This window comes from Pseudomonas sp. UM16 (genome assembly GCF_050312595.1).
Classification (GTDB): Bacteria; Pseudomonadota; Gammaproteobacteria; order Pseudomonadales; family Pseudomonadaceae; genus Aquipseudomonas.
This window is the reverse complement of record NZ_JBNPJT010000006.1, coordinates 226,530-283,673: the sequence shown is the minus strand read 5'-3', so window position 1 is coordinate 283,673 and position 57,144 is coordinate 226,530. Positions and strand designations below refer to the sequence as shown.

The window sequence follows — 57,144 nt, the reverse complement described above, 5'->3', positions numbered from 1 at the left end:
CTCGACCCTGCTGTTAGGTGGCGACAAACGCTTCATCCTCGCCAATAGCGGCCATGTGCAAAGCATCCTCAATCCACCCGGCAATCCCAAAGCGCATTATGTCGACAACCCACGCCTGAGCAGCGACCCACGGGCCTGGTTCTACGATGCCAAACAGGTGGACGGCAGTTGGTGGCCACAGTGGCTTGAATGGATTCAGGCGCGCTCAGGTACCCAGCGTGAAACCCTGATGACTCTGGGTAACCAGCATTACCCTCCCATGGACCCCGCGCCCGGCACTTACGTACAGGCGCGCTGAACAAGAAGAACGGATGAAAACCCGCGACCGTATTCTCGAGTGTGCCCTGCAACTGTTCAATCAGCAGGGCGAACCGAATGTCTCAACCCTGGAGATCGCCAATGAGATGGGGATCAGCCCGGGCAACCTGTACTACCACTTCCACGGCAAGGAACCGCTGGTACTGGGTTTGTTCGAGCGCTTCGAGGATGAGCTTACCCCTCTGCTCGATCCACCCCTGGAGGTGCGCCTGGAGGCCGAAGACTACTGGCTGTTCCTGCACCTGATCGTCGAGCGCATGGCCCAGTACCGCTTCCTCTTCCAGGACCTGTCGAACCTGACTGGGCGCCTGCCAAAACTGGCACGCGGCATGCGCAACCTGCTCAATGCCCTCAAGCGCACGCTGGCCGCCCTGCTCGCCAGCCTCAAGGCCCAAGGTCAGGTGACCAGTGATACGCGGGCATTAGGGCAGTTGGTTGAGCAGATCACTCTGACCTTGTTGTTCTCGCTGGACTACCAGCGGGTTCTGGCCCGAGAGGGAGAAGTGGGCGTGGTGGTGTATCAGGTAATGATGCTGGTGGCGCCGCATTTGGAAAGTGGCTCGCGCCATGCCGCCGAGCAGTTGGCCCTGCGCTACCTGGATGGCTGAAAAGCACGGGCCAAACCTGCGATGCTCTTGAATGAAAACGCCCGGCACTAAGGCCGGGCGTTTGCTGACAACCGCCTGAAATCAGGACGGATTCAGCGGGCTCACCGATGCCGATGACGCGGATGGAGCCGCTGCAGTCGGTGCCGAAGTGACAGCAGGTGCTGCACTTGACGCCGGTGCTGCGCTGGCTGCCGGCGCTGCCGGTTTGGCGGCCGCAGGCTTGGCCGGGGCTTTTTTCACTGCCGGCTTTTTCACCGCAGCAGGCTTGGCCGCTGCAGCTTTCGCTGTCGCAGGCTTAGCGGCTGGTTTGGCTGCTGGTTTAGCCGCCGCCGTTTTCGCCGCTGGCTTGGCTGCAGGTTTAGCTGCCGCTTTCGGCGCTGCCTTGGCCAGCGGTTTGGCCGCAGCCTTGGTCGCTGCCGGCTTGCTCGAAGCCGACTTGACCGATGCACCGGTCAGTTTCTCGATCTGCTTGGTCAAGGTATCAACCTGCTGATGCAGTGCCTTGACTTCATTGCGGCTCGGCACGCCCAAACGCGAGATGGCACTGTTCAGGCGCTTGTCGAAAGCCTCTTCGAGTTCGCTCCATTTGCCCAGTGCACGGTCTTTCACATCACCCACCCGTGAGGTGGCCGATTTGGCCGAAGCCTTGGCCGCGTCAACGGAACCCTTGGCCTGCTTTTCAGCTTTCTCACCGTCCTTGACCAGGGACTCGAACAGCTTGTTGCCGTCCTGATCGATCTTGGAGTAGATACCCAGCCCCGCCAGCCAGATCTTGCGGGAATACTTCTCGATCCCCCCGACCCAGGAGCTGCTTTCTTTATCGCTATTCTTCTTGCCAGCCATCCCGCTCTCCTTATTGTTTACGTGCGACACGTTCAAGCAATGCCGTCAGCTCATCGAGCTTGGCAGAGAGTGCCTCCACGTCATGTTTAGACGGAATGCCGATGCGATTCAAGGCGCTGGCGACCCGCGTGTCGAAAGCCTTTTCGATTTTATCGAGTTGAACTTCGACCTTGCCCTTGACGCTGGTGATCTCACCCTTGACCGAATCGATCTGGCTATTGGCGGCATCCAGCTCGTGGTCGATGCGCTTTTTGCCGCGCTTCTCCACGGTTTCGCCGGCTTTTACCAGCTCTTTCAGGTAGTCGGCACCTTCCTGACCGACCCGGGCATAAGCGCCCAGGCCTGCCAGCCAAATTTTGCGCGCGTAGCCGCGCACTTCACCCACTGTGTTCTGGGCGTCGTCTTTTTTCTTCAAAATCACTTTGGCCATGCTCTGCACCTCACGCTCGAAAAGATATGGAGGAACTGCCCATGGAAGTTGGGCTTGAGCACAAGGTAGGGAGAAAAATTAGAATTGGCACCCTAATGGCGGTAGCTACAAGCGGCAAGAAGAGCGGTGGCGATCCTGAAAATTATTTCCTTATGCCAGATCACCGCAACCACTTGTAGCTTGTAGCTTACAGCTACCCACTTGAGCCGCTAGGCGAGCGCCTTGTCCAACGCCCGCTCGATCTCGCTCTTTATGGTCGTGCTCATCATCGACAACATCATGCCCAGCTTGAGCTCGACCTTGATGGTGTCTTCGCCGATCTGCACGCTGCCATTGGCACCGCTGCGCTTGACCTCGACCCGGTCGCCAACCCAACGGGCGCTAAGGTCGTACTCGCGAGCCAGCTTGTCGACCAGGGCTTGGGCCTTTTCCCGAGCCGCTTCGCGGCCCAGGTTGTGTTTGCGCTCAACGCTGATCTGGGTCATTCATTCAATCCTGGGTTCAGAGGCATACTCCTATTATGCCCTCGCCCCGACCTGCGACACACCCCGCCAAGACAAATCCGACCGTACACCCTAGAATGGCCAGTAATTTTTTCCGGTGAAGCGATATGAACGATCAGCGCAAAGGCGACCACGCCGAACCCACCACCCATTTCGGCTACCAGAACGTGCCGGAAAGCCAGAAAGCAGAGAAAGTCGCTGAGGTTTTCCATTCGGTAGCGGCCAAATACGACTTGATGAACGACGTGCTTTCCGGCGGTATGCACCGCCTGTGGAAGCGCTTCACCATCGAACTGTCCGGCGTGCGCAGTGGCAACCGGGTCCTGGATATCGCCGGCGGCACCGGTGACCTGGCAGCCAAATTCTCGCAACTGGTCGGCCCAACCGGCCAGGTGGTACTGGCGGACATCAATGAGTCGATGCTCAAAGTCGGTCGTGACCGCCTGCTCGACCGCGGCGTGGCCGGCAATATCGAGTTCGTCCAGGCCGACGCCGAAAAGCTGCCGTTCCCGGACAACCATTTCGATTGCGTGACCATCGCCTTCGGTCTGCGTAACGTTACCCACAAGGACGACGCCATCCGCTCGATGCTGCGGGTCCTCAAGCCTGGTGGACGGCTGCTGGTACTGGAGTTCTCCAAGCCAACCAACACGTTCATGTCCAAGGTCTACGACGCTTACTCGTTCGCCTTCATGCCGCTGGCTGGCAAGCTGATCACCAACGACTCGGAAAGCTACCGCTACCTGGCCGAATCGATCCGCATGCACCCTGACCAGGAAACCCTCAAGGCGATGATGGTCGAGGCCGGCTTCGACCGCGTCACCTACCACAACATGACCAGCGGCATCGTAGCCCTGCACCGGGGTATCAAGCCCTGATGCTCCTGGCCGGCCTCCTCGCCAGCGTCGAGCACGGTCTGAACCGTGTCCTGCGCCTGGACAGCACAGCACTGCCGCGCTTGCGCCCGCTCGATGGCAAGGTAATTGCCATCGACTGTCGCCAGCCAGCCCTGCAACTGTTCATTCTGCCCAGTGAAGAAGGGCTGATGCTCGCCTCGCATTGGGCAGTGGAGGCCGACTGTACGTTGCGTGCCCCGGCCAGTAGCCTGGTACGCCTGGCCCTGAGCCAGGACAAGAGCGCGGTACTGCACAGCCCCCAGGTCGAGCTTGAAGGCGACAGCGCGGTGCTGTTGGATCTGGTCGCGGTGCTTCAAGACCTGGAGCTGGATTGGGAGTACGAAGTCTCCCGCTGGCTCGGACCGGTAGCCACGCAACTGCTCAGCGGCCATCTGCGCAGCCGCGCCAACTGGACCCGCCAAGGCCTGGCCAATCTCAACCAGAACCTCTCCGAGTACCTGGCCGAAGAAGCCCGCACCCTGGTTGGCCAGCGCGAAGCCGAAGCCCGCTTCAGCGAACTCGACACGCTCAAAGTCGACATCGAACGCCTCGAGGCGCGTATTGAGCGCCTTACCCGATCCCTTGATACCAGCGATAACGCATGAAGCTGCTTGCCGTCCGCCGTCTGTTGCGCATCCAGAGCGTGGTCATCCGCTACCGCCTGGATGACCTGCTGTTCGAACTGCCGCTGCCCTGGTGGCTGATGGCCCTACGACATTTGATGCCTTGGCGCTGGTTCCCACGCAAGCCCCTGGAGCTCAGCCGCGGCGCCCGCCTGCGCATGGCCCTGCAGGACCTGGGGCCGATCTTCATCAAGTTCGGCCAGCTGTTGTCGACCCGTCGGGACCTGCTGCCTGAAGATATCGCCGACGAACTGATGCGGCTCCAGGACCGAGTGCCACCCTTCGATCCACAGCAGGCCATCGCCCTGATCGAAGAGCAACTCGGAGCGAAGATCAGCGACGTCTTCAGCCGCTTTGACGTCGAGCCACTGGCCTCGGCTTCGGTGGCTCAGGTCCATGCCGCCAAGCTCAAAAGCGGTGAAGAAGTGGTGGTCAAGGTCGTGCGCCCTGGCCTCAAGCCGGTCATCGCTCAAGACCTGGCTTGGTTGTTCCTGATTGCCCGTGGCGCCGAGCGCGTCTCGGCCGACGCCCGCTTGCTGCACCCGGTAGAAGTGGTCAACGACTACGAAAAAACCATCTACGACGAGCTCGACCTGTTGCGTGAGGCGGCCAACGCCAGCCAGCTCAAGCGAAACTTCGAAGGCTCGGAGATGATGTACGTGCCCCAGGTGTACTGGGACTGGTGCCGCCCCAAGGTGCTGGTAATGGAGCGCATCTACGGCATCCAGGTTACCGACCTGGTTACCCTGGCCGACCAGCGTACCGACATGAAAATGCTCGCCGAGCGTGGTGTAGAGATTTTCTTCACCCAAGTGTTCCGTGACAGCTTCTTTCATGCCGACATGCACCCGGGCAACATTTTCGTCAGCACCGTCAAACCGTGGAGCCCGCAATACATTGCGATCGACTGCGGCATCGTCGGCAGTCTCACGCCTGAGGACCAGGACTACCTGGCGCGCAACCTGTTTGCCTTCTTCAAACGCGATTACCGCCGTGTAGCCCAGTTGCACATCGATTCGGGCTGGGTCCCGGCGCACACCAAGCTCAACGAGTTCGAGGCGGCGATCCGTACCGTTTGCGAGCCGATCTTCGAAAAACCGTTAAAAGATATTTCTTTCGGTCAGGTGTTGATGCGCCTGTTCCAGACTGCACGGCGCTTCAACATGGAAGTCCAGCCGCAGCTGGTGCTGCTGCAAAAGACCTTGCTCAACATCGAAGGCCTGGGGCGTCAGCTGTATCCCGAGCTAGACCTGTGGAGCACCGCCCAACCGTTCCTGGAACGCTGGATGCGCGAGCGGGTCAGCCCCAAGACCCTGCTGCAGAACCTGCACGGCCAGGTCGAACAGATCCCGCACCTGGCCGGTATGACCCGCGACCTGCTCGAGCGCATGTCACAGCCGCACCTGGCCGACCCGCCCAGCCCCTGGCAACAGAAGGGTGACGGTTGGGCCTTGCGCCTGCTCGGCGCCGGCTTGCTCGGCGCTGGTGCGACCCTGGCGGCTGGCGCTGTCAGCCTCAGCGCCCCTGCCGCCTGGCCCGCCTGGTTGATGCTCGCTGCTGGCCTTTACCTGATCGTGCGTCGATAGCCAGCCGCGTCGCTGACTGGCACACTAGCGCAAGGGGCCGGCAGAGGATCGAGCCTCTCGTTTTGGAGTCGTACATGAAAGACTGGCTGGACGAGATCAACTGGAACAGCGATGGCCTGGTACCGGCTATCGCCCAGGACCACAAGACCGGGCGCGTGCTGATGATGGCCTGGATGAACCGCGAGTCGCTGGCGCTGACCGCCGCCGAGCAGCGAGCCATCTACTGGTCGCGTTCGCGTGGCAAACTGTGGCGTAAGGGCGAAGAATCAGGGCACGTGCAAAAACTGCACGAAATGCGCCTGGACTGCGACGCCGACGTGATCATCCTGATGGTCGAGCAACTGGGGCATATTGCCTGCCATACCGGTCGTGAAAGCTGCTTCTACCGTGTTTACCAGAACGCTGAGTGGCAGACCGTCGACCCGGTCCTCAAAGACCCCAACGCCATCTACAACGCAGGACACTGACATGAGCGACACCCTGACCCGCCTGGCCGAAGTGCTGGAAGCGCGCAAAGGCGCCGAGCCTGACAGCTCCTACGTGGCTAGTCTGTACCATAAGGGCCTGAACAAGATTCTGGAAAAACTCGGCGAAGAGTCGATCGAGACCATCATTGCTGCCAAGGATGCCGCGCACAGCGGAGATTACAGCGATGTCATCTACGAGACCGCTGATCTGTGGTTCCATAGCCTGGTCATGCTCGCGCAACTGGGCCAGCACCCGCAGGCGGTACTGGATGAGCTGGACCGCCGTTTCGGCCTGTCCGGGCACGCCGAGAAAGCAGCGCGTCAGCCGTCGGCCTAACTGAATTATTTCGAGGGATTGCACCATGGGAATTTTTGACTGGAAACACTGGATCGTCCTGCTGGTCGTGGTGGTACTGGTGTTCGGCACCAAGAAACTGAAGAATTTCGGTAGCGACCTGGGCGAATCGATCAAAGGCTTCAAGAAAGCCATGAACGAAGAAGAGTCCAAGCCCGACGAGCAGGTCCCACCTGCGGTGCAACCTGCCCAGCCGCAGGCGACTTCGCCACTGAACCAACCGCAGACCATCGACGGCCAGGCACACAAGGTCGAAGAGCCGATCAGGAAAGATTGATCAATGTTCGGGATCAGCTTCAGCGAACTGCTGCTCGTCAGCCTGGTAGCCCTCCTGGTGCTCGGCCCTGAGCGACTGCCAGGCGCCGCGCGTACTGCCGGGTTATGGATCGGTCGGCTCAAGCGCAGCTTCAATTCGATCAAGCAGGAAGTGGAGCGCGAAATCGGCGCCGATGACATCCGGCGTCAGTTGCACAATGAGCACATCCTTTCCATGGAGCAGGAGGCGCGCAAGATCCTCAATCCGCAAAGCCTGATGCCTGAGACCCCGACGCCCCCGGTGGCCAACAGCGAGGCCAGCGTGCCAGCGCCAGCAACCAGCGCCGAGGCTACCCCGGCCGCCAACACCACCCCAGAACCGACACAGCCGCCGCGAGCCCCATGAGCGAAATTCCGGAAAACGACCAGCCAATGCCGCTGGTTTCGCACCTCACCGAGTTGCGTACTCGCCTGCTGCGTTGCGTCGCAGCCATCTTCCTGATCTTCGCCGGGCTGTTTTCCTTCGCGCAGCAGATCTACACCCTGGTCTCGGCGCCGTTGCGCGAGCACTTGCCGGCCAACGCGACGATGATCGCCACTGACGTGGCTTCGCCATTCTTGACACCGTTCAAGCTGACCATGATGGTCTCGCTGTTTCTGGCCATTCCGCTGATCCTCCAGCAAATCTGGGGTTTCATCGCGCCGGGGCTGTACCGCCACGAAAAACGCATCGCGATTCCGCTACTGATCTCCAGCATCATCCTGTTCTATGCCGGCATGGCTTTCGCCTACTTCCTGGTGTTCCCGCTGATCTTCGGTTTCTTTGCCAGCGCCACCCCTGAAGGGGTGTCGATGATGACGGACATTGCCAGCTACCTGGACTTCGTCATGACCCTGTTCTTCGCCTTCGGCGTGGCCTTCGAAATACCGGTGGCCGTGGTCCTGCTGGTGTGGATCGGCGTGGTCGATGTGAAGTACCTGAAGAAGATTCGTCCGTATGTGATCATCGGCTGCTTTGTTGTCGGGATGGTCCTGACTCCGCCGGACATCTTCTCGCAAACCCTGCTGGCCGTGCCCATGTGGCTGTTGTTCGAGATCGGTATTCTGTTTGGTTCACTGATCCGCAAACGCAGCGAACACCGCGACGACACTGCCGACGATCACAACGACCAGCCGCCAGCGACGCAACCGTGAACCTGCTGCTGCTCGAAGAAGCCGACTTCATCGCGGCCGATCGCGTCATTCTGGCTGATCGACGCTTTACCCACATGCAGGACATCCACCGCGTGGCGGTCGGCGACACCCTGCGTGTCGGACGCATTGGCGGGCTGATGGGCGAAGCTCAGGTAGTGCGCCTTGAAGGCCATGAGGCGGAACTTTCGGTCAGCTTCGAGCGCAATCCGCCGGCCAAGCTGCCGCTGACCTTGGTGCTAGCCTTGCCACGTCCGAAGATGCTGCGCCGGGTGTTTCAGACCGTTGCCACCATGGGTGTGCCCAAGCTGATTCTGGTCAACAGCTACCGCGTCGAAAAAAGCTTCTGGCAAACCCCGTTCCTCGAGCCCGAGGCGATCCGTGAGCAACTGATTCTCGGCCTGGAACAAACCCGCGACACGGTCTTGCCCGACATCATCATCGAGAAGCGCTTCAAACCCTTCGTTGAAGACCGACTACCAGCCATTGCCCAAGACACCCTCGGCCTGGTGGGTCATCCCGGTCCTTTCCCACCCTGCCCGCGTGGCCTCGACCAGCCGGTAACCCTGGCGATCGGCCCGGAAGGCGGCTGGATCCCCTACGAAATCGACTTGCTAGGCAAAGCCGGATTGAGCCCGGTGCAACTCGGCGAGCGTATCTTGCGCGTGGAGACGGCGGTTACCGCCCTGCTCGCTCGTCTGTTCTGACTTCAGTTTTGCGATCTGGCGCCGATGCATAGGCACCAGAACAATAAATCGCCCCTGCCGATCGCAATGGAGTCCCACCATGTACCGTTGGTTAGCCCAGCACCTGGGTAACGTGAGCGTTAATCGAAAACTCGGCATCGGCTTCGGCCTGGTCCTGCTGCTGACCCTGAGCATTACCCTGACGGGCTGGCAGGGCATCAGTGGCGTCACCCATCGCGGCGATACCCTTGGCAACATTTCTCAGTTGCTTGAAGCCACCCTCGAACTGCGCGTCGCTCGTCAGGCGTACCAACTCAATGGCGATGAGGCTGCGGCGCAGAACCTCAATAACGCCCTGGCCACCCTTGATCGACAACTGCAACAGGTTGATCAGCTTATCGTCCTGCCAGAGAACCAGCGCCGCATCGAACAGCAGAAAGAAGCCGCCCGACAATACCGCCAGGGCCTGGCTGAAGTCGAGAAGGCCGCGCAGCAACGCCAAGCCAGTCGCGCGGTGCTCGGCAGCAGTGCCGACCAAGCCACAGCGCTGATCGCCGAAATCGAAAAGCAACTGCTCGCTGGCAGTGACCTGAACGTGTTCAACAGTGTCGTCGAGGCTGGAAAACTGCTGCAGCAGGCGCGATTCCAGGTTCGTGGTTATACCTACAGCGGCAAAGCCGAACTCCAGCAGACCGCACTCGATGCCATCGACCAGGCCAACACACAACTGAAGACCCTGGCGGAAGTCTTGCCAGCACATTTCACCAGCAGCTTCCAGCAAGCATCGCGCGCGCTGGACAGCTACCGTGCGGCGGTCACCCAGTTCGGTGTGTCACAAGCGGCGGCGGAGCAGGCAACGCAGCAAGTAGCTGCGCAGGGCGATATCCTCCTCGAACACAGCAGGCAATTGATCATCAACCTGACCCAGGTGCGCGATAACGAATCGCAGCACGCCAAGTCGATGCTCACCTTGGCCACCACCCTGGCCCTGGTGCTAGGCCTTTTTGCCGCCTGGGCCATCACCCGCCAGATCGTCATCCCCCTGCGCCAGACCCTTAGCGCCGCCGACCGTATCGCCAGTGGCGACCTGCGCCAGGACCTGCACATCGAACGCCGCGACGAACTGGGCCAATTGCAACGCAGCATGCAACGCATGACCATCAGCCTGCGAGCGCTGATTGGTGGTATTGGTGATGGTGTCACGCAGATTGCCAGCGCCGCAGAAGAGCTGTCGGCGGTAACCGAGCAGACCAGCGCCGGGGTCAACAACCAAAAGGTCGAGACCGACCAGGTAGCGACTGCCATGAACGAAATGGCTGCCACCGTGCAGGAAGTCGCGCGCAACGCCGAAGAAGCCTCAGAGGCAGCGTTGGTAGCCGACCAGCAAGCCCGTGAGGGTGATCGGGTGGTCGGCGAAGCCATCGCCCAGATCGAACGCCTGGCGCTTGAGATGAACCATTCCAGCGATGCCATGGGCCAGCTCAAGGGAGAAAGCGACAAAATCGGCAGTGTTCTCGATGTGATCAAGTCGGTAGCCCAGCAAACCAACCTGCTGGCTCTCAACGCGGCGATCGAAGCCGCCCGCGCCGGGGAAGCCGGACGTGGCTTCGCCGTGGTCGCCGATGAGGTGCGTAGCCTGGCGCAGCGGACTCAGCAATCGACCGAAGAGATCGAAACGCTGATTGCCAGCCTGCAAAATGGTACCCAACAAGTGGTGAGTACCATGGATGCCAGCCGCAACCTGACCGACAGCAGCGTCGAACTGACCCGCCGCGCCGGTACCTCGCTGGACACCATCACCCGCACGGTTTCCTCGATTCAGGCAATGAACCAACAGATCGCCGCCGCAGCCGAGCAGCAAAGTGCCGTGGCTGAAGAGATAAACCGAAGTGTGATGAATGTGCGTGACGTATCGGACCAGACTTCCGCCGCCAGCGAAGAAACCGCCGCTTCCAGCGTCGAACTGGCGCGCTTGGGCACCCACTTGCAAGGTCTGGTAGGCAAGTTCCAGCTCTGAGATTGAACAACCTGTGCTGCCTCTGCGGCAGCGCAGGCCAGTGATGTAGACACTGCGATCCCATCGCCGGCAAGGCCGGCGCCTACAGAATGGGTCAGAGCACCTGGCGCAGGAAGGCCTGGGCGCGCAGGTCTTTGGGCGCGGTGAAGAATTGCTCTGGTGGCGAGTCTTCCAGCAATTTACCGTGGTCGAAGAACAGCACCCGGTCCGCCACTTCCCGGGCAAAGCCCATTTCGTGAGTCACACAGACCATGGTCATGCCTTCCAGGGCCAGGGTTTTCATGACATCGAGCACTTCACCGACCATTTCCGGGTCGAGCGCCGAAGTCGGCTCATCGAACAACATAACCTTCGGGTCCATGGCCAACGCGCGAGCAATGGCTACCCGCTGCTGCTGGCCACCGGAAAGACGTGAAGGGAACTCATTGGCTTTCTGGGCGATCCCGACTTTTTCCAGCAACGCCCGGGCCTTGGCCTCGCGCTCGGCCTTGCCACGCTTGCGCACGACTTTCTGCGCCAGACACAGGTTCTCCAGCACGGTCATGTGCGGGAACAAGTTGAAATGCTGGAAGACCATGCCAACTTCGCGGCGGTAGGCGTTGACGTCAGTCTTTGGGTCAGCCAACTGCAGGCCATCGATGGCCACAGTGCCCTCGTCGAACGACTCCAGGCCGTTGAGGCAACGCAGGAAGGTCGATTTACCCGAACCCGACGGCCCAAGCACTACCAACACCTCACCCTTTGCCACGTCGGTGCTGACGTGATCAACCGCGCGCACCACCTGGCCACGGGTATCGAAGACTTTTACCAGATCACGAACTTCAATCACTTTGCGCAAGCCTCCGCTCAAGCCGGCTGGCCATGTGCGACAGCGGCAGGTTGATCAACAAGTACAAGCCGGCGACGCAGAACCAGATTTCGAAGGTCGAGAACGAGGTGGTGATCGCTTCGCGCCCGCTCTTGGTCAGTTCGGTAATGGCAATCACCGACACCAGTGAGGTGTCCTTGACCAGGCTGATGAATTGTCCGGCCAACGGCGGCAACACGCGCTTGAACGCTTGCGGCAGAACCACATGACGCATCGACTGGCCGGCGCTCAAACCCAGCGAGCGAGCGGCTTCGCCCTGCCCCTTGGCAATCGACTGCACACCCGCGCGGACGATTTCGGCAACATAGGCCCCGGTAAACAGCGCCAGAGCGGCAACCCCGGCGAATTCACGCGACAGGTTGAGCACCGTGCCGATAAAGAAGTAGAAAATGAAGATCTGCACCAGCAACGGCGTACCGCGCACCAGTTCGACATAGACAGTGGACAGGTCGCGCAGGGTCGGGTTGCTCGACAACCGGCACAACCCGGCAAACAGTCCGATCAAAAGCCCCAGCACGCCAGACGCTACCGAGATCCAGAGCGTGGTCCACAAGCCCCAGGCCAGCGGCCCGGCAGCCCAGTGGTGGGTAACGCCAATCAGGTCACCTTCGGCCACATCATCGCCGCGCGACAACTGCACACTGCCCTGCTCGACCTCAAATACCTGCTCTGCGCCACTCTCGTCACGCACCGTGACACTGGCCATATCGCCTTTGCTGACGATGTTTTCGATGACGCCGTTATCGACGGCTCGCTGGGCGACTTCAGCCTGGTAGGCGAAATATTGCGGCACCCGGTTCCAGCGCCATTCGTAGGAAATCATTGAGGTCGCGTAATACAGACTCACCGCCAGACAGATCAGCACCAGCGCGGTCAGCCCGTGCCAGGGCCACTGGGATTTCTTGTGTTTGATCACTTAAGGGTACTTCCGTAAAAGCGAACGCGCAGGGTTTGCCTGCGCGTCGGGTTTCAAACCGGGCGTAGTGCGCCGGCCTTATTCCATGTCCTTGAGCCAGGCGGTGTCCTTGAACCACTTGTCGTGGATTCGATCGTAGGTACCGTCGTGCTTGATCTGGTGCAGGAAGTTGTTGATGAAGTTGAGGCTGTCGTAGTCGCCTTTCTTCAGGCCAAAGGCCAGTGGCTCGAAGGTGAACGGCTTGTCCAGGAACAGCAGTTTGCCGGCGCCGGCCTTGTTCACCGCCACGACGTTGTAGGGCGCATCGTAGACGAAGGCATCGGCCTTGCCGTTGACCACGTCCATCACCGCTTCCTGTTCGTTGTCATAGCCGTGGTACTGGGCTTTGCTGATCAGCTTCTTGGCAACCAGCTCACCGGTGGTGCCAAGCTTGGAGGTCAGGCGGTACTTCTCATTGTTCAAATCTTTATAGGACTTGATCTCACCTGCCAGCTCCTTGCGGATCAGCAAGGTCTGGCCGACCACGATGAAGGGTTCGCTGAAATTCAGCTTCAGGTTACGTTCCTGGGTCAGGGTCATGCCGCTGCTGATGATGTCGAACTTGTCGGTCATCAGCGCCGGGATAATGCCATCGTAAGCGGTGGAGACCATCTCCAGCTTGACGCCCATGGACTTGGCCATGGCCTTGAGGATATCGACTTCGAAGCCGACGATCTCGCCGCGCTTGTTGGTCATCTGGAACGGCATGTAGGTCGGGTCCATGCCTGCGCGCAGGGTACCGCGCTTGACCGCATCATCAATGGCACCGGCTGCCTGGGCAGCGTTGACCGCGACCAGCGCGGTGACGCCGACCAGCAGCATCGACAGATATTTTTTAAACATCACCAGATCCCCCAGCAAGAAAGCTCGAATTTTATTTTTAGCGCGAACCGTCCTACAGACGGGTGCGAGATATTCGAGAGGGATGCTAACGCATGAGCGCCACGCGACCTATAGGCGCTGATGACTTTGTTGCCCGTTGAGCGCAGAAAAAGCATCGCCGGCATGGCCGGCTCCTACAAGGTTGTATGCACAACTAACCTTGTGGGAGCCGGCCATGCCGGCGATTGTTTCAACTGATCAGACGATCAGGCGTTGGCCAGAGAAGGCTGCGCCACAGGCTCAGGATGTAACGGCAACAACGGTGAGTGCGGGTCATTGGCAATCGACTTGCGCCAGACGCCCAGCCAAGCCTCGTAGTTCTCGTCCCAGACACGTGTATGCAGACGCGCCAGGGCCACCGGGTCGCTGAGCAGAGCCAGACGGGTGTTGCCATCCAGGCCGTCTGGGCCAGCCTCCAGCGCCTTGGCGATGCGCTCGGCACGCAACGCCTCAATCGGCTCTGCAACGCCATGACGGGCAGTGGCCAAGGCACAAGCCAAGGCATTCTGCTGCGGATCGACTACAGCGCGGACGAAGCCATCGTGCAGAGCGTGCCAGCGATTCTCGTGGGTGTACCGATCAGTCGCCAGCAGCTCCTGCGGCGTGGCGTACTCCTCAGGGATCAGGAACAGACTCTCGTCCTTGGCACGCAGGCCCAGGTGCACGCGGCTGGAGATTACCGAAACCGGGATCGACAGCATCAGCGAACCAACGATTGGCACCAGCCACCACAGGAAGCTCGGGTTCAGCCACGCCACCAACAAGGCCCAGGCCACGCCCAGCAAAGTCTGTGGACCATGGCGGCGTACCGCCTCGCTCCAAGGTGTGGAGTCATCGTCACGTTGTGGCGAGTTCCAGGTCGCAGCCCAGCCGAGGAACGCGGCAAGCACGAAACGAGTGTGGAAAATCATCCGCACTGGCGCCAGCAACATGGAGAACAGCATCTCCAGCAACATCGACAGCGTGACCTTGAAGCGCCCCCCGAACTCTTTCGCGCCCTTGGCCCAGATCAGAATGACGCTGAGCAGCTTGGGCAGGAACAGCAGCACAATGGTGGTGGAGAACAGCGCGATGGCCTTCTCCGGATGCCACTGTGGCCACAGCGGATAAAGCTGGCGCGGTTCAAGGAAGTACTGCGGCTCCATCAGGGTGTTGGTCGCCAGCAACGCCGTCGACAGCACCAGGAAGAAGAACCATAGCGGCGCCGACAGGTAGGACATCACTCCGGTGAGAAACACCGCACGGTGCACCGGGTGCATACCTTTTACCAGGAACAGACGGAAGTTCATCAGGTTGCCGTGGCACCAGCGCCGGTCGCGCTTGAGCTCGTCGAGCAGGTTCGGCGGCAACTCTTCGTAACTGCCTGGCAGGTCATAGGCAATCCACACACCCCAGCCAGCACGACGCATCAGCGCTGCTTCCACGAAGTCGTGGGAGAGGATGGCACCGGCGAACGCACCTTTACCTGGCAACGGCGCCAGGGCGCAGTGCTCAATGAACGGCTTCATCCGGATGATCGCGTTATGACCCCAGTAGTGCGACTCACCCAACTGCCAGAAGTGCAGGCCCGCGGTGAACAGTGGGCCGTAGACGCGGGTAGCAAACTGCTGCATGCGCGCATACAGGGTGTCCATGCCCGAGGCTTTCGGTGCAGTCTGGATGATACCGGCGTCAGGGTTGGCTTCCATCAGACGGACCAGGCTGGTCAGGCATTCGCCACTCATCACGCTGTCGGCGTCAAGCACCACCATGTAACGGTAGTCGCCGCCCCAGCGCCGGCAGAAGTCATCGAGGTTGCCGCTTTTGCGTTTAACCCGACGGCGACGACGACGGTAGAAGATCCGCCCGAAGCCCTTGGCCTCGCGGCACACTTGCAGCCAGGCCTGTTGTTCGGCCACAGCAATATCCGTGTCGTTGGTGTCGCTGAGCACGAAGAAATCAAAGCGGTCCAGGTCACCGGTGGCGGCGACCGACTCGAAGGTCGCCCGCAGGCCAGCAAACACCCGTGGCACATCTTCGTTGCAGATCGGCATGACAATGGCCGTGCGCGCACCGGCCTCGATCGGCTCGTTACCGGCGCTGCTGCCGGAGATGCGGTACTTGTCGCGACCGGTCAGCAGCTCGAGAAAGCCCATCAACGCGGTCCAGAAACCAGCCGACACCCAACAAAAGAGGATACCGAACAGAATCAGGATGCTGGTCTGCAAGGCATACGGCCAGACCTGGCTGGCGGTCTGCAACAGCGGCTGATGGGTGATCTCGTCAAGATCGACGAACGACCAGCCCTGGTACGGCAGAATGCCTTTCATGTACCAGCCGGCAACGATCGTCTGCCCCAGCATCAACGCCAGCAGAATATAGCGGCGCATAGAACCGACCCAGCGCCAGCGCGCCTTGGGCAGCTCACGCTTGGCCGGTGCTGGCGCGTTAGTGCGCCCGGTCAGGCGGCGCCAGGCGCGGATCAGAATGTTGGTGCGCCACGGCTCAGGAATCACCCGAGTGCGCCGAATCGGCGGCGTGGCCTTCAGACACACCCGGCCACTGCCGTCTACCGCCAGCATCTCGGCATCCTGCAGGGCCTCGGCGCTGGTCAGGCTCAGGCGCTCGCCAACCGAAGCCTGCACGGCTTCGGCATCGCGCGTGCCCGGCTGCGCCGATAAACGTTGATGCAGCTCGCTGAACGAGGTGCAGCTGGCAAGTTCTGCCCGCTGCTCATCGCTCAGTGGTAAGTGGGCCAGGTATTCGCCAAGCGACTCTGGCCGTGCTTGAGAGTTACTCATCGGCAGGCAACTGATAGCTCCAGGTCTCGGTCAACACCTGTTCGGTGGTGGCCGGTGCCCCAGTGGTGGACGCCGCATCGGCGGCTGGTTGCTCGGCAGGTTTTTCGGCTTTGGCAGATTTCGCTGCAGCCTTGTCCTGTTTGCTCGGCTTGGCTGGCTTGGCTGGTTCAACCGGAACGTCACGCAGCAGCGCTGCACGCATTTCCACGGACTTGCTCGGGTCTTTGACCTTCATCCGCAAGGTCAGGCGCCAGCCTTTGATTTCCGGGTTGTAGCGCAGGTTGTTCTCGACCAGCTCAGCGTTGTCGCCGATGCTGACCTGGCTACGTACCGCGGTATCTTCTGGCAGTTTAGCCAGTACCGGGCCTTCGAAGTCGACCAGGAAGGCGACGCTGCCGTCAGACTGACGAATCAGGTTGGACTGCTTGACGTCACCGGTCGAACGCAGAGTCTGTTTGACCCAGCCCAGGTTTGGCGAATGGAACTCGGACTCATCGATGGTCCAGTGCAGGCGATAGGCGTATTCAAACGGGGTGCCTGGCTCTGGCAGTTTTTCCGGGCTCCAGAACGCAACGATGTTGTCGTTGGTTTCATCGGCAGTCGGAATCTCGACCAGGTCGACAGTGCCCTTGCCCCAGTCACCGACTGGCTCGATCCAGGCGCTCGGACGCTTCTGGTAGTTGTCGTCGAGGTCTTCGAACTGGCTGAACTCACGCTGACGCTGGAGCAGGCCGAAACCACGCGGGTTCTCAACGCTGAAATTGCTCACTGCCAGGTGTTTCGGGTTGTTCAGCGGACGCCACAGCCATTCACCATTACCGGCATGGATCGACAGACCTTCGGAGTCGTGCAGGGCCGGACGGTAGTTGAGCACCTTCGATGGCTGGTTGCCGCCAAACAGGAACATGCTGGTCAGCGGGGCAATGCCCAGGCGGCTGACGTGGTCACGCAGGAATACCTTGGACTTGACGTCAACAATGGTGTCACTGCCTGGACGCAGGGTCAGCTTGTAAGCACCGGTGGAGCGCGGCGAATCAAGCAGCGCGTAGATCACCAAGTGTTTGTCGGCAGGTTTCGGACGCTCAACCCAGAATTCGGTGAAACGCGGGAATTCTTCGCCGGATGGCAGCGCGGTGTCGATTGCCAGGCCACGGGCGGACAGACCATAGACATGACCTTTACCAACCACGCGGAAGTAGCTCGCGCCCAGCAGGGTCATGATCTCATCCTGCTTGTCGGCCTTATTGATCGGGTAGAGCACGCGGAAACCGGCGTAACCCAGGTTTTCCGTGGCCTTGGGATCAAACTTGACGGTGCCGAAATCAAAGCGACTTGGGTCGTACTTGATCTCTTCGACCTTGGTCGCGGTGACTTCGTTGATTTGCACCGGCGTGTCGAAATGCATGCCCTGGTGATAGAAGGACAGCTTGAATGGGGTCTTTTCCTTGGCCCACTCGGCTTTTTCCGACAGGAAACGGATCTGCTGATAATCGCCGTACTTCATGTCACGGAACTCGGCCGGCAGATTGCTTTTCGGCGCTTGGTACTTTTGTCCGGCAAGATCCTTTGCCTTGGCCGCCACATCGTCAAGGTTGAACGCCCAGAGCTGGCCAGCGCTGAACAGGCCGACCAGTGTTGCGCCTGCCAACAAGGCCATGCGCAGCCGATTGCCGGGAGTTCTTGGTGCATTACAGGGACTTACAATCACGAGCAACCCTCGCCGAAAAACAGATGAATAAACCAACGGCCAGCGACATATGCCAGGTTGGCGAGCACTGTTCGGACTCCGAAAGGGCGCAATGATTCCCCAAACGGTTCCAGACAGCCTCAAGTCAAATTGAAAGAGCCTACGAACGTAGGTCCATTTAGCGCGCGATTATCCAGCAGGCGGCGTTACAACGCATCAGGTCAAACCAACTATTTATGCTACAAAACCCCTTGTTTTCCTGCAAACAGGGGTTTTTTGCCATCAGATTTGTAACATAAATGTTACGGGGCCATCATTGACCAGGTGCACTTGCATATCGGCACCGAACTGACCACTGGCCACCGTGTCATGTAACACCTGTGCCTGAGTCAACAAATAGTCGAAAAGCTCCGCGCCGAGGGCCGGAGGGGCTGCGCTGGAAAAACTCGGACGCAGGCCACTCTGGGTGTCGGCAGCCAGGGTGAACTGCGACACCAGCAACAGGCCACCGCCAATGTCCTTTAGCGACAGGTTCATTTTGCCTTGTGGATCGCTGAACACCCGGTAGTTGAGCAGCTTATGCAGCAGCTTGTCGGCATGCACCCGGGTATCACCGGGCTCAACCGCGACCAACACCAGCAAACCTTGGTCGATTGCGCCTACAGTCTTGCCCTCGACATCCACTCGCGCGCCTCGCACGCGTTGTAGCAACCCCTTCATGCTTCTTCCAGGGGCAAATCGAGCAGACGTCGAGCCATCTGGTCGGCAGCGCGCACCAAAGCGTCGGTGATACCTGGCTCGGAAGCCGCATGGCCGGCGTCGCGAATCACCTTCAGTTCACTGTTTGGCCAGGCCTGATGCAGTGCCCAGGCGTTGTCCAGAGGGCAGATCACGTCGTAGCGGCCGTGCACGATAACCGCCGGCAGGTGGGCTATCTTTGGCATGTCGCGGATCAGTTGGTCCGGCTCGAGGAAGGCATTGTTGGTGAAGTAGTGGCATTCGATGCGAGCAATCGACAGCGCCCTTTGCGGCTCGGAGAAGCGATCGACCACCAGCGGATTGGGTCTCAGGGTTGCAGTACGCCCTTCCCAGGTCGACCAGGCCTTGGCTGCATGCATCTGGGCAATCTGATCGTTGCCGGTCAGGCGTTTGTGGAAAGCCTTGACCAGGTCGCCGCGCTCTTCGGCCGGAATCGGCGCAATGTAGTCCTGCCAGTAGTCCGGGAACAGGCGGCTGGCGCCGGCCTGGTAGAACCACTCAATCTCTTGCGGGCGACACAGGAAGATGCCGCGTAAAATCAAGCCATGGACCCGTTCAGGATGAGCCTGGGCATAAGCCAAGGCCAGGGTTGAACCCCAGGAGCCGCCGAACAACACCCATTTGTCGATACCCAAGTGCTTGCGGATACGTTCCATGTCTTCAACCAGATGCCAGGTGGTGTTGTTCTCCACACTGGCATGGGGGGTCGAACGGCCGCAGCCACGCTGATCGAAGGTAATGATCCGGTACAGGTTGGGATCGAAGTAGCAGCGGCTCTGAGCATCACAGCCGGCACCCGGGCCGCCATGGATGAACAGCACCGGCAGACCTTCCGGCGAACCGCTCTCGTCGACATACAGCACATGCGGTGCTTCCACGGCCAGATCGTGCCGGGCGTAAGGTTTGATCTGCGGGTACAAGGTCTGCATTACGCACTCCGTGTGGGAATTATTCTGCCGTTGGGCATCATAAACCTGAATTGCGCTTTGAGCATGCCTCAGTGTCATGTCGATGCGCTATGCCCCACCACCTGGCAACAAGCTGCAGGTGATAGATCATGTTATGGACTTCTCGGCCGAGGCAGGCAATAGCATCAGAGCCCCATTACGCGAGGCTCTTCCATGAACAACCTGCCACCAGAACCTGACTCTGCGTCTATAGCGAACCACGAGATCATCCCGCACGCACAACGGGTAATCAGCAGTAAGGTGCCCAGCTGGCTTGCCCAAGCCACCCCCGATGTATTGAAAAAATTGCGCACCCACAGCCAAACACCCACGCCTTGGTTTGAAGCTGCATGCTTGGCCGATCCGCATACAGCTCGAATGCTGGTGGCAGAATACGGATTGCATCGAACGTGTGAAGCCGAGGTACAAGCACTACTCAAACCGCTGCCTGAGTTGCAACAGTTCGCCAGCGAACACCTGACCAAAGAACTCAAGGACCGTTTCGATCTGGACCTGGATGTAACCCAGACGTACCTGGTTAATAGCAGCAAAGCCGTGGCCTATCATGAGAATATGGCTGGCGACCCTGTAGTCAATTTTCAGCACGCCTTGAAGCTGGCGACGCAATCCTTGCTGCATTGCGCCATGCAGAATTTCGAAGCTGCAGAAGCGCTACCTGAAGGCTTGGACGGAGGCAGGATGCCGTCGGTGATCGTCGACAGCGACCAGTTCCTTGCCGGCTCCCCGGCTGGCAACCCGGTAACGCTCGCCCCTGATGCATTTGCAAGCTTGTCGCGCGAGCTGGACATCGGCGGCAAGTATCAAGCGCTGATTGACGCGGTCTTCCACCCCGCAGACGACTCGGACAACACTGCCACTCATGCTGTGTCGCAGACCTTCAGCAATGCCGAGCAGTCGGCATTGCGTCTGCACCTGCATAGCGCCTATTTGAGCAAGACCCTCGACAAAACCCTGTACGAAGCACTGCTGACGCTCGCCAGTGACGCCCCGGCGTACTACCAGGACAGTCCGATACGTTGCGCCTTCCTGGAGATTTTTGACGTCACGCTGACCGGCGCCTTGGTCATCGGTGTTGTGCCGTCGCCAGAAATGCTCCTGACATACGACCCATTGTGGCTTCCGTACAAGGATGTCTTCGTAACCTACCTACCGGGGGCGCCGACGCCCGTGAAGACGCACACCTCGGTTTATGAGATGCAGGCCCACCTGCGGGAGCAATTGTGGGCTTTCCATGTGCCACATTTGCTGAAGTTGATACCTGAGCGCGACAAGCAAGAATGCATCAACAAAGTACGGGACTGCCTACAGCCAGCAATCTGGAATTCGAGTTCGCAGGCGTTCGACCGGACGCGTGATCCCGACGCCTGGATTCCTGTAACACTGCAGCCGTTCAACCAGTCGTTTCTCAACCAACTGGTCAACCAGAAACAACAGCGGCTCAAGGACGATGCGCTATTTCACGCGGTATCCACGGCGCTTGAGGATCAGAAAACTGCCGACATGCGCCGTGCCTATTTCACCCAACTGGCGTTCAATACACTCGCGCTCGGCAGCTTTTTCGTGCCTGGACTTGGGCCAGTCATGCTCGGTTTAACAGCCATCCAATTGAGCTATGAAGCCTTCGAAGGGATTGACCTTTGGGCCAAAGGTGATCGTCAGCAAGCGCTTGATTACCTGGTAGACGTAGTGGAAAACGTAGCGCTGATGGCTGCACTCGGCGCCGCCAATAGCGGCGCCGGGAAACCCGCCGTCGAACGGATTCCAGTGGAAGTGCCGTCGTTCATCGAAGAGCTCAAGCCTGTTCGGCTTCCCAACGGCGAAGATCGTCTGTGGCAGCCTGACCTGCAGCCGTTCGCGCATGACACCATGCTGCCCGCAGACCTCGAGCCGGATGAGTTCGGCCTGTATCACCACCAAGGGAAAACCTGGTTAGCACTTGAAGACAAGACCTACTCAGTCAAACGCTCGCCCGTCAGCGGCGAGTACAGGCTCGAGCCCGCCAGCAAGGCACTAAGCTACGAACCCATGCTGCAACACAATGGCGCAGGTGCCTGGGTGCATGAACTGGACCGGCCGCGGGAATGGCAAGGCGTACGCCTGTTCCGGCGACTGGGTCATCTCAATATGCAATTCAGCGAGGAAACTGCGACGCAGATCCTCCATGTCAGTGGCATCGATGAAGGCGTACTACGTCGGGTGTTGAGTGAGAGTCAACGACTCCCCGCACAGTTGGAAGACACGATGTGGCGCTTCAAACTGGATAGGGAGGTGACTCAAGCCTTTACTGAAACAGAACACGGACAAGCTAGCAGGGAATTCGATAAGCGCTACCACAACCTCCCTGCCAGCCAGACACCGGAGGCAGCGCTAATACAGCGAGTGCACCCCCAACTGCCCTTTTCTATCACCGATGAGCTGGTGCGAAACGCCAGCCCGGCGGAGCTGCAATTGTTGGCTAAGGGAAAAATCCCCAAGCGCCTAGGTGAAGAGATACGCCTCTACCGACAGCAGGTACGGCTCACTCGTGCCTACGAAGGGTTGTATTTGGACTCAGCACCTAACCCAGACTCCGACCGACTGATCCTGCATAGCCTCAAACAGCTCCCAGGCTGGTTAGCAGAGACCGCAATCGAGCTGCGCGAGGGTAAGCACACACCGGGTCGAATCGACGGCATCGGTGCCGATGACGCATCTACACGCAAAATTATTACGCGTTTTCCAACCGGCTATGTTGCCTCATCACTCTATTCCTCATCCTTCCCTGAGGTCGTACACACCACACTCTACAGCGCTTTGCTCGCAGCACTTTCAGATGCACAACGCATGGCACTGGCTTCCTCTGGCGTGCCTGACGCATTAACACTACGCCAAGCTATTCAACGCGCCCCGCTGCCTCGTTGGGCCCTGCGCAATGTTCTGGGTATGCAGCGTCCAGCCTTCAGGTCACCAATGCGCCTTGCCGATGGACGCCTTGGCTACCCCCTGAGTGGCGGTGGCAACCTCGGTGACGAGGTGAACAGGTCTATATCGCTGCGTCTGATCAACGACCTTGGACTACCTCAGCGACTCACTGTCTCTGCTGAGCTTATTGTGACCAGGCTGGAACAATTTGGCATGTCCTTCGCGCAGATACACGACAGGCTGGGACAATTGACCGCTGAACGACAAGAGCTGCAAGAGAGCCTGGAGCAATGGCGCGCTGACCCAGGCGTAATTACCGATTTAGCCAGTCGCGAATCCAGCAGGCAAGAAATCAATGCGGCGATCTGGCAACAATGGTTCGACAATGCCTTGCCAGAACTTAATCAAGGGGCAAGGCCGTTACGTCTGCAAAACATGTTTATCGCAGAGTTCCCCCAGCATCTGCCTGACTTCATCGCTTCGCGTACGCGGCATTTGCAGCTCAGCAATCTATCTCTCGATCATTCAGCAGATGGTTCTCTGGGATGGCCGCAGTTCGAGGCGCAATTGAGGAGTGTCTTCCAGCACTTTCCTCTACTGGAAAGACTGGAGATCGAACGCCCCTACAATGCCAATGCAAATGCTTCCGAGCTTTCCAGCAGCCTGCAACTGGTCATCAGAAGCTTTCCACAGCTCACTGAACTGAGCTTCGTCAACCAGAACCACGTACTAACGCCCCAGGAAATCGAAAGGCTGGGCACACGCGAACATCTCAATCGCCTGGACCTTAGTGGTAACGTCCTGGACCTGGGCTCGGCCTCCCTCCTGCCCGACTGGCATCTGGACTACCTGGGCCTGGAACGCATGAGGTTCGAGCGTTGGCCGACATGGTTGAGCAGCGCCGCGCTGGAGAGAATCGGCGAAGTTTCGGTGCGCACGAACAACATTACTGTGGTGCCTGAATTTCTGTTGAACAACGAAACCTCTGTGGACCATCACACGTTAGTGTCCCTGGATGGGAACGCCATTTTCCCGTCCCAACTGAGGGAAATGTACCTCAGCCAGGATGGGCAACAGCGTCGATTCAGTTTCAATCTGGCCTTACCAATCGCCCTCGAAGAACAACTCTCGGCACTGATGAATGAACGCCAACAGTTGCGCGATGAAGTATATCAATGGGCGAACGCCTCGAGTTCGTCGGCCCCTACGAACAGTGCAACCACACTTGCGCGAACCCAGCTCGGCCAGGTGGTGCTCAATTACTGGGAGAGTCGAGTCCGCGGCGCCACATTATTTCCCCTGCATCTGGAAGACATAACGCTGGACAACTTCCCGTCCCGATTACCCGCGTTTTTCTACCGTTATGTCGAACACTTGCGGCTGAGGCGTGTCGAGACGTCCACAGAGCAACTCAATCAGTTTCTGCGCCGCTTCCCTTGGCTGCGCTCGCTGACGGTCGAGGGGCACACCCAGCCTTTGCGCGCATTGCCATCGGCGCTGCTCGAATCCAACACAATCAACGAGCTGTACTTGCGCGAGCAGGGGCTCGTGATTGATCAAACGGTCATGAGTGACCTGGGGCAAATGCGCAACTTGACGGTGCTGGACCTGTCCGGCAACAGTTTCAGCGCAGCCCTGCTAGGCCCGATAGAGTTCAGTCGACCTCTACATCGCCTGTATCTGCGCAACACGGGGCTGCAAGGATGGCCTACATGGTTGGATGACATAATGCCGTTGTATGTACTTGATCTGGACGGCAACGTGTTGACCGAACTGCCCGAACATATCCTGAGCAATCCAGAAAACGACGATGGATTTACCTCAATTTCCCTCGCGGACAATCCGCTGAGCGATGAGACCATGCGCCGAGCACACCTTTCCCAAGGTCGTCATCGAAGCTATACATTCGACATCGATCTGCCTTTGGAAATTCTCAATCTCCAGCCTCTGGACTACCACTCCAGCAACGCAAGCAGCACACCCGGCAGCAGCCCTGACAGTGCCGGCAGCGCCGACAGCAACGCAAGCTTTCATCGCCACAGCCCGGTGCCGTGGGTCCCAGGGGATATACCCAATGTCGAGCTTTGGTTGCAGGGTTCAGAGCAGATGCGTGCAATCCATAGAAGCCGATGGCAAGCGCTTGAACAAAGCGCAGAGGCTGCAGACCTGCTGAATCTCATCGGCCGTTTGTCCCAATCAGCACCGTACCGGACCCGAATCTCCCGATCCGAGTTCATCGATCGCGTTTGGCGTGTATTGGACATGGCGGCTGACACACTCGATCAACGCCAGCTTTTCAATGGCATGGCTCAAGACGGTGCATCCTCGAGAACATGCCACGACGGCGCACTACTGGTTTTCAAGCAGATCGAGGAGCAGTTCCTGATAAGTCAGGTTGGTATGAATACACATGGCCCCAATGACGCCGCATTCATGTATCAGCTAACGCGTCGTCTGTACCGCCAGCGCGAACTTGACAACATTGCACGTGAACAGGCCAACGGCAGGGACGAGGCAGAACTGCGGCTGGCCTACCATCGCAGATTAGCCACGGTACTGGATCTGCCAGCCCCTGCTGACCATATGTTGTACGAAAGTGCAGTCAGGTTGCGCCGGGGAGAGCTCGAAAGCGTTGAAAGACGGGTCCGCGAGGCAGAGCGCGGAGAGTCTTTCCTGCACTTCGCAACCCATTTTGCGCTCTGGGAGAATTATCTGCGTGCGGCTCATGTCGGGCGTTTCGAGGAGATCACCAACGCTTATCACGAGGGAGAGCATCGGCTCTTTGAGCGATACCCGGATGAATCGGTCGAAGCACTAGAGCCATACATACAAGCGCTCAGAGATAATATGGAAAACCAGGAGCGGGATCTGCTGCGCGAACTGACCAACCGAGCAGGTAGCCGCGAGAATTGACTGTCCCGGTGCAATGCCCGCCCGTCTGCGACGGGCGGGCTTCATGCGTCAACTGCCATATCGGCTATTGGCCCAATCCAGCATTGTTTCCAACAGCCGCCGCAACACCACCTGAGTGGGTTGCGCCAGATCTTCGCGGTAAGCGAATGGTTCCACCTCCTCCATATAAGTGTTCTGCGCCAGCTCCAGCTGCACCGCATGGATGTGGTTCGCCGGGTCACCATAATGGCGGGTAATGTGGCCGCCTTTGAAGCGCCCGTTGAGCACATGGCTGTAACGCTCAGCTCGCGCGCACACCGCCTTCAGTTGCTCGGCCAGCGCCGGATCGCAACTGGCGCCATTGAAAGTACCCAGGTTGAAGTCGGGCAATTTGCCTTCAAACAAGTGCGGGATCTGCGAACGAATCGAATGGGCATCCCACAGCAGCGCATAGCCGAACTGCTCTCGTAGGCGGGACAGCTCACTACGAATGGTGTTGTGATACGGACGCCAGATTCCTTCCAGGTACTCTGCCCGCTCTTCGGCAGACGGTTCCTTGCCGGCCTGGAACAGCGGCTCGCCTTCAAAGAGGGTCGCCGGGTACAAGCCGGTGGTAGCGCCAGCGTATAGCGGCGTATCGTCGTCCGGACGGTTCAGGTCGATGACAAAGCGCGAGTACTCGGCCGCCACCACACTGGCGCCCAGTTCACGGGCGAAATTGTACAACTGCGGAATATGCCAGTCGGTGTCAGGTAGGCTTTGCGCCTGCGGCACCAGCCCGGCCTTGACCACAGGCGTCAGGCGCAGGCCAGCATGGGGCATGCTGATCAGCAGCGGCAAGCTGCCTTGATGAAAACTCAGTACCTTGTCCATAGGCCCTCCTTCAATTGAAAATTTCACGGCCCAGGCGCACCACCCGCTTGGACAGGTCACCTCCCAGCCAATAGCACAGATCCGCCGGACGCTCGATCTGCCAGGCAACGAAGTCTGCCACCTTACCTACCTCCAGCGAGCCGTGGGTTTTACCCAAACCCAGTGCGGCCGCGGCATGGGTAGTGACGCCCGCCAAAGCCTCTTCCGGGGTCATGCGGAACAAGGTACAGGCCATGTTCAACATCAGCCGCAGCGACAACGCTGGCGAGGTGCCGGGGTTGAGGTCACTGGCCACGGCAATCTTCACCCCGTGCTTGCGCAATGCGTCCATCGGCGGCAGTTGAGTCTCGCGCAAGAAGTAGAACGCGCCGGGTAACAGCACGGCAACGGTTCTAGCCGCCGCCATGGCTATGGCGTCGTCCTCGGTCATGAACTCTAGGTGATCGGCCGACAGCGCTTGATAACGCGCTGCCAGGCTGGAGCCTGCCAGCGACGATAATTGCTCGGCGTGCAGTTTGACCGGCAGATGCAGTTCACGTGCTTTGATAAATACGCGTTCGACCTGAGCCGGGGAAAACGCCAGGTACTCACAGAACGCATCCACCGCATCAACCAGACCTTCGGCGGCCAGGGCCGGGAGCATCTCGTCGCAGATGTGGGCAATGTAATCGTCGGCACGGTCCTTGTATTCAGGCGGCAAGGCGTGCGCGGCAAGGCAAGTGCTGCGCACGCTCAGCGGCAGCTCCTCACCCAGGCGGCGGATGACCTTGAGCATCTTGCGCTCATTGGCCAGGTCCAGGCCGTAACCGGACTTGATTTCCAGGGTGGTGACGCCATCACGCATCAGTGCCTGAACCCGCTGACGGGCGCTGGCGAACAACTCATCTTCAGTCGCCGCGCGGGTCGCCCGTACGGTGCTGGCAATACCGCCACCCTGGGCAGCGATCTCAGCATAGCTGACCCCTTGCAGACGCTGCTCGAACTCACCACTGCGATTGCCGCCAAACACCGCGTGGGTATGGCAATCGATCAGCCCTGGGGTGACCCAGGCGCCGCGCAGATCCACCGTTCGCTCGGCCGTCAGGTCCGGCAACGACTGCCGCGGGCCGATCCACTCGATGTGGCCGGCGCTGGTCACGATCGCCGCATCTTCGATGATCGAGTATGTGCCCTGGGCCATGCTCGCGACATGGCAGTGCTGCCAGAGGGTTCTCATGCTACGTCTCCGTTTCTAGCGATGAAGTTGGGAAGGATCCTGGGCCAGCGGTGCCTCGCCTTTCGCCACTCGCGGCTTGCACCACAGCAGGTAAGAAGCGACCAGGAACAACACCCAGACCACCCCAACCAGCAGCGCTGCCTGAGTATCAGGGAAATAACCGAGCACGCCGAACACAAACAGCATGAAGGCAATCGCCGCCGCAGGCCCGTAAGGCCAGAACGGCACCGGGAACTTGAGCTGGGCTACCTCTTCACGGCTCATGCTGCGGCGCATGGCAACCTGGGTGAGCAGAATCATCAACCAGACCCAGACAGTAGCAAAGGTAGCGATTGAGGCAATCAGCAGGAACACGTTTTCCGGAATCAGGTAGTTGAGCACGACCCCGCCCAGCAAGGCTGCGCCCATGACCATCACCGTCATCCACGGCACGCCATGACGGGATATTTTGGCAAAACCCTTGGGTGCATGACCTTGTTGGGCCAGGCCGTACATCATCCGCCCGGCGCCGAAGATGTCGCTGTTGATCGCCGACACCGCTGCCGAGATCACCACGATATTCAGCACAGTCGCCGCCGAGCCGATCCCAAGGTTACTGAAAATCTGCACAAACGGGCTGCCCTGGCTGCCAATCTGCGGCCACGGATACAGGCACATCAGTACGAACAAGGTCAGCACATAAAACAGCAAGATACGCATAGGTACGGCGTTGATCGCCTTGGGGATCACGCGCTGCGGGTCTTTGGCTTCGCCGGCAGTGATGCCGATGATTTCGATCCCACCGAAGGCGAACATCACCACCGCAAACGAAGCAATCAGGCCGCCGATGCCATTGGGCATGAAACCGCCATGGTCAAACAAGTTGCTCACACCCACCGCGTTACCGGCCTCGGCATTGCTCAGCCCGAACGCCATGATGCCGAAGCCGGCCAGAATCATTGCAACGATGGCGCCGACCTTGAGCAACGACAGCCAGAACTCCATCTCGCCAAACACTTTGACGTTGCACAGGTTCAGGCCGCCAATCAGGAAGACAATGCCCAGCACCCAGATCCAGCGGGCCACCTCCGGAAACCAGAAGCCCATATAGATGCCGAAGGCCGTGACGTCGGCCAGGCAGACGATGATCATTTCAAAGGCGTAGGTCCACCCCAGAATGAACCCAGACATCGGCCCCAGGTAGGTGTTGGCGTACTGGCCGAAGGAGCCGGACACCGGATTGTGCACGGCCATTTCACCCAGCGCGCGCATCACCATGAAAACAGCAGCACCACCAATCAGGTAGGCCAGTAATACCGCGGGGCCGGCCATCTGGATGGCCGAGGCAGAACCGTAGAACAGCCCGGTACCGATCGCCGAGCCCAATGCCATGAAGCGAATGTGACGCGCGTTCAATCCGCGCGTGAGTCCTTGTGCTTGAGTGTGCATTTCGCGTCCTGTTTTTGTTGTAAGCGAAAAGCGGCACGGACCCATAAAGGTCCGTGCGGCAGGTGGCTGGCACAATGGCCAGCCCGAGGGTCACAGGCTAGGCAGGACCTTGGCCGGCAGCAGGCCGGTCAGGTGACCTTCGGCCAGCAGGGCGATTGCCGCCTCGATGTCCGGGGCGAAGAAGCGGTCTTTCTCGTAGTAGGCGACCTTGCTGCGCAGGGTCTGGCGAGCTTGTTCGAGTTTCTGCGAAGTTTTCAAACCTTCACGCAGGTCCAGGCCCTGGCAAGCAGCCAGCCATTCCACAGCCAGAATGCCGCGCACGTTATCGCTCATTTCCCATAGGCGCTTGCCGGCAGCCGGGGCCATCGACACATGGTCTTCCTGGTTGGCAGAGGTCGGCAGGCTGTCGACGCTGTGCGGGTGAGCCAGAGCCTTGTTCTCGCTGGCCAGTGCTGCGGCGGTCACTTGGGCGATCATGAAGCCCGAGTTAACGCCGCCGTTAGCCACCAGGAACGGCGGCAGCTGGGACATGTGCTTGTCCATCATCAGCGAGATGCGGCGTTCGCTGAGCGAACCGATTTCAGCGATAGCCAGAGCCATGTTGTCGGCCGCCATGGCGACAGGTTCGGCGTGGAAGTTGCCACCGGAGATCACGTCACCTTCGTTGGCAAATACCAGCGGGTTGTCGGACACGGCGTTGGCCTCGACCACCAGCACTTCGGCTGCCTGACGGAACTGGGTCAGGCACGCGCCCATGACCTGTGGCTGGCAGCGCAAGGAGTACGGGTCTTGCACCTTACCGCAGTTCTGATGCGAGGCCGACACTTCACTGCCGTCACCGAGCAGGTCGCGGTAACAGGCAGCGGCGTCGATCTGGCCGCGCTGGCCACGGGCCTCATGGATACGGGCATCGAACGGCGAGCGCGAACCCAGTACGGCTTCAACCGTCAGGGCACCAACCGACATCGCGGCGGCGAATAGGTCTTCCCCTTCGAACAGGCCGCGTAAGGCAAAGGCCGTTGACGCCTGGGTGCCGTTGAGCAAGGCCAGACCCTCTTTGGCCGCCAGGGTCAGAGGCTCAAGACCGGCAACCGCCAGGGCTTCGGTGGCCGACAGCCACTGACCCTTGTGGCGGGCCTTGCCTTCGCCGAGCAGCACCAGCGACATATGTGCCAGCGGCGCCAGGTCGCCGGATGCCCCCACCGAACCTTTAAGTGGAATGTGTGGGTAAACCTCAGCGTTGATCAGCGCGATCAGCGCATCAATGACCTTGCGGCGAATACCGGAGAAACCACGGCTCAGGCTGTTGACCTTGAGCACCATGATCAGGCGTACCAGGGCATCATCGATTGGCGCGCCAACACCAGCGGCGTGGGACAGCACCAGCGAACGCTGCAGGTTTTCCAGGTCGTGGCTGGCGATACGGGTCGAGGCCAGCAGGCCGAACCCGGTGTTGATGCCGTAGGCGGTGCGGTTTTCCGCCAGGATCTGCTCGACACAAGCGACACTCGCCTCGATCTGCTGATCGGCGCTGGCATCCAGCTTGAGTTTTACCGGCTGCTTGTAGATTGCACGCAGCTGAGCCAGGGTCAGGGTGCCGGGCTTCAGGGTCAATTCAGTCACGTTAATGCTCCGTACTCGTGAGGCGTATTCGCCTGCATAGATATCAGTATCAACCAATTGGCGAAGATCAGCCTGTGATCATCGGCAGATTCAAGCCTTGTTCCTTGGCGCAGTCGATGGCGATCTGGTAACCGGCATCGGCGTGACGCATGACACCGGTGGCCGGGTCGTTGTGCAGAACACGCGCGATACGCTCGGCCGCTTCATCGGTACCGTCGCAGACGATCACCATGCCCGAGTGCTGGGAAAAGCCCATGCCGACGCCGCCACCGTGGTGCAGCGAGACCCAGGTCGCGCCGCTGGCGGTGTTGAGCAGGGCATTGAGCAGCGGCCAGTCAGAGACGGCGTCGGAGCCATCCTGCATGGATTCGGTTTCGCGGTTCGGGCTGGAAACCGAGCCCGAGTCCAGGTGGTCGCGACCGATAACGATCGGGGCCGACAGCTCGCCGCTACGGACCATCTCGTTGAAGGCCAGACCCAACTTGGCGCGCTGGCCCAGGCCGACCCAGCAGATACGTGCAGGCAGCCCCTGAAAGCTGATGCGCTCGCGGGCCATATCCAACCAGTTGTGCAGGTGAGCGTCGTCGGCGATCAGCTCTTTGACCTTGGCGTCGGTCTTGTAGATGTCTTCAGCGTTGCCCGACAGCGCTGCCCAGCGGAACGGACCAATACCGCGGCAGAACAGTGGACGGATGTAGGCCGGCACGAAGCCAGGGAAATCGAATGCATTGCTGACACCTTCTTCCTTGGCCATCTGACGGATGTTGTTGCCGTAGTCGAAGGTCGGGATACCTTGCTTCTGGAAATCGAGCATGGCCTGTACGTGCACGGCCATCGATTGCTTGGCGGCCTTGACCACGGCTGCAGGGTCGGTCTGGGCGCGGTCGCGGTACTGTTCCCAGGTCCAGCCGGCCGGCAGGTAGCCGTTGAGCGGATCGTGGGCGCTGGTCTGGTCGGTAACCATGTCCGGGCGCACGCCACGCTTGACCAGTTCAGGCAGGATTTCGGCAGCGTTGCCCAGCAGGGCAATGGAGATAGCCTTGCCTTCGGCGGTGTACTTGGCGATGCGCGCCAGGGCGTCGTCCAGGTCCTTGGCCTGTTCGTCGACATAGCGGCTGCTCAGGCGGAAGTCGATGCGGCTCTGCTGGCATTCGATGTTCAGCGAGCAGGCACCGGCCAGGGTCGCGGCCAGTGGCTGGGCACCGCCCATGCCGCCCAGACCTGCGGTCAGTACCCATTTGCCCTTGAGGCTGCCATTGTAGTGCTGGCGACCAGCCTCGACGAAGGTCTCGTAGGTGCCCTGAACGATGCCCTGGCTGCCGATGTAGATCCAGCTACCAGCGGTCATCTGGCCGTACATGGCCAGGCCCTTGGCGTCCAGTTCGTTGAAGTGTTCCCAGTTGGCCCAGTGCGGTACCAGGTTGGAGTTAGCGATCAGCACGCGCGGGGCATTAGCGTGGGTCTTGAATACGCCGACCGGCTTGCCCGACTGCACCAGCAGGGTTTCGTCTTCGTTCAGGTTGGTCAGGCTCTCGACGATCTTGTCGTAGCACTCCCAGTTTCGCGCGGCACGGCCGATACCGCCATAAACCACCAGTTCCTTGGGGTTCTCTGCCACTTCCGGATCGAGGTTGTTCATCAGCATGCGCAGCGGTGCTTCAGTCAGCCAGCTTTTGGCGGTGAGCTTGTTGCCGCGGGCTGCGCGGATTTCGACGTCACGGAATTTTTTGAAATTGTTGTCAGTCACGGAAATGGCTCCTAAGCGATCAGTCCAAACCAACCCAGGCATTGGGTGTGTCATGGCACTCATACAAACACATATTTACTTGTATGTACAAGCATAGGCAATTGAAATGCCAACTTTTCAGGAGCACCGCTGGCCACACTGAAAAGCAGGCGCCAGAGCCCCGCAATGCCGGGCGTTGATCAGCAAAAATAAATTTCCAGGGGATAAACGGTGCAGAGGGACCGACCAGTGGCGTTGCACCACGCTGGGACAATCGGTATCAGCCCCGGCCGAAATGCTCGGCCGAGGCGTAACAATCTCAGTGCGGGGTCAACTCGATCAGGCAGCAGCGGCCTTGCACATTCAAGGTCTGTAGGGTGCCGCTACCTTGCAGTTGGAGGCAGTCGTAACGTCCGAGTAACTGGTCGCCCTGTCCGGCCAAGGTGACCTCCACCTGGGAAGCAGCGGCAAACAGCAACAAGGTCGAAGCCGAGCTAAACACCCGCTGGCTGCCATCGAGCCACTGCAGGCGGGCACGGTATCGCTCGGGGGAATAAATCAGGTTGAAATCACGGATTGAGCCGCCGAGCAAAGTACAGCTGACCTGGCTTTCCCCCCTGAAGGCAAAGGCATCGAAAGGCAACAACGGTCGTGTGGTCTGGCCATCAACCTGCAAACGCATGCCCTCGCCTTCAAGCACAGTAATGATCCGCTGATACCCGGCGAAACTGGAAAACCCACCCGACTCGGCGATGTCGGCAATCGACAGTCGCCAGCCAAAACCCTCCAGGCCTTCACCAGCATCGCGGGTGATCTCTTCGGTACTGCCGCCGCCGTTCTTCCACGGCATGCGGGGGTAGTCTTTGGCGCGTAAAACCTGCAACTGGCTCATTTGCTGAAGCGTCCTTCCAGACGATGACGGGAACCGGGATGAATCAGACGAGCGGCAGTCACTGGCTGGCGTCCCGACCAGGTACGGCGGCGGATCAGCAGGCACGGCTCGCCTTGTTCGATTTGTAGCAGTCGGCATTCTTCTGGCTCGGCAAGGATCGCCTCGACCACATGCTCGCCCTCGGTCAGCGGCGCTACCTGAGAGAGATAGGCGTAAGGCGTCTGCCGGGTGAAATCCTGCTTGAGGTAATCCGGGGCGATCTGCGCGTTAACGAAGCGGTCTTCGATCTGCACGGCAATGCCGTTCTCGTAATGCACGATCAGCGAGTGGAAGACGCGCTGGCCTTCACGCATATCCAGCGCCAGCGCGCGCTCGGAGCCGGCCGTTTCCTCAGCAAGCGTAATTACCTTGCAGGTGTGCTGGTGGCCGCGAGCGGCGATTTCGTCTGCAATATTGTTGACCTCGAACAGCGCCGAGCGGGTCTTGGGCTCGGCGACGAAGGTACCGACCCCTTGCATGCGCACCAGCAAGCCTTCAGCGGTGAGTTCTCGCAGGGCGCGGTTGATCGTCATGCGGCTGAAGCCCAGCTCGCTGACCAGCTCGCTTTCCGACGGCACGCGATGGTGCGGCGGCCAGCTGCCATTCTGGATCTGCTGGGCAATCATCTGCTTAACCCGGGCGTACAGTGGCGCCGGCCCCTCGCCCATCTGGGCAACCAGCGCGGAGACAGGAGGTGTCGGCACGGAAAATATCCTTGTTCGGTTGAATGAACGGTAGCTTGCCGGAGTTTACCCAGCAGGCAAACGTCTGTATATGTATATACAAATAAACCCAATGAGGTGTTGCGTCGATGTCCGTCTTCTTTGCCGAGCGCGCTCTGCTGCCTACGGGCTGGGCCGAAAACGTCCGAATCGAGGTCGGTGCCGATGGCCTGCTGGCCAGTCTACAAACCGATGCATCAGCTGAAGGCGCCGAGCGTTTGGCTGGCCCCCTGCTGCCAGGTATGCCCAACCTGCATTCTCATGCATTCCAGCGTGCCATGGCCGGTCTGGCCGAAGTGGCCGGCAACCCCAATGACAGCTTCTGGACCTGGCGCGAGCTGATGTACCGCTTGGTCGGCAAGATAAGCCCCGAGCAATTGCAGATCATCGCTCGCCAGCTGTATATCGAAATGCTCAAGGCCGGCTACACCTCGGTTGCCGAATTCCACTATGTGCACCATGACACCCAGGGCCAGGCTTACGCCGATCCGGCCGAGCTTTCCTTACGCATCAGTCAGGCGGCCAGCGCCAGTGGCATTGGCCTGACCTTGCTGCCTGTGCTCTACAGCTACTCAGGTTTTGGTGGGCAAACGCCGAACGAAGGCCAGCGCCGCTTTATCAACAGCACCGAACGGTACCTGAGCCTGCAATCACGCCTGGCACCGCTGTTGGCCAAGCAATCGGCGCAAGTCCTGGGCCTGTGCTTTCACTCCCTGCGCGCGGTCACCCCGGAGCAAATTGCTCAGGTTCTGGCGGCCAGCGACAAGACCTGCCCGGTGCATATCCATATCGCCGAACAGCAAAAAGAAGTCGACGACTGCCTGGCCTGGAGTGGGCGTCGGCCGTTGCAATGGCTGTTTGAAAACACCGAAGTCGATCAGCGCTGGTGCCTGGTCCACGCCACTCATGCCGAAGCTGACGAAATCGCCCTAGTGGCCCGTAGCGGTGCCGTCGCAGGCTTGTGCCTGACTACCGAAGCCAACCTCGGTGACGGCATCTTTCCGGCAGTGGATTACCTGGCCCAGGGCGGGCGCCTGGGGATTGGCTCCGACAGCCATGTGTCGCTGAGCGTGGTCGAGGAACTGCGCTGGCTGGAATATGGCCAGCGTTTGCGGGACCAGCGGCGCAACCGCCTCCATCGCGGTAACCAGCCGATGGTTGGACGGACCTTGTATGACGCGGCGTTAAGCGGCGGCGCGCAGGCGCTGGGGCAGCCGATTGGCGAATTGGCGGTAGGCAAGCGGGCGGATTGGCTGGTGCTCGATGGCAACGATCCGTATCTGGCGACCGCCAGTGAAGATGGCATTCTCAATCGCTGGCTGTTTGCCGGAGGGGATCGTCAGGTGCGGGATGTGATGGTCAACGGCCGGTGGGTGGTGCGCCAGGGGCGGCATGCCCAGGAAGAGGAAAGTGCGCAGGCGTTTACCGGGGTGCTAAAGGCATTATTGGGTTGATACATTTAAAACGTGCCTTGCTCTCGTTAAAGAGCAAGGCATCAGTGATATTAGATCTCTTCTTCTCTCTTCATTCAAAAAAGTTGCCGAGACAGAAGCTTCTGCGTGAAGCACATTCAACCGTTCTGCGAGCGATCAGTTTTCATCGGGATGAAAGTCGCTTGTACAACTGCACCAATTAGCGCTGGCCAAAGAACAAGTGGATATTCATCAACCCAGCTGGAGACATCACCAACAAACAACATCCTTTCATGCATTGCGAGCCCCAGGTGAATCGAACTCAAAAACATATTAAACAAAATACAAAACAACGCCCCTGAATAGCCTAAGTCAGGGCCAGTAAAAAAAACCTTGAAAAACCGGCCAAGCCACAACCCCAGAATAAGAATAGCCAAATACAGAATAAGCGTCATTTAACTAGCGCTTCCTGGATCTGATCAATACTTTGGATGCTTGCCGCTCCTTCGATGGTAAGAGAAAAGCCGCCGGTGACTCTAAAAGATCGGACATAATCCGACTGGATATTATAAAACAAACGCCAAGACCCCGGCTTTATGACCATTCTTAACAAGCCATAAACAGAGAGCCCCAGATCTGTAGCCGCATAAGCAAGATCCCCCTCCGCTTTATCCCCGCCTAGCGCCTTGGATACATTGTGGTACCCCTTTCTTACCGGCCCCTCCACATCGGTGCGGCCTTCAACAATATTCCGGCCACCCTCATATATGTTGTTGGCCCCGTGAGCCATCAATGGAACACCCGCCACAAAACAAAGCGTTCCCACTGAGGTGTAACAAATACTCGCTCCCGTTGCTACCTGCGCGGCGCCGGCAACTACACCTATGCTTTTTCTGCCTATCTCAACGGTCTTTGTCGCCAACCTGCGCATCGTCTGAGTGAGCTCAGAAAGCCCCTGCTCAGGTGTCTTTTCACCCAGAGCAACGTCGTCCACTACTCGCTTGGCATAATAGGCAAACTCCCGATTAAACTGCATTCGCAATCTACCATCGCGCAGAAGCTGCGCACTTGAGGTACATGCCTGTTTCGTCAAGCGCACGGCAGCGTCGCTCACCTCCCAATAAGCATTACTGTCCAGAGGAAAAGGTGAGGGGCGACTGCTCATTCGTCTTCACTCCAGAAACAGGAGCCACTGGTACCCGCGAGGTGGTGGGTCCAGATAATACTGCGATAGCGAATGGAGAGTTGCTCTTGAGTTTCGGCCTCACTGTGCAGGACCGCATGGGGCATATCGAGCATCAGATCGGCGACCTGCGCGTCGCCCAGCTTAATGGTGTAGTACTTCTCTTGAGTGCCATATGAAGAGGTACGATAGAAACTGATAGTGCAATCAATTACCTCCCGATTGGTCAGAGCCTGCGCCAAGAGCGGTGATGACTTGTCGATATTCTTGGTGATGACGATGGGACCGTGTGTGGCGCGATTGATATTGCCAACATTTGTCATGCCGTGATTCAGCGCCAGCACCATGATCTCGTCCGTATGCCCCGCTTGGCATTTGTTGCCAATAGACTCCTGACTTGAGCACCCGGCGGAGATAAGCCCTTGCGTCTTACCTGTGATGGTTATGTAGCCGTGACTCGCCATATGCGTAACTCCCTGTTGTCAGAGAGCGCAGCTTAATTTTTGGGTGCTAGAGGGTATGTAGGATGCTTCCGTAAATTGTTACAGGCGTATGTTACATCTGCAATCGCGGGGCAAGCCCGCACCTACCGGCTACCTATCTGCACCGGTGGGATCGGACTTGCCCCGCGAAAAGGCCTCACTGCCTATTCACAGCCATATCCTTATCCGCCACCCGCCAGATCAAACGGTTGGTGTCGTAGCCTTGCTGACGCGCCTTGGCCAGCAGGCTTTCCCGCTGCCAGGCCGGAACATTCAACTTGCGCGAAAGTATCCAGAGGTACTTGCGGTCCGGGGTACCCACTAACGCGTTCTGATAGTCATCACCGACATACAGCACCCAGTATTCGCCCTTGAGCCCACCCGGCAGCAGTTTCGAAAACCAGTTGTCGAACGCCACCCAGAGCTTGTCAGTCTTGCCTGGGACTTGTGCCGTAGCGCTGCCGCTGGCTTCCTGCCACTCACCTTCTAGAGTCATGCACCGGTTGAGCACACCCACCGAGCCATCGGGCCGGAGGTTGTAGTGGGCTTCGGACTGGGCGCAATCGCGCTGGAAGAACATCGGTAGGTGCGCCAACTCAAACCATTTGCCCTGGTAACGCTTGAGGTCGACGCTGTCGACCGTCTTCGGCGGTATCGGCCCCATCCCCGAGTTGGCACAGCCGCCCAAAACCAGGGCGGCGCACAAAGCCAGCAGCAGCGATTTCATTTGAGCCCCTGCCCGGAGTACATCAGCACCTTGTCAGCCGCGTATTGCACGCTGATAAAGGTTTTCTCATCGCCCCAGGTGCAACTGGACATACCCAGTGCGCCAGAGCACTCCTTCGGTGCGCCAAGCAGTTTTTCAACCTCAGCCTTGGCCATGCCGGCTTTGAGCTGTGAATAGTTTTCCTGGTTGATCTTGTTGCACGCAGTTAGAAACACGCACAAGGACAGCAGGGCGAGGGAACGCAACGACATGAAAGGTCACTCCTGGACATGAGGGTGCAGGCGCAGTGGCCTACCGACAGCTTAGAAGGGCAAAAGTCCTTCTGGTTCCCGAGTCTTTGCGCTTTCCTGACGTCAATTGCCTGCCTTTGGTCGTATAGGCCATCTCAGCGGTTAATCTTTTCTTCGCACTGGACGACACAGGGGTGCGCTGCGACCGATTGCCGCGCCCCCTTCCGCTGACCCGCCTTGTGCAGACAGACCTCGCAATGACAAAAAACCTGAAATTCAGCCACAAGATTTTGCTCGCCGCCGCTCTGGTGGTCGCTGTTGCTTTCACCTGCTTTGTCCTGTTCAACGATTACCGCCAGCGTCAAACCCTGCGCAGCAATACCGAAGCCTCCATGCAGGAGCTCGGCAGTTTGACCAGCAACAACATCCAGACCTGGCTGCAAAGCCGCATCCAGATCCTGCAATCGCTATCGCAACAAGTAGCCAACGATGGCGCCAGCAAGGACAGCCTGACTCGTAGCCTCAATCTGCCGGTGTATAGCAGTAACTTTCTCCTGACCTATTTCGGCGGCCAGGACGGCTACATGCAATCGGTGCCGCTGGGCAGCCGCCCTGTCGACTACGACCCGCGCGTGCGCGGTTGGTATAAGGCCGCCAGCGCTGCTGGCCAGACCATCGTTACCGAGCCCTACATTTCGACCTCGGCAAACAAGCTGGTGATCACCCTGGCCACGCCGGTACAGCATCAAGGCCGGATGATCGGCGTCAGCGGTGCCGACACTGACCTCGATAGCATCAGTGCGATCATCAACGCACTGAACTTCGATGGTCATGGCCAAGCGTTCATCGTTAACGGCGCCGGCAAGATTCTGGTGCACCCCGATGCCAAACTGGTACTCAAAGACCTCAGTGAGGCCTACCCACAGAGCACACCGCAAATCGCTGGCGGGCTCAAGCAAACCGAGCGCGACGGCCGCCCGCAGTTCATCACCTTCACCAAGGTCAACGGTGTGCCTTCGGCCGACTGGTATGTCGCCCTGGAGCTCGACCAGAATTTCGCCTTCGCCATGCTCAGCGAGCTGCGTACCTCGGCGATTGTTGCCACGGTGATTGCGGTACTGATCATCATCGCCCTGCTCGGCCTGCTGATCCGCGTATTGATGGAGCCGCTGCACGTTATGGGTCGGGCGATGCATGACATCGCCGAAGGCGAAGGCGATCTCACTCGCCGCCTGCGCATCCATGGTCAGGACGAATTCGGCAGCCTTGGTCAGTCGTTCAACCGCTTTGTCGAACGCATCCATGAGTCGATCCGTGAAGTATCCTCGGCCACCGGTCAGGTCAACGAAGTCGCCTTGCGGGTGATCAGTGCCTCGAATGCCTCAATCCATAATGCTGACCAGCAAGCCAGCCGGACCAGCAGCGTAGCGGCGGCGATTAACCAATTGGGTGCCGCCGCCCAAGAAATTGCCCAGAACGCCGCCCTCGCCTCGCAGCACTCCAGCGATGCACGCAACCTGGCCTCAGAGGGTCAGCAAGTGGTTGAGCAGACCATTGAGGTGATGAACCAGCTGTCGGCGAAGATCAGCGACTCGTGCGACAACATCGAAACACTCAATGCCAACACGGTGAACATCGGCCAGATCCTCGAAGTGATCAGCGGTATTTCCCAGCAGACCAACCTGCTGGCGCTCAACGCTGCGATCGAAGCCGCGCGTGCCGGTGAAGCAGGACGCGGCTTTGCCGTGGTCGCCGATGAGGTACGCAACCTCGCGCACCGCACCCAGGACTCGGCACAACAGGTACAGCGCATCATCGAAGAACTACAGGCCGGTGCTCGCGTCGCGGTGAGCACCATGACCGAAAGCCAGAGCCACAGTGAACACAGTGTGGGCATCGCCAATCAGGCGGGTGCGCGCCTGGGCAGTGTGACTCAACGCATCGGTGAGATTGATGGCATGAACCAGTCGGTGGCCACCGCCACCGAAGAGCAGACGGCCGTGGTCGAGTCGATCAATGTCGACATCACCGAGATCAATACATTGAATCAGGAAGGGGTGGAGAACCTGCAAGCGACCTTGCGGGCCTGCAATGACCTGGAGAATCAGGCCAGTCGGTTGAAGCAGTTGGTGGGTAGTTTCAGAATCTAAACACAACAACCCGTAGGAGCCGGCCTCGGCGATGGGGTGCATAGCAGCCCCCATTGGCAAGACGCTGTCTTGCATCGCCGGCAAGGCCGGCTCCTACAGGTCGGTGAAGCTCGCTCAGAACCTGGAACCCGGCTCCAACAAGAAATCCATCTCTTCATCGGTACTCGGCCGATTCAGCAGCAGATTGCGATGCGGAAACCGGCCAAAGCGGGCAATTACCCGCTGGTGCTGCTCGGCATAATCGAGGAAACCCTCGAACAAACGCCGGTCACTGTCCGGCTGAGCATCGAGTAACAAGCGATAACGCTCAATGCTGACGTTCTGCCAATCCAGCACTTCGGCATGCTCAAGCACCAACAGGATGAACACCCGCTGAATCGGCAACAACTGGTAATCCCAGGCCTTGTCCAGACCTTGCATCACCAGCACCTGCGCCCGCCGGTCGCCATCGAAGGCGCGCGGCGTGTCGCGGTGGATCATGCGCGGCAGCTGGTCAAGCAACAAGACCAGGCCCAGCCAGCCCTGAGGGCTTTGCAGCCACTCATCCAGACCACCCGCCAGGGCTTGCTCGACCAAGTCGCCGAAACGCTCCTGCGCCTCGACGTCGTGATGCTTGCCAAACCACAGCGTGCTCTTCTCGTCAGCGACGTCCTGGGGACTGGTGCCCCATCCGAACCACCACTCCAGTAACGGCTGCCAAGGTGCGAGCATGGACTTACTCCTGGTGATAACCGGTAACGCGCTCGACTTCCTGCTTGGAACCGAGGAACACTGCCACACGCTGGTGCAGGCTCTCAGGCTGGATGTCGAGGATGCGCTGGCGACCGTCGGTGGAAGCACCGCCGGCCTGTTCGATGATGAAAGACATCGGGTTGGCTTCGTACATCAGACGCAGCTTGCCCGGTTTGGACGGCTCACGTGCGTCACGTGGGTACATGAACAGGCCGCCACGGGTCAGGATGCGGTGCACATCGGCAACCATCGAGGCGATCCAACGCATGTTGTAGTTCTTTTTCAGCGGCCCGGTTTCACCGGCCAGCAGTTCGCCGACATAGCGGGTCACCGGCTCTTCCCAGTGACGCTGGTTGGACATGTTGATGGCGAATTCAGCGGTGGTTTCCGGCACCTGGATGTTCTCGTGGGTCAGCACGAAGCTGCCCAGTTCGCGGTCCAGGGTGAAACCCTTGACGCCGTTGCCCAAGGTCAGGATCAGCATGGTTTGCGGGCCATAGATCGCGTAACCGGCGGCAACCTGCTCAGTGCCTGGCTGCAGGAAGGCCTGTTCATTGAGGCTTTCGTTCTGGCTCAGGTACTCGTTAGGGCAACGCAGTACCGAGAAGATGGTGCCGACCGACACGTTGACGTCGATGTTCGACGAACCGTCCAGTGGGTCGAATACCAGCAGGTAGGCGCCTTTCGGGTACTTACCCGGGATCTGATAGGCGTTGTCCATTTCTTCGGACGCCATGCCGGCCAGGTGACCGCCCCACTCGTTGGCTTCAAGGAGGATGTCGTTGGAGATCACGTCCAGCTTCTTCTGGACTTCGCCCTGCACGTTTTCAGTGCCCATGCTGCCCAGAACGCCGCCCAGCGCGCCCTTGGAAACGTTATGGCTGATCTCCTTGCACGCACGCGCCACCACTTCGATCAGGAAGCGCAGATCGGCAGGGGTACTGTTGCTGCGGGTCTGCTCAATCAAATAGCGACTCAGGGTAACGCGGGACATGTAAGGCTCCGAAGGAAGGGGGTAGTAAAAACCCCCGCAGTTTACAGGGAGAGTGCAGCGCTAGCGAGCTATCCGACGCGCTTGCCCGATCAGACGGTACTTTGGCCCGAGAGTTCACCGCTCTCGGGCCACCATGTGGAGCCTAGTCGAGGGCTTTCCAAATTTGCCGAGCGTACTCGCCAATGGTCCGATCCGAGGAGAACCAGCCCATCCGCGCGGTGTTCAGCACAGCAACTCGCCACCACTGTTTGGGATCGTGCCAGAGCGCCTCAACCCGGCGCTGGGCATCCCAATAGGCATCAAAGTCGGCACAAACCAGAAAGCGATCATGGGCGACCAGAGAGTCCACCAGGCCCACATAGCGTGCCGGATCATCCGGAGAGAACACCCCGCCACGAATTGCCTGGAGCACATCATTGAGCCGACTCGACGCGGCGATGGCGGCATTGGCGCCAAAGTCGCCACTGCGCTTGCGCGCCTCCACCTGTTGCGCGGTCAGGCCAAAGATGAACATGTTCTCGGTACCGACCTGCTCACTCATCTCCACGTTGGCGCCATCGAGGGTGCCGATGGTCAACGCGCCGTTGAGGCCGAACTTCATGTTGCTGGTGCCCGATGCCTCGTACCCGGCGGTAGATATCTGTTCGGAGAGGTCCGCGGCGGGAATGATGCTTTCCGCCAGGCTGACGTTGTAGTTGGGCAGGAACACCACCTTGAGCAAGCCGCGCACCGTCGGGTCATTGTTCACCACCCGGGCGATGTCGTTGCTCAGCTTGATGATCAGCTTGGCCTGGTGATAGCTGGCTGCCGCCTTGCCGGCGAAGATCTTCACCCGCGGCGCCCAGAGGGTGCTGGGTTCGGAACGGATTGCCTGGTACAACGCCACGGTATGCAGCAGGTTCAACAGCTGGCGTTTGTACTCGTGGATGCGCTTGACCTGCACATCGAACATCGCCTCGGGGTTGACCGTAATGCCCACACGCTCCTGAATCAGGCTGGCCAGAGCCCGTTTACTGTGCAACCGCTGCTCGGCAAATTGCTTGCGGAACGACGCCTTGTCGGCAAAAAGGTCAAGGTCGCACAGGCGTCCTTGCGGGTTGTCCAGCACGTCCTCACCCAGGGCCTCGACCAGCATACCGGTCAGTTGCGGGTTAGCCTGATACAACCAGCGACGGAAGGTGATGCCGTTGGTCTTGTTGTTGATCCGCTCGGGGTAGAGTTTGTGCAGCTCGGCAAACACGGTACTGCGCATCAGCTTGGTGTGCAGCGCCGACACACCATTGATGCTGTGCGAGCCCAGAAACGCCAGGTTGCCCATGCGCACACGTCTGCCGTTGTCTTCTTCGATCAACGACACCGCGCGCAGCACGTCAAAATCATGAATACCTTTGGCCCGCAGGGCATCGATGTGAAAGGCATTGATCAGGTAGATGATCTGCATATGTCGCGGCAACATGCGCTCCATCAGACCGACCGACCAGGTTTCCAGGGCTTCGGGCAGCAAGGTGTGATTGGTGTAGGCCAGGGTGTTGACGGTCAAGTGCCAAGCGGTGTCCCAGGGCACTTCGTGTTGGTCGACGAGCAAACGCATCAACTCCGCCACCGCAATCGAAGGGTGAGTATCGTTGAGCTGGATCGCCGCTGACTCATGTAGGTTGAGCAGGCTGTCGTGCATGTTCAGGTGACGGCGGAGCAAGTCTTGCAATGAGGCGCAGACGAAAAAGTATTCCTGGCGCAGGCGCAGCTCCTGCCCGGCCTCGGTGCTGTCCGCCGGGTACAACACCCGCGAAATACTTTCGGCGCGAGCCACTTCGGCCACCGCGCCCAAGTGATCGCCCGCATTGAAGCGCTCCAGGTGCAACTCTTCCAGGGCCCGAGCCCGCCACAGGCGCAGGGTGTTGACGCTGGCGCCGCGCCAGCCAACCACCGGCGTGTCATAGGCCACCGCGCGCACGGTCTCGGCCGGCCACCACACCTGACGCTGCTGGCCATTGGCATCCTGCACCGTTTCAACGCTGCCACCGAAACTGATCGGATAGATCACCTCAGCCCGCTCAAATTCCCAGGGGTTGCCGAAATCCAGCCAGTTTTCGGTCTGTTCCTGCTGCCAGCCATCGACCACGGCCTGACGGAACAGGCCATGCTCGTAACGAATACCGTAGCCATGAGCGGCAATGCCCAAGGTCGACATACTTTCCATGAAACAGGCCGCCAGACGCCCAAGCCCGCCATTGCCCAACGCTGCATCCGGCTCCAGCAAACGAATGCGTTCAAGGTCGACATCAAGCCCACTGAGCGCCTCGCGGGCGATGTCGAGCAGGCCCAGGTTGCTCAAGCTGTCGTACAGCAAACGGCCAATGAGGAACTCCAGGGACAGGTAATACACCCGCTTTTGGCTGCTGCGGTAAATCTGCCGGGTATGGTCCATCCAGTGATCGACCATATGATCACGCGCGGCCAAAGCGATGGCTTCGAACCAGTCATGGTCGAAGGCGTGTTCCGGGTCCTTGCCGACCGCGTAAGTCAATTTATCCAGTACAGCGGTGCGAAAAGCGACCACCTCTGCGTCACGAGCGAGTGGTTCCTGAGACATGCGACGTCCTCGATCAGATTGACGAATGCGGATGGAGATTTCTCAGCCTAGACCGTTCGACACAGAGCGAAAGCGCAGGTTCGGCAGTTTCTGTGCAAAAGCGTTAGCTGTTAGAAGCGTAACCGGCAAATGGTTGTTCACATTTTGACCAACTCCGGTATGATCGCGCGCCCACTAGAACATCTAAAACCTGAGCCCGATGAAACCGACCCTGATCGCTGCCGCCGAAGTTGACCGCCTGGAGACCTGGCAGAAATACCAAAGCCATATGTGCGGAGGCTGCAACTCGACCTGCTGCACCTTGCCGACGGAAGTGAAAATCAAAGACCTGATCCGCATGGGCGTGGTGGACGAGTTCGAGATGGGAGAGCCGCCGAAGAACATTGCCAAGCGTTTGCAGAAGGACGGGATCATCCAGCGATTCAACCAGAAGTCGGGGATTTTCACCCTGGCACAGATGAGCAATGACGATTGCCTGTACCTGGATCGCAAGAGCCGCATGTGCACCATTTATGAAAAGCGTCCGGACACCTGCCGCAATCACCCACGGATCGGCCCGCGACCAGGATACTGCGCGTATATCCCCAAGCCTGCAGCGCGTTCGCGCTGACGCCCAGTCAGCTGATGCTCGACTAACCGTGCAATGCTGAGATAAGCCCGCCAGCAATTGACCACCACGCAATGTTATGCTTACCTTACATTTATCTATAAATGTTATTGGTACGTAACATGGAAAACACGCTGATCTCCCAACGAGTTGGCCGCAGCATCGAGCAGATGAGGAAGAACCGAGGCCTGACCAAGGTCCAGTTGGCAGAACGTACTGGCATCACCCGCCAAAAACTCAGCGAAATAGAGCAGGGCTCCAGCACGGTAGCGATGTCATTTTATTGCCGGGTACTGAATGCCCTAGGCTGTGAGCTGGAAGTCGTGCCAAAAGCGATGCCAACGCTGGATGAGCTTGGGGACCTGTTCCGGTGAGCGCAATAGACGAGCTGCTGGTTTCAACTGCTCAAGGCATCAGCGGCCAGATTTTTCAGAGCCCAGACTCCGACTACGTGTTTCGCTACAGCACGGCCACTTCGGCGTCCATCGCGGTGAGCATGACCATGCCACCGCGCCGCGAAGAGTACCGTTCTCGGGAATTGCATCCAATTTTTCAGATGAACCTTCCCGAAGGCTATGTGCTGGAGCAACTGCGAAACCGATTAGCCAAAGTGACAACGGTCAATCCCATGCTGTTGCTGGCCATTTCCGGGAAAAACTCGCCTATCGGCCGTGTGTTTGTTACGGCGCCTGAAGTCGACCGCTTGCTGGAACAACAGGCGAGTAGCTACAAAGGTGAACGGCTCACTGAAATACTTGCCTGGGACGGTGCGGAAGATATTTTCAACGAGCTTGTTCATCGTTATATCCTGCGCTCCGGCATCTCGGGCGTGCAGCCTAAAGTGCTGGTACCTGAACGGCTCGAGGCATCCGCCAAAGCCACAGCAACCACCGCCGATCTGATCGTCAAAAGTGGCAAAGGGGCGTTTCCTCACCTAGCGATCAACGAATACTTGTGCATGTCAATTGCCAGTGCTGCTGGGATAACCACTCCAGAGTTCTATCTGTCCAAAGACAAACGCATGTTCGTCATGCGCCGCTTTGATCGTGACGCGCATTTGAACCCGCTCGGCTTTGAAGACATGGCTGTACTCATGGGGCTGGGCACCGCCAGCAAATACAGTAAAAGCTACGAACATATCGCCAAGGCCATCGAAGTATTTGCAGCCCCCTTGAAGCAGCTGGAAAGCCTTCAGGCCCTTTTCGATATGGTCGCTTTGAGTTGCATCGTGGGCAACGGTGATGCACACCTGAAAAACTTTGGCCTGCTGTACAGCACGCCTTATGCCAATGATGCCGTTCTCGCACCGGCGTACGACATCGTCAACACCACTGCCTACCTACCCACAGATACTCTGGCACTGGATCTAAATGGCCAGAAATCTATCTTTGCATCGCGCTTGGCCATTCTCGACTTCGCCAAGCGTTGCCACGTGAGTGATCCACGAAGCAGGATCCAGGAGATTCTGCAGGCCGTCGAAGGCACGTTGCTTCATCATCGAGAACTGGTGGAGCAAGCACCTGAGATTGCTGCCGCCATACGCGTCAGCGCTTTACCGTTCGAGGAGTCGTTTGGTTAGACCACGCTCAGCCCAGTTGCCCAAGCCTGCGAGCCGGCGGGTACACAACACAAACAAAAACGCCCCCGGTCTTTCGACCGGGGGCGTTTTCATTCAGCCTGAACTAACTCAGTTCTTGGCTTTCTTGGCAGCGCGGGTACGCTCGCCTTCGTCGAGGATCTTCTTACGCAGACGGATCGACTTAGGAGTCACTTCGCACAGCTCGTCGTCCTGGATGAATTCCAGGGCCTGTTCCAGGGTGAAGCGAACAGGTGGAACCAGAGCGATGGTTTCGTCTTTACCCGAAGCACGCATGTTGTCGAGCTTCTTGCCCTTGGTAGGGTTGACGCCCAGGTCGTTGTCACGGCTGTTCAGACCAACGATCTGACCGTTGTAGATCTCCTGACCGTGCTCAACAAACAGCTTGCCGCGAGCCTGCAGGGTTTCCAGCGAGTAGGTCAGGGCCTTACCGGTTTCAACCGATACCAGTACACCGTTCTGACGGCCGGACATGTGGCCGGACTTCATCGGCGCGTAGCGGTCGAAGATCGAGGTCAGGATGCCTGCACCGTTGGTCAGGGTCAGGAACTGGTTACGGAAACCGATCAGACCACGGGCTGGAATGTTGTATTCCAGACGTACACGGCCCTTGCCATCCGGAACCATGTTGGTCAGGTCGCCTTTACGCAGACCCATTTCTTCCATGACCTTGCCCTGCGAATCTTCAGGGATGTCGATGGTGACGTTTTCGAACGGCTCGTTCTTGACGCCATCGACTTCACGGATGATCACTTCCGGACGACCAACACCCATTTCGAAGCCTTCGCGACGCATGGTTTCGATCAGTACCGACAGGTGCAGCTCACCACGGCCGGAGACCTTGAACTTGTCAGCCGAGTCGCCTTCTTCAACGCGCAGTGCAACGTTGTACAGCAGCTCTTTGTCCAGACGCTCTTTGATGTTACGGCTGGTGACGAACTTGCCTTCTTTACCGCAGAACGGCGAGTCGTTGACCTGGAAGGTCATCGAAACGGTTGGTTCGTCAACGGTCAGCGGCTTCATCGCTTCGACTGCGTCCGGGGAGCACAGGGTGTCGGAGATGAACAGCTCGTCGAAACCGCTGATGCAGACGATGTCGCCAGCCAAGGCTTCTTCAACGTCAATACGGTGCAGACCGTGGTGACCCATCAGCTTCAAGATACGGCCGTTGCGCTTCTTGCCGTTGACGTCGATAGCGACAACCGGGGTGTTCGGCTTGACGCGACCACGAGCGATACGGCCAACGCCGATTACACCCAGGAAGCTGTTGTAGTCCAGTGCCGAGATTTGCATCTGGAACGGACCTTCACGGTCAACAGCTGGCGCTGGTACGTTGTCGATGATCGACTGGTACAGCGGGGTCATGTCTTCGGCCATTTCGGTGTGGTCCAGACCGGCAATGCCGTTCAGGGCCGAGGCGTAGACGACTTTGAAGTCCAGCTGTTCTTCGGTGGCACCGAGGTTGTCGAACAGATCGAAGATCTGGTCCAGAACCCAGTCAGGACGCGCGCCCGGACGGTCAACCTTGTTGATGACCACGATTGGACGCAGGCCGGCTTCGAAAGCCTTCTTGGTCACGAAACGGGTTTGCGGCATAGGGCCGTCTTGGGCGTCGACCAGCAGCAGCACCGAGTCAACCATCGACATTACACGCTCAACCTCGCCACCGAAGTCGGCGTGGCCGGGGGTGTCGACGATGTTGATGTGGTAGCCGTTCCAGTTGATGGCGGTGTTTTTCGCCAGAATGGTAATACCGCGCTCTTTTTCCTGGTCGTTGGAGTCCATGACGCGCTCGTCGTTGAGCTCGTTACGCTCCAGAGTGCCGGACTGACGCAGGAGTTTGTCGACCAGAGTGGTTTTACCATGGTCAACGTGGGCGATGATGGCGATGTTACGCAGATTTTCGATCACGTGTGTATCTCGATCAGAGGATTCGGGTTGCCGCCCAGTCTAGGCGGCGAATATGAATGAATGGCGCTCAACGGGCCCGCAGGTCGGGAGGGCGATGGCGGATGCTCCCGCCATACAACCCCGGCGTTTTATGTCGGACGATAAACGCGCACATTGGCATGTCCCTCACTGAGCAAATGATGGGCATGCAGGCGACTCATCACACCCTTGTCGCAATACAGCAAGTACTGGCGCGTGGCGTCCAGTTCCTTGAAGCGACTGTTCAGGGCGTAGAACGGCAAGGCCTTGACCTCGATGCCGTCCAGTTCCAGGGGCTGGTCTTCCTGGGCATCAGGGTGACGAATATCAATCACCACCTGCCCGGCCAGCGCCTGGCTGACTTCTTCGATCTGAATATCCTGACCAAGTTCATCGATCACATTGTCGATGGACACCAGGCGAGCACGCTCCAGAGCGCGCTCGAGCACAGCCATGTCGAACTGCTTCTCTTCATGGTCAACACGATGACGTTTGGCGCAGGTGGTCGGGTTCACCGAGATCACGCCGCAGTACTCAGGCATGTGTTTGGCGAACTCGGCGGTACCAATTTGGTTAGCCTGGTCGATGATGTCCTGCTTGTGGCTGGCCAGCAGCGGACGCAGTACCAGCTTCTCCGTGGCCGAATCGATCACTGCCAGGTTCGGCAGGGTCTGGCTGGAAACCTGGGAGATCGCCTCGCCGGTTACCAGCGCGTCGATCTCCAGGCGGTCAGCAATATTGGTCGCAGCGCGCAGCATCATGCGCTTGAGGGTCACGCCCATATAGCTGTTGTCGACCTTGCCGAGAATCTCGCCCACCACTTCTTCGAACGGCACGCTGACGAACAGTACGCGCTGGCTGCTGCCGTATTTCTTCCACAGGAAGTGGGCGACTTCCATCACCCCCAGCTCGTGGGCACGACCGCCCAGGTTGAAGAAGCAGAAGTGGGTCATCAGGCCGCGACGCATCATCTGGTAGGCCGCCACGGTGGAGTCGAAGCCACCAGACATCAGCACCAGGGTCTGCTCCAGCGTGCCCAGCGGGTAGCCGCCGATGCCCTTGTGCTGGTTGTGAATCACATACAGCAGCTTGTCACGCACCTCGATGCGCACCTCGACCTCGGGGGTGCGCAGGTCGATACCGGAGGCGCCGCACTGCTGGCGCAGCTGGCTGCCGACATAACGGTCGACGTCCATCGAGGTAAAGTCGTGGTGGCCGCCGCGCTTGCAACGCACCGCAAAGCGCTTGCCGACCAGCAGGTGGCCGAAGTGGGTCTTGCACTTGGCGACGATATCGTCAAAGTCGCCCAGCGGGTACTCGTCGACCTGCAGGAAGTGGGCGATGCCCGGCATGCAGGTCAGACGCTCGATCATCTCGCGCAGGACTTTCTCGTCCTCGATGCGGGTGACCACCTCGAGGTTGTCCCAGACACCGTCAACCGCGAGCGCAGGATCGAGGTCCTTGAGCACGGTACGGATGTTGCGGCCCAGTTGACGAATGAAGCGTTTGCGAACCGGGCGGCTCTTGATGGTGATCTCTGGGAAGACTTTTACGATTAGTTTCATTGAAAACAGCGCGCGCAATGCCGACTAAAAAAGTGGGGCGCGGATTATAGCGGAAATTGCTCAAGGTTTAACCAATTAATCTACAGAAGGTTTGCCGCGCACCAAAATGAGGCGTCGCGACTGATTTGCGCCTCTTAAGAGTGCAGGAAAGCCGTAGGTTTTCCGCTAAATACGGCTGGAATGCGTAGAAATCGGGCAAGAAATCCAAACCGGGGCACTGGCATGCAATTTGCTCCCTTGTGAGGCAGGTTGCCTTGGCCGACTATTCGCGCCCGGCATCACCCAAATTCAAGGGCTGCACAGGCAAGCTCTACCCCACCCCGGAGGACACTATGTCGAAGTCGGTTCAACTCATCAAAGATCATGACGTTAAATGGATTGATCTGCGCTTCACGGACACCAAAGGCATTCAACATCACGTGACCATGCCGTCGCGTGACGCCCTGGATGAAGACTTCTTCGAAGCCGGCAAAATGTTCGACGGTTCCTCCATCGCTGGCTGGAAAGGCATCGAAGCCTCCGACATGATCCTGATGCCGGACGACTCCTCTGCCGTACTCGACCCGTTCACCGAAGAGCCGACCCTGATCCTGGTCTGCGACATCATCGAACCTTCGACCATGCAAGGCTACGACCGCGACCCACGCGCCATCGCCCGCCGCGCCGAAGAGTACCTGAAGACCACCGGTATCGGTGACACCGTATTCGTCGGCCCAGAGCCTGAGTTCTTCATCTTCGACGAAGTGAAGTTCAAGTCCGACATCTCCGGCTCGATGTTCAAGATCTACTCCGAGCAAGGCTCGTGGATGTCCGATCAGGACGTCGAAGGCGGCAACAAAGGCCACCGTCCAGGCGTCAAAGGTGGCTACTTCCCAGTTCCGCCGTTCGACCACGACCACGAAATCCGTACTGCCATGTGCAACGCCATGGAAGAAATGGGCCTGGTCATCGAAGTACACCACCACGAAGTGGCAACTGCCGGCCAGAACGAAATCGGCGTGCAGTTCAACACCCTGGTGAAAAAGGCTGACGAAGTTCAGACCCTGAAGTACTGCGTACACAACGTTGCCGACGCCTACGGCCGCACCGCTACCTTCATGCCTAAGCCACTGTACGGCGACAATGGCTCGGGTATGCACGTGCACATGTCCATCTCCAAAGATGGCAAGAACACCTTCTCCGGCGAAGGCTATGCCGGCCTGTCCGACACTGCCCTGTACTTCATCGGCGGTATCATCAAGCACGGTAAGGCCCTGAACGGTTTCACCAACCCGGCGACCAACTCCTACAAGCGTCTGGTACCAGGCTTCGAAGCACCGGTAATGCTGGCCTACTCGGCTCGTAACCGTTCCGCTTCGATCCGTATTCCTTACGTTTCCAGCCCGAAAGCCCGCCGTATCGAAGCGCGCTTCCCGGACCCGGCGGCCAACCCATACCTGTGCTTCGCGGCACTGATGATGGCCGGTCTGGATGGTATCCAGAACAAGATCCACCCAGGCGACGCCGCCGACAAGAACCTGTACGACCTGCCGCCTGAAGAGGCGAAAGAGATCCCACAGGTGTGCGGCAGCCTCAAAGAAGCCCTGGAAGAACTGGACAAGGGCCGCGCGTTCCTGACCAAGGGCGGCGTGTTCTCCGACGACTTCATCGATGCCTACATCGCCCTGAAGAGCGAAGAAGAAATCAAGGTCCGCACCTTCGTACACCCACTGGAATACGAGCTGTACTACAGCTGCTAAGCCAGTGACGCCTGCGCAAGCGGCGTAACGCGACAAACAGAGGCCTCCTTCGGGAGGCCTTTGGCTTTTCTGCCATCTGCATGCGTATCAACCGACAGGTAAAAACAACGAATCACGGCACACTGTTTTTTTCTCTTGTGGATACCTTGCTATGCGCGCACCTCTGATTGCCTTGCTGCTAACCCCCCTGCTCCTCAGCCAAGGCTGCACATCGCCCCCTCCGCCCACCAACCCCCTGCAGCATTTGCTCGACAGTGTCGAACAACGCCTGGACATCGCCGAAGCCGTTGCCCTGAACAAATGGGACTCCGGCCAGCCAGTACAGGCTACCGAGCGCGAGCAACAGGTGATTGCCAACGCCCAAACCCAGGCCATGCGCTTTGGCCTCGACGAACAACGCGTCGGGGTGTTTTTTGCCGACCAGATCGAAGCCAACAAATTGCTCCAGTACAGCGCACTTTCACGCTGGCATGCGGCGGGCAGCGCACCGCAAACGCCGCGTGTCGATCTGGCAACGCAATTACGCCCGCAACTGGACCGCCTGCAACGCGCACTGCTCAGTGAGCTAGCTTCGTTCGACCGCAAGCGCCCCGAACCTTGCCCAGCAGTATTGGCTCAAGCCATCGACCAGCGCGCACTGGGCCCAATACGCACACTGGCCTTGATCCGCGCCACCGCCCATTTGTGCTCTGCAAGGTAATTCTTCCTCTATGCTCTATATTGGTGCACGCGACAGCGTGCACCTGAGCAAATCAACCCATTTTGGTTCAAGCAAACCGCCGGATCAGGGCTTTACAGCCATATTTAGCGCATATTCAGGTCTTTATCCGGCCGATCCGCTTCTTTTCGGAGCCTTGGTTTGTTTTTTGCATTTTCTTGTTACCAGCAGACAACCAGCGCCCGCGACCCTGGCACAACCGGGGTCGTCATGAGCCAAAAGAGGTCACCGACGCCCCATGACCATCAGCGATGCCCTGCACCGACTGCTACTGGACAACCTGACCACCGCCACCATTCTGCTCAACGCCGAACTGCGCCTTGAGTACATGAACCCGGCCGCGGAAATGCTCCTGGCCATCAGCGGTCAGCGTAGCCATGGGCAATTCATCAGCGAGCTGTTCACCGAATCGCCAGAAGCGCTCAATTCCCTGCGCCAGGCGGTGGAGCAAGCACACCCGTTCACCAAGCGCGAGGCGCAGCTGACCTCGCTGACCGGCCAGACCCAGACCGTCGACTACGCGGTAACGCCGATCCTCAGTGGCGGGCGGACCTTGTTGCTGCTTGAAGTCCACCCCCGCGACCGGCTTCTGCGCATCACCAAAGAAGAAGCCCAGCTTTCCAAGCAAGAAACCACCAAGTTGCTGGTGCGCGGCCTGGCCCACGAGATCAAAAATCCGCTGGGCGGCATTCGCGGCGCCGCACAGCTGCTGTCCCGGGAGCTACCCGAGGAAGGCCTCAAGGATTACACCAATGTGATCATTGAAGAGGCTGACCGCCTGCGTAACCTGGTTGATCGCATGCTTGGCTCGAACAAACTGCCATCACTGGCGATGACCAACATCCATGAAGTCCTCGAGCGTGTCTGCAGCCTGGTCGAGGCCGAAAGCCAGGGCGGCATCACCCTGGCGCGTGATTACGATCCGAGTCTGCCGGACGTATTGATCGACCGCGAACAGATGATTCAGGCGGTCCTCAACATCGTGCGCAACGCCATGCAAGCCATCAGCGGCCAGAACGAGCTGCGCCTGGGGCGCATCAGCTTGCGCACCCGGGCCATGCGCCAGTTCACCATTGGCCATACCCGCCATCGCCTGGTGGCCAAGGTCGAGATCATCGACAACGGCCCGGGCATTCCCGCCGAACTACAGGAAACCATCTTCTATCCCATGGTCAGCGGTCGTCCGGACGGTACCGGACTGGGCCTGGCCATTACCCAGAACATCATCAGCCAGCACCAGGGTCTGATCGAATGTGACAGCCATCCAGGCCACACCACTTTCTCGATCTTCCTGCCTCTGGAACAAGGAGCCACCGCCTCATGAGCCGTAGTGAAACTGTCTGGATCGTCGACGATGATCGTTCCATCCGCTGGGTCCTGGAAAAAGCCCTGCAACAAGAAGGCATGACCACCCAGAGCTTCGACAGCGCCGACGGGGTCATGAGCCGCCTGACCCGGCAACAGCCGGATGTGATTATTTCCGATATCCGCATGCCCGGTGCCAGTGGCCTGGACCTGCTGGCGCAGATCCGCGAGCAGCACCCACGCCTGCCGGTGATCATCATGACTGCCCACTCCGATCTCGACAGTGCGGTGGCGTCCTATCAAGGCGGGGCATTCGAGTACCTGCCCAAGCCGTTCGATGTCGATGAAGCGGTGTCGCTGGTCAAACGCGCCAATCAGCATGCCCAGGAGCAACAAGGCCTGGACATCGCCCCAAGCCTGACCCGTACTCCGGAAATCATCGGCGAAGCGCCGGCCATGCAGGAGGTGTTCCGCGCCATCGGTCGCCTCAGCCACTCCAACATCACCGTGTTGATCAACGGCGAGTCAGGCACCGGTAAAGAGTTGGTCGCCCATGCCTTGCACCGCCACAGCCCGCGAGCAGCTTCACCCTTCATTGCCCTGAACATGGCGGCGATTCCCAAGGACTTGATGGAGTCCGAGCTGTTCGGTCACGAAAAAGGCGCGTTCACCGGCGCTGCCAACCTGCGTCGCGGCCGCTTCGAGCAGGCCGATGGCGGCACCTTGTTCCTTGACGAGATCGGCGATATGCCGGCCGACACCCAGACCCGTCTGCTGCGCGTACTGGCGGATGGTGAGTTCTATCGGGTTGGCGGCCATGTACCGGTAAAGGTCGACGTGCGCATCATTGCCGCCACCCACCAGAACCTGGAAACCCTGGTGCAGGCTGGCAAGTTCCGTGAAGACCTGTTCCACCGCCTCAACGTGATCCGCATCCATATCCCGCGCCTGGCCGACCGCCGCGAAGATATCCCGACCCTGGCACGGCACTTCCTTGGCCGTGCCGCTCAGGAGCTGGCGGTTGAGCCGAAACTACTCAAGGCTGAAACCGAAGAGTTCATGCGCAATTTGCCGTGGCCGGGTAACGTGCGCCAGCTGGAAAATACTTGCCGCTGGATCACCGTGATGGCCTCGGGGCGGGAAGTACACATCGGCGACCTGCCGCCAGAACTGCTCAATCTGCCTCAAGACACCGCGCCGGTGACGAACTGGGAGCAGGCGCTACGCCAATGGGCTGACCAGGCGCTGTCCCGTGGCCAGACCAACCTGCTCGACAGTGCGGTACCAAGCTTCGAGCGGATCATGATCGAAACCGCCCTCAAACACACTGCAGGCCGGCGTCGCGACGCCGCCGTCTTGCTTGGTTGGGGGCGCAACACCCTGACGCGCAAGATCAAGGAGTTGGGAATGAAAGTCGACGGTGGCGACGAGGACGGTGACGACGAGGCTTGAGCTTCTGCAGGAGTGGATTCACCGGGGCGTCGGACCGGTGAATGCTACAACCTGAAATGCCCCATGCACCCAATCTGTGCTCGATGCACCGCAGCAAGGCAAAAATTCCCGCCCAAACAGCATACCAACGCATAAAACCACTGTTTTGCGGGCTGCAACAAAACTGGCACACACCCTGCATTAGTATCAGTACTTCCAGTTTTGGGGGCCTTGGTACAGGCAGGCCGGGGATTCCCCTCTTTTATTCGCGCAGGCGCACTTGCACTCGCCAGCGGCCATCGTCTTCTGCACCGTTCCAGTCACCGTGCAGAGGCCGAGCCGCCACCAGGGTCACCAGCAACCCACCATCACTTTTCTGCACCCGCCAGCTGACCGGTTTGCCCTGCTGGCGCAACTGGCCACGCGCGGTCTTGCCTTCGGCCTCGAACAGCAAGGCCAGGGTGCCATCCACTGCTTCGCCGTGCAGTTTGGGTTCTTCGTTGAACCACAGGTCCAGCCCCCCCTCAACCACCTGCACCTGCTCCAGCACACGGGGCTCAGGCGTGGTCAAACGACCGATCATCAAGCCCACCAACATGCCGAATATTGCCAGGGAAAACAGCACACGCGGCCATTGCTGCGAACGCGGATCCGGTTCAGGAGTAGAATGCTCGCCATCTTTATGTTCGGAGCCGTGCATGTTTCACGTCATCCTCTTTCAACCAGAAATTCCGCCGAATACCGGCAACATTATCAGGCTGTGCGCCAACAGCGGCTGTCACTTGCACCTGATTGAACCCATCGGCTTCGAGCTGGACGACAAGCGTCTGCGTCGCGCCGGGCTGGACTACCACGAGTATGCGCCACTCAAGCGCCACATCGACCTCGCCAGCTGCCTGCAAAGCCTCGACCAGCCGCGCCTGTTCGCCTTCACCACCAAAGCCTCGCACCCCTACCACGAAGTGGCGTTCCAGCCCGGCGACGCCTTTCTGTTTGGCCCGGAGAGCCGCGGGCTGCCGGCCGAGGTGCTGGACAGCCTACCCGCCGAGCAGCGCCTGCGTTTGCCGATGCGTGAAGGATGTCGCAGCTTGAACCTGTCCAATACCGTGGCGGTGACGGTGTACGAGGCATGGCGCCAGCAGGGGTTTGCCTGAGCCAAGAAAAAAGCGCCCTGATGGGCGCTTTTTCAACACATCGAAACAGGCTTATTGCAGCGAAGGGGCTTCGCCAGCTTCCTGCATGCGTTGCATTTCCTGAGCGTACAAGGCGTCGAAGTTGACCGGCGACAGCATCAGCGCCGGGAACGAACCACGGGTCACCAGGCTGTCCAGAGCTTCGCGAGCGTACGGGAACAGGATGTTCGGGCAGAACGCACCCAGGGTGTGGCTCATCGACGCCGGGTCGAGATTCTTGATCAGGAAGATACCAGCTTGCTGGACTTCGGCAATGAAGGCTACTTCGTCACCGTTTTTCACGGTAACCGACAGGGTCAGTACGACTTCATGGAAATCGCCTTCCAAACCTTTCTGCTTGGTGTTCAGGTCCAGGGCAACACTCGGCTCCCACTGCTGTCGGAAGATCGCCGGGCTTTTCGGCGCTTCGAACGACAGGTCACGCACGTAGATGCGCTGCAGGGAGAATTGAGGCGTGTTTTCGTCTTCTGCTGCAGCTGCGCCGTTGTTCGGTTGATCAGTCATGACAGATCCTTCTTTCCAGGGTCTTTAAATGGGGTTCTGGTTCAAGCTTTGAGCAAGGCGTCGA

General features: G+C 59.1%; 53 protein-coding genes and 2 pseudogenes (2 of these 55 running past the window's edge). 25 read left to right on the top strand and 30 right to left on the bottom strand.

Features of this window, described 5'->3' with window-relative positions:
* Both phaC and ACQRAX_RS09595 read left to right on the top strand, forming a co-directional pair.
* On the top strand, positions 1 to 298 hold the final stretch of the coding sequence (gene phaC, locus ACQRAX_RS09600; protein ID WP_412039921.1) for a class II poly(R)-hydroxyalkanoic acid synthase. The gene continues 1,385 nt to the left of window position 1, outside the view; the window shows 298 of its 1,683 coding nt (coding positions 1,386-1,683); the start codon falls outside the window, past its left edge; its stop codon occupies positions 296 to 298.
* Between the two features lie 13 nt (positions 299 to 311).
* Positions 312 to 926 (top strand): TetR/AcrR family transcriptional regulator, encoded by a 615-nt coding sequence (locus tag ACQRAX_RS09595; protein WP_412039922.1) that lies wholly within the window; start codon positions 312 to 314, stop codon positions 924 to 926.
* A gap of 81 nt (positions 927 to 1,007) precedes the next feature.
* On the opposite strand, the gene ACQRAX_RS09590 is transcribed toward ACQRAX_RS09595, so the two are convergent.
* From ACQRAX_RS09590 to ACQRAX_RS09580, 3 genes are all read right to left on the bottom strand, one after another.
* Positions 1,008 to 1,769, bottom strand: coding sequence for a phasin family protein (locus ACQRAX_RS09590; protein ID WP_412039923.1), 762 nt, complete (start codon positions 1,767 to 1,769; stop codon positions 1,008 to 1,010).
* Between the two features lie 10 nt (positions 1,770 to 1,779).
* Positions 1,780 to 2,199: a phasin family protein gene (locus ACQRAX_RS09585; protein ID WP_412039924.1), complete on the bottom strand. Its 420-nt coding sequence runs from the start codon at positions 2,197 to 2,199 to the stop codon at positions 1,780 to 1,782.
* A gap of 209 nt (positions 2,200 to 2,408) precedes the next feature.
* On the bottom strand, positions 2,409 to 2,684 hold the full coding sequence (locus ACQRAX_RS09580) for a polyhydroxyalkanoic acid system family protein (RefSeq protein ID WP_412039925.1): 276 nt from the start codon (positions 2,682 to 2,684) through the stop codon (positions 2,409 to 2,411).
* A 125-nt stretch (positions 2,685 to 2,809) separates the two neighbouring features.
* Between ACQRAX_RS09580 and ubiE the strand changes: the two genes are divergently transcribed.
* The 11 genes and pseudogenes from ubiE (at position 2,810) to ACQRAX_RS09525 (ending at position 10,778) form a co-directional block, all read left to right on the top strand.
* Complete coding sequence (gene ubiE, locus ACQRAX_RS09575) at positions 2,810 to 3,580, top strand: bifunctional demethylmenaquinone methyltransferase/2-methoxy-6-polyprenyl-1,4-benzoquinol methylase UbiE (RefSeq protein ID WP_045181914.1); 771 nt, start codon at positions 2,810 to 2,812, stop codon at positions 3,578 to 3,580.
* Entirely contained in the window at positions 3,580 to 4,203 is a 624-nt protein-coding gene (locus ACQRAX_RS09570; protein ID WP_412039926.1) for a ubiquinone biosynthesis accessory factor UbiJ, read from the top strand. The genes ubiE and ACQRAX_RS09570 overlap by 1 nt, the downstream gene beginning before the upstream one ends.
* Entirely contained in the window at positions 4,200 to 5,807 is a 1,608-nt protein-coding gene (gene ubiB, locus ACQRAX_RS09565; RefSeq protein ID WP_412039927.1) for a ubiquinone biosynthesis regulatory protein kinase UbiB, read from the top strand. The genes ACQRAX_RS09570 and ubiB overlap by 4 nt, the downstream gene beginning before the upstream one ends.
* Before the next feature lie 74 nt (positions 5,808 to 5,881).
* Positions 5,882 to 6,274, top strand: coding sequence for a phosphoribosyl-AMP cyclohydrolase (gene hisI, locus ACQRAX_RS09560; protein ID WP_412039928.1), 393 nt, complete (start codon positions 5,882 to 5,884; stop codon positions 6,272 to 6,274).
* Position 6,275: 1 nt separating this feature from the next.
* A complete protein-coding gene (locus tag ACQRAX_RS09555) occupies positions 6,276 to 6,611 on the top strand; it encodes a phosphoribosyl-ATP diphosphatase (RefSeq protein WP_157194503.1) in 336 nt (111 codons plus the stop codon).
* Between the two features lie 25 nt (positions 6,612 to 6,636).
* Positions 6,637 to 6,906: a twin-arginine translocase TatA/TatE family subunit gene (locus ACQRAX_RS09550; protein WP_412039929.1), complete on the top strand. Its 270-nt coding sequence runs from the start codon at positions 6,637 to 6,639 to the stop codon at positions 6,904 to 6,906.
* Between the two features lie 3 nt (positions 6,907 to 6,909).
* A complete protein-coding gene (gene tatB / locus ACQRAX_RS09545) occupies positions 6,910 to 7,290 on the top strand; it encodes a Sec-independent protein translocase protein TatB (RefSeq protein WP_412039930.1) in 381 nt (126 codons plus the stop codon).
* Complete coding sequence (gene tatC, locus ACQRAX_RS09540; protein WP_412039931.1) at positions 7,287 to 8,078, top strand: twin-arginine translocase subunit TatC; 792 nt, start codon at positions 7,287 to 7,289, stop codon at positions 8,076 to 8,078. Before tatB ends, tatC begins: the two co-directional genes overlap by 4 nt.
* Complete coding sequence (locus ACQRAX_RS09535) at positions 8,075 to 8,782, top strand: 16S rRNA (uracil(1498)-N(3))-methyltransferase (RefSeq protein ID WP_412039932.1); 708 nt, start codon at positions 8,075 to 8,077, stop codon at positions 8,780 to 8,782. Before tatC ends, ACQRAX_RS09535 begins: the two co-directional genes overlap by 4 nt.
* 79 nt (positions 8,783 to 8,861) lie before the next feature.
* A pseudogene (locus tag ACQRAX_RS09530) lies at positions 8,862 to 9,920 on the top strand (methyl-accepting chemotaxis protein); the annotation flags it as partial.
* Complete coding sequence (locus ACQRAX_RS09525; RefSeq protein ID WP_427867736.1) at positions 9,906 to 10,778, top strand: methyl-accepting chemotaxis protein; 873 nt, start codon at positions 9,906 to 9,908, stop codon at positions 10,776 to 10,778. The pseudogene ACQRAX_RS09530 and the gene ACQRAX_RS09525, both read left to right, overlap by 15 nt.
* 94 nt (positions 10,779 to 10,872) lie before the next feature.
* Here the strand turns inward: ACQRAX_RS09525 and ACQRAX_RS09520 are convergent, their stop codons facing one another.
* The 7 genes from ACQRAX_RS09520 to pip all read right to left on the bottom strand — a co-directional run bounded on the left by ACQRAX_RS09520 (position 10,873) and on the right by pip (position 19,638).
* Positions 10,873 to 11,607 carry an amino acid ABC transporter ATP-binding protein gene (locus ACQRAX_RS09520; protein ID WP_412040132.1) on the bottom strand — a complete coding sequence of 245 codons (735 nt, stop codon included), beginning with the start codon at positions 11,605 to 11,607 and terminating at the stop codon, positions 10,873 to 10,875.
* Entirely contained in the window at positions 11,600 to 12,562 is a 963-nt protein-coding gene (locus ACQRAX_RS09515; RefSeq protein ID WP_412039933.1) for an amino acid ABC transporter permease, read from the bottom strand. The genes ACQRAX_RS09520 and ACQRAX_RS09515 overlap by 8 nt, the downstream gene beginning before the upstream one ends.
* 78 nt (positions 12,563 to 12,640) lie before the next feature.
* Entirely contained in the window at positions 12,641 to 13,444 is an 804-nt protein-coding gene (locus ACQRAX_RS09510) for a transporter substrate-binding domain-containing protein (protein ID WP_412039934.1), read from the bottom strand.
* A gap of 245 nt (positions 13,445 to 13,689) precedes the next feature.
* Positions 13,690 to 16,263, bottom strand: a complete 2,574-nt coding sequence (gene mdoH, locus ACQRAX_RS09505) for a glucans biosynthesis glucosyltransferase MdoH (protein ID WP_412039935.1) — start codon at positions 16,261 to 16,263, stop codon at positions 13,690 to 13,692.
* Positions 16,256 to 17,971: a glucan biosynthesis protein G gene (locus ACQRAX_RS09500; protein WP_412039936.1), complete on the bottom strand. Its 1,716-nt coding sequence runs from the start codon at positions 17,969 to 17,971 to the stop codon at positions 16,256 to 16,258. The genes mdoH and ACQRAX_RS09500 overlap by 8 nt, the downstream gene beginning before the upstream one ends.
* A gap of 261 nt (positions 17,972 to 18,232) precedes the next feature.
* A complete protein-coding gene (dtd, locus tag ACQRAX_RS09495; RefSeq protein ID WP_412039937.1) occupies positions 18,233 to 18,670 on the bottom strand; it encodes a D-aminoacyl-tRNA deacylase in 438 nt (145 codons plus the stop codon).
* A complete protein-coding gene (pip, locus tag ACQRAX_RS09490) occupies positions 18,667 to 19,638 on the bottom strand; it encodes a prolyl aminopeptidase (RefSeq protein WP_412039938.1) in 972 nt (323 codons plus the stop codon). Before pip ends, dtd begins: the two co-directional genes overlap by 4 nt.
* Positions 19,639 to 19,830: 192 nt before the next feature.
* Here pip and ACQRAX_RS09485 point away from each other — a divergent pair, with 192 nt between their 5' ends.
* Positions 19,831 to 25,491, top strand: coding sequence for an NEL-type E3 ubiquitin ligase domain-containing protein (locus ACQRAX_RS09485; RefSeq protein ID WP_412039939.1), 5,661 nt, complete (start codon positions 19,831 to 19,833; stop codon positions 25,489 to 25,491).
* Positions 25,492 to 25,539: 48 nt separating this feature from the next.
* On the opposite strand, the gene hutG is transcribed toward ACQRAX_RS09485, so the two are convergent.
* From hutG to hutC, 7 genes are all read right to left on the bottom strand, one after another.
* Entirely contained in the window at positions 25,540 to 26,343 is an 804-nt protein-coding gene (gene hutG, locus ACQRAX_RS09480) for an N-formylglutamate deformylase (RefSeq protein ID WP_412039940.1), read from the bottom strand.
* 10 nt (positions 26,344 to 26,353) lie between these two features.
* A complete protein-coding gene (hutI, locus tag ACQRAX_RS09475) occupies positions 26,354 to 27,559 on the bottom strand; it encodes an imidazolonepropionase (RefSeq protein WP_412039941.1) in 1,206 nt (401 codons plus the stop codon).
* A gap of 15 nt (positions 27,560 to 27,574) precedes the next feature.
* Entirely contained in the window at positions 27,575 to 28,987 is a 1,413-nt protein-coding gene (locus ACQRAX_RS09470; RefSeq protein ID WP_412039942.1) for an amino acid permease, read from the bottom strand.
* 90 nt (positions 28,988 to 29,077) lie between these two features.
* Positions 29,078 to 30,610 (bottom strand): histidine ammonia-lyase, encoded by a 1,533-nt coding sequence (gene hutH, locus ACQRAX_RS09465; protein ID WP_412039943.1) that lies wholly within the window; start codon positions 30,608 to 30,610, stop codon positions 29,078 to 29,080.
* Positions 30,611 to 30,677: 67 nt separating this feature from the next.
* Positions 30,678 to 32,357, bottom strand: a complete 1,680-nt coding sequence (hutU, locus tag ACQRAX_RS09460) for a urocanate hydratase (RefSeq protein WP_412039944.1) — start codon at positions 32,355 to 32,357, stop codon at positions 30,678 to 30,680.
* Positions 32,358 to 32,655: 298 nt separating this feature from the next.
* Positions 32,656 to 33,228, bottom strand: coding sequence for a HutD/Ves family protein (locus ACQRAX_RS09455; RefSeq protein WP_412039945.1), 573 nt, complete (start codon positions 33,226 to 33,228; stop codon positions 32,656 to 32,658).
* Positions 33,225 to 33,935 carry a histidine utilization repressor gene (hutC, locus tag ACQRAX_RS09450; protein WP_412040133.1) on the bottom strand — a complete coding sequence of 237 codons (711 nt, stop codon included), beginning with the start codon at positions 33,933 to 33,935 and terminating at the stop codon, positions 33,225 to 33,227. Before hutC ends, ACQRAX_RS09455 begins: the two co-directional genes overlap by 4 nt.
* 143 nt (positions 33,936 to 34,078) lie before the next feature.
* On the opposite strand from hutC, the gene ACQRAX_RS09445 reads away from it, so the two are divergent.
* A complete protein-coding gene (locus ACQRAX_RS09445; protein ID WP_412039946.1) occupies positions 34,079 to 35,443 on the top strand; it encodes a formimidoylglutamate deiminase in 1,365 nt (454 codons plus the stop codon).
* Positions 35,444 to 35,559: 116 nt separating this feature from the next.
* Here ACQRAX_RS09445 and ACQRAX_RS09440 read toward each other — a convergent pair whose 3' ends face one another.
* From ACQRAX_RS09440 to ACQRAX_RS09420, 5 genes are all read right to left on the bottom strand, one after another.
* Complete coding sequence (locus ACQRAX_RS09440) at positions 35,560 to 35,856, bottom strand: hypothetical protein (protein ID WP_412039947.1); 297 nt, start codon at positions 35,854 to 35,856, stop codon at positions 35,560 to 35,562.
* Positions 35,853 to 36,566 (bottom strand): DUF4225 domain-containing protein, encoded by a 714-nt coding sequence (locus ACQRAX_RS09435; RefSeq protein WP_412039948.1) that lies wholly within the window; start codon positions 36,564 to 36,566, stop codon positions 35,853 to 35,855. Before ACQRAX_RS09435 ends, ACQRAX_RS09440 begins: the two co-directional genes overlap by 4 nt.
* Positions 36,563 to 37,048: an Hcp family type VI secretion system effector gene (locus ACQRAX_RS09430; RefSeq protein WP_412039949.1), complete on the bottom strand. Its 486-nt coding sequence runs from the start codon at positions 37,046 to 37,048 to the stop codon at positions 36,563 to 36,565. The genes ACQRAX_RS09435 and ACQRAX_RS09430 overlap by 4 nt, the downstream gene beginning before the upstream one ends.
* A gap of 175 nt (positions 37,049 to 37,223) precedes the next feature.
* Positions 37,224 to 37,793 (bottom strand): lipocalin family protein, encoded by a 570-nt coding sequence (locus ACQRAX_RS09425; protein ID WP_412039950.1) that lies wholly within the window; start codon positions 37,791 to 37,793, stop codon positions 37,224 to 37,226.
* Positions 37,790 to 38,044: a lipoprotein gene (locus tag ACQRAX_RS09420; RefSeq protein ID WP_045181840.1), complete on the bottom strand. Its 255-nt coding sequence runs from the start codon at positions 38,042 to 38,044 to the stop codon at positions 37,790 to 37,792. The genes ACQRAX_RS09425 and ACQRAX_RS09420 overlap by 4 nt, the downstream gene beginning before the upstream one ends.
* Positions 38,045 to 38,280: 236 nt before the next feature.
* On the opposite strand from ACQRAX_RS09420, the pseudogene ACQRAX_RS09415 reads away from it, so the two are divergent.
* Together ACQRAX_RS09415 and ACQRAX_RS09410 are read left to right on the top strand one after the other, a co-directional pair.
* Positions 38,281 to 39,318 (top strand): annotated as a pseudogene (locus tag ACQRAX_RS09415) (HAMP domain-containing protein); the annotation flags it as partial.
* 66 nt (positions 39,319 to 39,384) lie between these two features.
* Complete coding sequence (locus tag ACQRAX_RS09410; protein ID WP_412040134.1) at positions 39,385 to 40,173, top strand: methyl-accepting chemotaxis protein; 789 nt, start codon at positions 39,385 to 39,387, stop codon at positions 40,171 to 40,173.
* Between the two features lie 114 nt (positions 40,174 to 40,287).
* On the opposite strand, the gene ACQRAX_RS09405 is transcribed toward ACQRAX_RS09410, so the two are convergent.
* The 3 genes from ACQRAX_RS09405 to ACQRAX_RS09395 form a co-directional block, all read right to left on the bottom strand.
* The gene (locus tag ACQRAX_RS09405; RefSeq protein WP_412039951.1) at positions 40,288 to 40,884 is read right to left on the bottom strand and encodes a DUF924 family protein; all 597 of its coding nucleotides are present in this window, start codon (positions 40,882 to 40,884) and stop codon (positions 40,288 to 40,290) included.
* 4 nt (positions 40,885 to 40,888) lie between these two features.
* The gene (locus tag ACQRAX_RS09400; protein WP_273913673.1) at positions 40,889 to 41,899 is read right to left on the bottom strand and encodes a class 1 fructose-bisphosphatase; all 1,011 of its coding nucleotides are present in this window, start codon (positions 41,897 to 41,899) and stop codon (positions 40,889 to 40,891) included.
* 142 nt (positions 41,900 to 42,041) lie between these two features.
* The gene (locus tag ACQRAX_RS09395; protein WP_412039952.1) at positions 42,042 to 44,492 is read right to left on the bottom strand and encodes a glycogen/starch/alpha-glucan phosphorylase; all 2,451 of its coding nucleotides are present in this window, start codon (positions 44,490 to 44,492) and stop codon (positions 42,042 to 42,044) included.
* Between the two features lie 199 nt (positions 44,493 to 44,691).
* Between ACQRAX_RS09395 and ACQRAX_RS09390 the strand changes: the two genes are divergently transcribed.
* From ACQRAX_RS09390 to ACQRAX_RS09380, 3 genes are all read left to right on the top strand, one after another.
* The gene (locus ACQRAX_RS09390) at positions 44,692 to 45,102 is read left to right on the top strand and encodes a YkgJ family cysteine cluster protein (protein WP_412039953.1); all 411 of its coding nucleotides are present in this window, start codon (positions 44,692 to 44,694) and stop codon (positions 45,100 to 45,102) included.
* Between the two features lie 119 nt (positions 45,103 to 45,221).
* A complete protein-coding gene (locus ACQRAX_RS09385) occupies positions 45,222 to 45,473 on the top strand; it encodes a helix-turn-helix domain-containing protein (protein WP_412039954.1) in 252 nt (83 codons plus the stop codon).
* Complete coding sequence (locus ACQRAX_RS09380) at positions 45,470 to 46,678, top strand: type II toxin-antitoxin system HipA family toxin (protein WP_412039955.1); 1,209 nt, start codon at positions 45,470 to 45,472, stop codon at positions 46,676 to 46,678. The genes ACQRAX_RS09385 and ACQRAX_RS09380 overlap by 4 nt, the downstream gene beginning before the upstream one ends.
* Positions 46,679 to 46,786: 108 nt before the next feature.
* On the opposite strand, the gene typA is transcribed toward ACQRAX_RS09380, so the two are convergent.
* Complete coding sequence (gene typA / locus ACQRAX_RS09375) at positions 46,787 to 48,607, bottom strand: translational GTPase TypA (RefSeq protein ID WP_412039956.1); 1,821 nt, start codon at positions 48,605 to 48,607, stop codon at positions 46,787 to 46,789.
* A gap of 128 nt (positions 48,608 to 48,735) precedes the next feature.
* Entirely contained in the window at positions 48,736 to 50,190 is a 1,455-nt protein-coding gene (thiI, locus tag ACQRAX_RS09370; RefSeq protein WP_412039957.1) for a tRNA uracil 4-sulfurtransferase ThiI, read from the bottom strand.
* A gap of 332 nt (positions 50,191 to 50,522) precedes the next feature.
* Here thiI and glnA point away from each other — a divergent pair, with 332 nt between their 5' ends.
* The 4 genes from glnA (at position 50,523) to ntrC (ending at position 55,404) form a co-directional block, all read left to right on the top strand.
* Positions 50,523 to 51,929 carry a glutamate--ammonia ligase gene (gene glnA, locus ACQRAX_RS09365; RefSeq protein WP_028943976.1) on the top strand — a complete coding sequence of 469 codons (1,407 nt, stop codon included), beginning with the start codon at positions 50,523 to 50,525 and terminating at the stop codon, positions 51,927 to 51,929.
* A 151-nt stretch (positions 51,930 to 52,080) separates the two neighbouring features.
* Positions 52,081 to 52,629 (top strand): chorismate mutase, encoded by a 549-nt coding sequence (locus ACQRAX_RS09360; RefSeq protein ID WP_412039958.1) that lies wholly within the window; start codon positions 52,081 to 52,083, stop codon positions 52,627 to 52,629.
* 256 nt (positions 52,630 to 52,885) lie between these two features.
* A complete protein-coding gene (gene glnL, locus ACQRAX_RS09355; protein WP_412039959.1) occupies positions 52,886 to 53,971 on the top strand; it encodes a nitrogen regulation protein NR(II) in 1,086 nt (361 codons plus the stop codon).
* The gene (gene ntrC / locus ACQRAX_RS09350) at positions 53,968 to 55,404 is read left to right on the top strand and encodes a nitrogen regulation protein NR(I) (protein WP_412039960.1); all 1,437 of its coding nucleotides are present in this window, start codon (positions 53,968 to 53,970) and stop codon (positions 55,402 to 55,404) included. Before glnL ends, ntrC begins: the two co-directional genes overlap by 4 nt.
* Before the next feature lie 241 nt (positions 55,405 to 55,645).
* Here ntrC and ACQRAX_RS09345 read toward each other — a convergent pair whose 3' ends face one another.
* Positions 55,646 to 56,083 (bottom strand): hypothetical protein, encoded by a 438-nt coding sequence (locus ACQRAX_RS09345; RefSeq protein ID WP_412039961.1) that lies wholly within the window; start codon positions 56,081 to 56,083, stop codon positions 55,646 to 55,648.
* On the opposite strand from ACQRAX_RS09345, the gene ACQRAX_RS09340 reads away from it, so the two are divergent.
* Positions 56,082 to 56,537, top strand: coding sequence for a tRNA (cytidine(34)-2'-O)-methyltransferase (locus ACQRAX_RS09340; RefSeq protein ID WP_412039962.1), 456 nt, complete (start codon positions 56,082 to 56,084; stop codon positions 56,535 to 56,537). The genes ACQRAX_RS09345 and ACQRAX_RS09340 overlap by 2 nt on opposite strands.
* A 51-nt stretch (positions 56,538 to 56,588) precedes the next feature.
* Here the strand turns inward: ACQRAX_RS09340 and secB are convergent, their stop codons facing one another.
* On the bottom strand, positions 56,589 to 57,080 hold the full coding sequence (gene secB, locus ACQRAX_RS09335) for a protein-export chaperone SecB (RefSeq protein WP_412039963.1): 492 nt from the start codon (positions 57,078 to 57,080) through the stop codon (positions 56,589 to 56,591).
* A 41-nt stretch (positions 57,081 to 57,121) separates the two neighbouring features.
* Positions 57,122 to 57,144: the final stretch of a glutaredoxin 3 gene (gene grxC, locus ACQRAX_RS09330; protein ID WP_412039964.1), read on the bottom strand. The gene runs 232 nt beyond the window's last position; only the last 23 of its 255 coding nucleotides appear in the window; the start codon falls outside the window, past its right edge; the stop codon is at positions 57,122 to 57,124.

Coding starts and splice junctions, on each gene's coding strand:
- ACQRAX_RS09595 (WP_412039922.1), top strand. CDS start 312: ATGAAAACCCGCGACCGTATTCTCGAGTGTGCCCTGCAACTGTTCAAT.
- ACQRAX_RS09590 (WP_412039923.1), bottom strand. CDS start 1,769: ATGGCTGGCAAGAAGAATAGCGATAAAGAAAGCAGCTCCTGGGTCGGG.
- ACQRAX_RS09585 (WP_412039924.1), bottom strand. CDS start 2,199: ATGGCCAAAGTGATTTTGAAGAAAAAAGACGACGCCCAGAACACAGTG.
- ACQRAX_RS09580 (WP_412039925.1), bottom strand. CDS start 2,684: ATGACCCAGATCAGCGTTGAGCGCAAACACAACCTGGGCCGCGAAGCG.
- ubiE (WP_045181914.1), top strand. CDS start 2,810: ATGAACGATCAGCGCAAAGGCGACCACGCCGAACCCACCACCCATTTC.
- ACQRAX_RS09570 (WP_412039926.1), top strand. CDS start 3,580: ATGCTCCTGGCCGGCCTCCTCGCCAGCGTCGAGCACGGTCTGAACCGT.
- ubiB (WP_412039927.1), top strand. CDS start 4,200: ATGAAGCTGCTTGCCGTCCGCCGTCTGTTGCGCATCCAGAGCGTGGTC.
- hisI (WP_412039928.1), top strand. CDS start 5,882: ATGAAAGACTGGCTGGACGAGATCAACTGGAACAGCGATGGCCTGGTA.
- ACQRAX_RS09555 (WP_157194503.1), top strand. CDS start 6,276: ATGAGCGACACCCTGACCCGCCTGGCCGAAGTGCTGGAAGCGCGCAAA.
- ACQRAX_RS09550 (WP_412039929.1), top strand. CDS start 6,637: ATGGGAATTTTTGACTGGAAACACTGGATCGTCCTGCTGGTCGTGGTG.
- tatB (WP_412039930.1), top strand. CDS start 6,910: ATGTTCGGGATCAGCTTCAGCGAACTGCTGCTCGTCAGCCTGGTAGCC.
- tatC (WP_412039931.1), top strand. CDS start 7,287: ATGAGCGAAATTCCGGAAAACGACCAGCCAATGCCGCTGGTTTCGCAC.
- ACQRAX_RS09525 (WP_427867736.1), top strand. CDS start 9,906: ATGCAACGCATGACCATCAGCCTGCGAGCGCTGATTGGTGGTATTGGT.
- ACQRAX_RS09510 (WP_412039934.1), bottom strand. CDS start 13,444: ATGTTTAAAAAATATCTGTCGATGCTGCTGGTCGGCGTCACCGCGCTG.
- mdoH (WP_412039935.1), bottom strand. CDS start 16,263: ATGAGTAACTCTCAAGCACGGCCAGAGTCGCTTGGCGAATACCTGGCC.
- dtd (WP_412039937.1), bottom strand. CDS start 18,670: ATGAAGGGGTTGCTACAACGCGTGCGAGGCGCGCGAGTGGATGTCGAG.
- pip (WP_412039938.1), bottom strand. CDS start 19,638: ATGCAGACCTTGTACCCGCAGATCAAACCTTACGCCCGGCACGATCTG.
- ACQRAX_RS09485 (WP_412039939.1), top strand. CDS start 19,831: ATGAACAACCTGCCACCAGAACCTGACTCTGCGTCTATAGCGAACCAC.
- hutG (WP_412039940.1), bottom strand. CDS start 26,343: ATGGACAAGGTACTGAGTTTTCATCAAGGCAGCTTGCCGCTGCTGATC.
- hutI (WP_412039941.1), bottom strand. CDS start 27,559: ATGAGAACCCTCTGGCAGCACTGCCATGTCGCGAGCATGGCCCAGGGC.
- ACQRAX_RS09470 (WP_412039942.1), bottom strand. CDS start 28,987: ATGCACACTCAAGCACAAGGACTCACGCGCGGATTGAACGCGCGTCAC.
- ACQRAX_RS09455 (WP_412039945.1), bottom strand. CDS start 33,228: ATGAGCCAGTTGCAGGTTTTACGCGCCAAAGACTACCCCCGCATGCCG.
- hutC (WP_412040133.1), bottom strand. CDS start 33,935: ATGGGCGAGGGGCCGGCGCCACTGTACGCCCGGGTTAAGCAGATGATT.
- ACQRAX_RS09445 (WP_412039946.1), top strand. CDS start 34,079: ATGTCCGTCTTCTTTGCCGAGCGCGCTCTGCTGCCTACGGGCTGGGCC.
- ACQRAX_RS09440 (WP_412039947.1), bottom strand. CDS start 35,856: ATGACGCTTATTCTGTATTTGGCTATTCTTATTCTGGGGTTGTGGCTT.
- ACQRAX_RS09435 (WP_412039948.1), bottom strand. CDS start 36,566: ATGAGCAGTCGCCCCTCACCTTTTCCTCTGGACAGTAATGCTTATTGG.
- ACQRAX_RS09430 (WP_412039949.1), bottom strand. CDS start 37,048: ATGGCGAGTCACGGCTACATAACCATCACAGGTAAGACGCAAGGGCTT.
- ACQRAX_RS09425 (WP_412039950.1), bottom strand. CDS start 37,793: ATGAAATCGCTGCTGCTGGCTTTGTGCGCCGCCCTGGTTTTGGGCGGC.
- ACQRAX_RS09420 (WP_045181840.1), bottom strand. CDS start 38,044: ATGTCGTTGCGTTCCCTCGCCCTGCTGTCCTTGTGCGTGTTTCTAACT.
- ACQRAX_RS09405 (WP_412039951.1), bottom strand. CDS start 40,884: ATGCTCGCACCTTGGCAGCCGTTACTGGAGTGGTGGTTCGGATGGGGC.
- ACQRAX_RS09400 (WP_273913673.1), bottom strand. CDS start 41,899: ATGTCCCGCGTTACCCTGAGTCGCTATTTGATTGAGCAGACCCGCAGC.
- ACQRAX_RS09395 (WP_412039952.1), bottom strand. CDS start 44,492: ATGTCTCAGGAACCACTCGCTCGTGACGCAGAGGTGGTCGCTTTTCGC.
- ACQRAX_RS09390 (WP_412039953.1), top strand. CDS start 44,692: ATGAAACCGACCCTGATCGCTGCCGCCGAAGTTGACCGCCTGGAGACC.
- ACQRAX_RS09385 (WP_412039954.1), top strand. CDS start 45,222: ATGGAAAACACGCTGATCTCCCAACGAGTTGGCCGCAGCATCGAGCAG.
- thiI (WP_412039957.1), bottom strand. CDS start 50,190: ATGAAACTAATCGTAAAAGTCTTCCCAGAGATCACCATCAAGAGCCGC.
- glnA (WP_028943976.1), top strand. CDS start 50,523: ATGTCGAAGTCGGTTCAACTCATCAAAGATCATGACGTTAAATGGATT.
- ACQRAX_RS09360 (WP_412039958.1), top strand. CDS start 52,081: ATGCGCGCACCTCTGATTGCCTTGCTGCTAACCCCCCTGCTCCTCAGC.
- glnL (WP_412039959.1), top strand. CDS start 52,886: ATGACCATCAGCGATGCCCTGCACCGACTGCTACTGGACAACCTGACC.
- ntrC (WP_412039960.1), top strand. CDS start 53,968: ATGAGCCGTAGTGAAACTGTCTGGATCGTCGACGATGATCGTTCCATC.
- ACQRAX_RS09340 (WP_412039962.1), top strand. CDS start 56,082: ATGTTTCACGTCATCCTCTTTCAACCAGAAATTCCGCCGAATACCGGC.
- ACQRAX_RS09345 (WP_412039961.1), bottom strand. CDS start 56,083: ATGCACGGCTCCGAACATAAAGATGGCGAGCATTCTACTCCTGAACCG.
- secB (WP_412039963.1), bottom strand. CDS start 57,080: ATGACTGATCAACCGAACAACGGCGCAGCTGCAGCAGAAGACGAAAAC.